45 protein-coding genes and 2 riboswitches (1 of these 47 running past the window's edge) are annotated in these 57,671 nt (G+C 70.4%); of the genes, 19 read left to right on the top strand and 26 right to left on the bottom strand.

Annotated elements, in window-relative coordinates; translation table 11 throughout:
- The 5 genes from ACQ0O7_RS15545 to ACQ0O7_RS15525 form a co-directional block, all read right to left on the bottom strand.
- Positions 1–72: the 5' portion of an SRPBCC family protein gene (locus tag ACQ0O7_RS15545; RefSeq protein ID WP_430782763.1), read on the bottom strand. The gene continues 408 nt to the left of window position 1, outside the view; the window shows 72 of its 480 coding nt (coding positions 1–72); it begins with the start codon at positions 70–72; the stop codon falls past the left edge of the window.
- A gap of 137 nt (positions 73–209) precedes the next feature.
- Positions 210–2,408, bottom strand: coding sequence for a family 78 glycoside hydrolase catalytic domain (locus ACQ0O7_RS15540; RefSeq protein WP_430782762.1), 2,199 nt, complete (start codon positions 2,406–2,408; stop codon positions 210–212).
- Positions 2,409–2,413: 5 nt separating this feature from the next.
- Positions 2,414–3,247 carry a carbohydrate ABC transporter permease gene (locus tag ACQ0O7_RS15535; RefSeq protein WP_430782761.1) on the bottom strand — a complete coding sequence of 278 codons (834 nt, stop codon included), beginning with the start codon at positions 3,245–3,247 and terminating at the stop codon, positions 2,414–2,416.
- Positions 3,244–4,104, bottom strand: a complete 861-nt coding sequence (locus ACQ0O7_RS15530) for a carbohydrate ABC transporter permease (RefSeq protein ID WP_430782760.1) — start codon at positions 4,102–4,104, stop codon at positions 3,244–3,246. Before ACQ0O7_RS15530 ends, ACQ0O7_RS15535 begins: the two co-directional genes overlap by 4 nt.
- Entirely contained in the window at positions 4,104–5,405 is a 1,302-nt protein-coding gene (locus tag ACQ0O7_RS15525; RefSeq protein WP_430782759.1) for an ABC transporter substrate-binding protein, read from the bottom strand. The genes ACQ0O7_RS15530 and ACQ0O7_RS15525 overlap by 1 nt, the downstream gene beginning before the upstream one ends.
- A gap of 160 nt (positions 5,406–5,565) precedes the next feature.
- Between ACQ0O7_RS15525 and ACQ0O7_RS15520 the strand changes: the two genes are divergently transcribed.
- Positions 5,566–6,582, top strand: a complete 1,017-nt coding sequence (locus ACQ0O7_RS15520) for a LacI family DNA-binding transcriptional regulator (protein WP_430782758.1) — start codon at positions 5,566–5,568, stop codon at positions 6,580–6,582.
- Here ACQ0O7_RS15520 and ACQ0O7_RS15515 read toward each other — a convergent pair.
- From ACQ0O7_RS15515 to ACQ0O7_RS15490, 6 genes are all read right to left on the bottom strand, one after another.
- On the bottom strand, positions 6,572–7,819 hold the full coding sequence (locus ACQ0O7_RS15515; protein ID WP_430782757.1) for an alkaline phosphatase: 1,248 nt from the start codon (positions 7,817–7,819) through the stop codon (positions 6,572–6,574). The two genes, ACQ0O7_RS15520 and ACQ0O7_RS15515, sit on opposite strands and share 11 nt — an antisense overlap.
- Before the next feature lie 114 nt (positions 7,820–7,933).
- Positions 7,934–9,553, bottom strand: a complete 1,620-nt coding sequence (locus tag ACQ0O7_RS15510; RefSeq protein WP_430782756.1) for an RICIN domain-containing protein — start codon at positions 9,551–9,553, stop codon at positions 7,934–7,936.
- A gap of 103 nt (positions 9,554–9,656) precedes the next feature.
- The gene (locus ACQ0O7_RS15505; protein WP_430782755.1) at positions 9,657–11,597 is read right to left on the bottom strand and encodes a cellulase family glycosylhydrolase; all 1,941 of its coding nucleotides are present in this window, start codon (positions 11,595–11,597) and stop codon (positions 9,657–9,659) included.
- A 133-nt stretch (positions 11,598–11,730) separates the two neighbouring features.
- On the bottom strand, positions 11,731–11,913 hold the full coding sequence (locus ACQ0O7_RS15500) for a hypothetical protein (RefSeq protein WP_430782754.1): 183 nt from the start codon (positions 11,911–11,913) through the stop codon (positions 11,731–11,733).
- A gap of 509 nt (positions 11,914–12,422) precedes the next feature.
- Positions 12,423–12,632: a hypothetical protein gene (locus tag ACQ0O7_RS15495; protein WP_430782753.1), complete on the bottom strand. Its 210-nt coding sequence runs from the start codon at positions 12,630–12,632 to the stop codon at positions 12,423–12,425.
- A 752-nt stretch (positions 12,633–13,384) separates the two neighbouring features.
- Positions 13,385–13,720: a hypothetical protein gene (locus ACQ0O7_RS15490; RefSeq protein WP_430782752.1), complete on the bottom strand. Its 336-nt coding sequence runs from the start codon at positions 13,718–13,720 to the stop codon at positions 13,385–13,387.
- Positions 13,721–14,594: 874 nt separating this feature from the next.
- Between ACQ0O7_RS15490 and ACQ0O7_RS15485 the strand changes: the two genes are divergently transcribed.
- On the top strand, positions 14,595–16,112 hold the full coding sequence (locus tag ACQ0O7_RS15485) for a serine/threonine-protein kinase (RefSeq protein ID WP_430782751.1): 1,518 nt from the start codon (positions 14,595–14,597) through the stop codon (positions 16,110–16,112).
- A gap of 4 nt (positions 16,113–16,116) precedes the next feature.
- Here the strand turns inward: ACQ0O7_RS15485 and ACQ0O7_RS15480 are convergent, their stop codons facing one another.
- Positions 16,117–16,461 carry a hypothetical protein gene (locus tag ACQ0O7_RS15480; protein ID WP_430782750.1) on the bottom strand — a complete coding sequence of 115 codons (345 nt, stop codon included), beginning with the start codon at positions 16,459–16,461 and terminating at the stop codon, positions 16,117–16,119.
- Between the two features lie 77 nt (positions 16,462–16,538).
- Between ACQ0O7_RS15480 and ACQ0O7_RS15475 the strand changes: the two genes are divergently transcribed.
- The 3 genes from ACQ0O7_RS15475 to katG are packed head-to-tail and all read left to right on the top strand — an operon-like array spanning position 16,539 to position 20,204.
- Positions 16,539–17,462 carry an AEC family transporter gene (locus ACQ0O7_RS15475; protein ID WP_430782749.1) on the top strand — a complete coding sequence of 308 codons (924 nt, stop codon included), beginning with the start codon at positions 16,539–16,541 and terminating at the stop codon, positions 17,460–17,462.
- Between the two features lie 60 nt (positions 17,463–17,522).
- A complete protein-coding gene (locus ACQ0O7_RS15470) occupies positions 17,523–17,945 on the top strand; it encodes a Fur family transcriptional regulator (RefSeq protein WP_430782748.1) in 423 nt (140 codons plus the stop codon).
- Positions 17,946–17,975: 30 nt separating this feature from the next.
- Positions 17,976–20,204 carry a catalase/peroxidase HPI gene (gene katG / locus ACQ0O7_RS15465; RefSeq protein WP_430782747.1) on the top strand — a complete coding sequence of 743 codons (2,229 nt, stop codon included), beginning with the start codon at positions 17,976–17,978 and terminating at the stop codon, positions 20,202–20,204.
- A 50-nt stretch (positions 20,205–20,254) separates the two neighbouring features.
- Here the strand turns inward: katG and ACQ0O7_RS15460 are convergent, their stop codons facing one another.
- Positions 20,255–20,824, bottom strand: coding sequence for a hypothetical protein (locus ACQ0O7_RS15460; RefSeq protein WP_430782746.1), 570 nt, complete (start codon positions 20,822–20,824; stop codon positions 20,255–20,257).
- Between the two features lie 76 nt (positions 20,825–20,900).
- Positions 20,901–23,243, bottom strand: coding sequence for a glycoside hydrolase family 65 protein (locus ACQ0O7_RS15455; protein WP_430782745.1), 2,343 nt, complete (start codon positions 23,241–23,243; stop codon positions 20,901–20,903).
- Between the two features lie 193 nt (positions 23,244–23,436).
- Here ACQ0O7_RS15455 and ACQ0O7_RS15450 point away from each other — a divergent pair, with 193 nt between their 5' ends.
- Both ACQ0O7_RS15450 and ACQ0O7_RS15445 read left to right on the top strand, forming a co-directional pair.
- Positions 23,437–23,931, top strand: a complete 495-nt coding sequence (locus ACQ0O7_RS15450; RefSeq protein WP_430782744.1) for a CAP domain-containing protein — start codon at positions 23,437–23,439, stop codon at positions 23,929–23,931.
- 55 nt (positions 23,932–23,986) lie between these two features.
- Entirely contained in the window at positions 23,987–24,226 is a 240-nt protein-coding gene (locus ACQ0O7_RS15445; protein ID WP_430782743.1) for a hypothetical protein, read from the top strand.
- A gap of 31 nt (positions 24,227–24,257) precedes the next feature.
- On the opposite strand, the gene ACQ0O7_RS15440 is transcribed toward ACQ0O7_RS15445, so the two are convergent.
- Positions 24,258–25,166: an AraC family transcriptional regulator gene (locus tag ACQ0O7_RS15440; RefSeq protein WP_430782742.1), complete on the bottom strand. Its 909-nt coding sequence runs from the start codon at positions 25,164–25,166 to the stop codon at positions 24,258–24,260.
- 154 nt (positions 25,167–25,320) lie between these two features.
- On the opposite strand from ACQ0O7_RS15440, the gene ACQ0O7_RS15435 reads away from it, so the two are divergent.
- Together ACQ0O7_RS15435 and ACQ0O7_RS15430 are read left to right on the top strand one after the other, a co-directional pair.
- Positions 25,321–26,160, top strand: coding sequence for an NmrA family NAD(P)-binding protein (locus tag ACQ0O7_RS15435; protein WP_430782741.1), 840 nt, complete (start codon positions 25,321–25,323; stop codon positions 26,158–26,160).
- Between the two features lie 68 nt (positions 26,161–26,228).
- On the top strand, positions 26,229–28,991 hold the full coding sequence (locus tag ACQ0O7_RS15430) for a S8 family serine peptidase (RefSeq protein WP_430782740.1): 2,763 nt from the start codon (positions 26,229–26,231) through the stop codon (positions 28,989–28,991).
- 201 nt (positions 28,992–29,192) lie between these two features.
- Here the strand turns inward: ACQ0O7_RS15430 and ACQ0O7_RS15425 are convergent, their stop codons facing one another.
- Entirely contained in the window at positions 29,193–30,485 is a 1,293-nt protein-coding gene (locus tag ACQ0O7_RS15425) for an L-serine ammonia-lyase (RefSeq protein WP_430782739.1), read from the bottom strand.
- 28 nt (positions 30,486–30,513) lie between these two features.
- Positions 30,514–30,605: riboswitch (glycine riboswitch) on the bottom strand.
- A riboswitch (glycine riboswitch) is annotated at positions 30,606–30,702 on the bottom strand.
- Positions 30,703–30,839: 137 nt separating this feature from the next.
- Here ACQ0O7_RS15425 and ACQ0O7_RS15420 point away from each other — a divergent pair.
- Complete coding sequence (locus ACQ0O7_RS15420) at positions 30,840–32,081, top strand: metal-dependent hydrolase (protein ID WP_430782738.1); 1,242 nt, start codon at positions 30,840–30,842, stop codon at positions 32,079–32,081.
- A gap of 35 nt (positions 32,082–32,116) precedes the next feature.
- A complete protein-coding gene (locus tag ACQ0O7_RS15415; RefSeq protein WP_430782737.1) occupies positions 32,117–33,694 on the top strand; it encodes a glutamate synthase-related protein in 1,578 nt (525 codons plus the stop codon).
- On the opposite strand, the gene ACQ0O7_RS15410 is transcribed toward ACQ0O7_RS15415, so the two are convergent.
- The 5 genes from ACQ0O7_RS15410 to ACQ0O7_RS15390 form a co-directional block, all read right to left on the bottom strand.
- Positions 33,686–34,294, bottom strand: a complete 609-nt coding sequence (locus ACQ0O7_RS15410) for a M23 family metallopeptidase (protein WP_430782736.1) — start codon at positions 34,292–34,294, stop codon at positions 33,686–33,688. The two genes, ACQ0O7_RS15415 and ACQ0O7_RS15410, sit on opposite strands and share 9 nt — an antisense overlap.
- A gap of 140 nt (positions 34,295–34,434) precedes the next feature.
- Positions 34,435–37,686 (bottom strand): discoidin domain-containing protein, encoded by a 3,252-nt coding sequence (locus ACQ0O7_RS15405; protein WP_430782735.1) that lies wholly within the window; start codon positions 37,684–37,686, stop codon positions 34,435–34,437.
- Positions 37,683–39,092: a glycoside hydrolase family 43 protein gene (locus ACQ0O7_RS15400; RefSeq protein ID WP_430782734.1), complete on the bottom strand. Its 1,410-nt coding sequence runs from the start codon at positions 39,090–39,092 to the stop codon at positions 37,683–37,685. The genes ACQ0O7_RS15405 and ACQ0O7_RS15400 overlap by 4 nt, the downstream gene beginning before the upstream one ends.
- An 18-nt stretch (positions 39,093–39,110) precedes the next feature.
- Complete coding sequence (locus ACQ0O7_RS15395; RefSeq protein ID WP_430782733.1) at positions 39,111–41,519, bottom strand: beta-L-arabinofuranosidase domain-containing protein; 2,409 nt, start codon at positions 41,517–41,519, stop codon at positions 39,111–39,113.
- A gap of 77 nt (positions 41,520–41,596) precedes the next feature.
- Positions 41,597–42,424 (bottom strand): hypothetical protein, encoded by an 828-nt coding sequence (locus ACQ0O7_RS15390; RefSeq protein ID WP_430782732.1) that lies wholly within the window; start codon positions 42,422–42,424, stop codon positions 41,597–41,599.
- A gap of 243 nt (positions 42,425–42,667) precedes the next feature.
- Here ACQ0O7_RS15390 and ACQ0O7_RS15385 point away from each other — a divergent pair, with 243 nt between their 5' ends.
- The 3 genes from ACQ0O7_RS15385 (at position 42,668) to ACQ0O7_RS15375 (ending at position 44,683) form a co-directional block, all read left to right on the top strand.
- Positions 42,668–43,186, top strand: a complete 519-nt coding sequence (locus tag ACQ0O7_RS15385; protein ID WP_430782730.1) for a TetR/AcrR family transcriptional regulator — start codon at positions 42,668–42,670, stop codon at positions 43,184–43,186.
- Positions 43,183–44,415 (top strand): MFS transporter, encoded by a 1,233-nt coding sequence (locus tag ACQ0O7_RS15380; RefSeq protein ID WP_430782729.1) that lies wholly within the window; start codon positions 43,183–43,185, stop codon positions 44,413–44,415. Before ACQ0O7_RS15385 ends, ACQ0O7_RS15380 begins: the two co-directional genes overlap by 4 nt.
- Before the next feature lie 79 nt (positions 44,416–44,494).
- Complete coding sequence (locus ACQ0O7_RS15375) at positions 44,495–44,683, top strand: hypothetical protein (protein ID WP_430782728.1); 189 nt, start codon at positions 44,495–44,497, stop codon at positions 44,681–44,683.
- 66 nt (positions 44,684–44,749) lie between these two features.
- Here the strand turns inward: ACQ0O7_RS15375 and ACQ0O7_RS15370 are convergent, their stop codons facing one another.
- Together ACQ0O7_RS15370 and ACQ0O7_RS15365 are read right to left on the bottom strand one after the other, a co-directional pair.
- A complete protein-coding gene (locus ACQ0O7_RS15370) occupies positions 44,750–45,463 on the bottom strand; it encodes a response regulator (RefSeq protein ID WP_430782727.1) in 714 nt (237 codons plus the stop codon).
- Positions 45,451–46,680, bottom strand: coding sequence for a sensor histidine kinase (locus tag ACQ0O7_RS15365; protein WP_430782726.1), 1,230 nt, complete (start codon positions 46,678–46,680; stop codon positions 45,451–45,453). The genes ACQ0O7_RS15370 and ACQ0O7_RS15365 overlap by 13 nt, the downstream gene beginning before the upstream one ends.
- A 109-nt stretch (positions 46,681–46,789) precedes the next feature.
- On the opposite strand from ACQ0O7_RS15365, the gene ACQ0O7_RS15360 reads away from it, so the two are divergent.
- Positions 46,790–47,209, top strand: a complete 420-nt coding sequence (locus ACQ0O7_RS15360; RefSeq protein WP_430782725.1) for a DUF6069 family protein — start codon at positions 46,790–46,792, stop codon at positions 47,207–47,209.
- Between the two features lie 339 nt (positions 47,210–47,548).
- On the opposite strand, the gene ACQ0O7_RS15355 is transcribed toward ACQ0O7_RS15360, so the two are convergent.
- Both ACQ0O7_RS15355 and ACQ0O7_RS15350 read right to left on the bottom strand, forming a co-directional pair.
- Positions 47,549–47,839, bottom strand: a complete 291-nt coding sequence (locus ACQ0O7_RS15355; RefSeq protein ID WP_430782724.1) for an STAS domain-containing protein — start codon at positions 47,837–47,839, stop codon at positions 47,549–47,551.
- On the bottom strand, positions 47,839–51,927 hold the full coding sequence (locus tag ACQ0O7_RS15350) for a SpoIIE family protein phosphatase (protein ID WP_430782723.1): 4,089 nt from the start codon (positions 51,925–51,927) through the stop codon (positions 47,839–47,841). The genes ACQ0O7_RS15355 and ACQ0O7_RS15350 overlap by 1 nt, the downstream gene beginning before the upstream one ends.
- Before the next feature lie 230 nt (positions 51,928–52,157).
- On the opposite strand from ACQ0O7_RS15350, the gene ACQ0O7_RS15345 reads away from it, so the two are divergent.
- Positions 52,158–52,559: a nuclear transport factor 2 family protein gene (locus ACQ0O7_RS15345; protein ID WP_430782722.1), complete on the top strand. Its 402-nt coding sequence runs from the start codon at positions 52,158–52,160 to the stop codon at positions 52,557–52,559.
- Positions 52,560–52,740: 181 nt separating this feature from the next.
- Positions 52,741–53,292 carry a thymidine kinase gene (locus tag ACQ0O7_RS15340; protein ID WP_430782721.1) on the top strand — a complete coding sequence of 184 codons (552 nt, stop codon included), beginning with the start codon at positions 52,741–52,743 and terminating at the stop codon, positions 53,290–53,292.
- Positions 53,293–53,304: 12 nt separating this feature from the next.
- Here ACQ0O7_RS15340 and ACQ0O7_RS15335 read toward each other — a convergent pair whose 3' ends face one another.
- Positions 53,305–54,783: a diguanylate cyclase domain-containing protein gene (locus ACQ0O7_RS15335; protein WP_430782944.1), complete on the bottom strand. Its 1,479-nt coding sequence runs from the start codon at positions 54,781–54,783 to the stop codon at positions 53,305–53,307.
- Between the two features lie 155 nt (positions 54,784–54,938).
- Between ACQ0O7_RS15335 and ACQ0O7_RS15330 the strand changes: the two genes are divergently transcribed.
- The gene (locus ACQ0O7_RS15330) at positions 54,939–56,366 is read left to right on the top strand and encodes a flavin-containing monooxygenase (RefSeq protein WP_430782720.1); all 1,428 of its coding nucleotides are present in this window, start codon (positions 54,939–54,941) and stop codon (positions 56,364–56,366) included.
- Positions 56,363–57,508 (top strand): alcohol dehydrogenase catalytic domain-containing protein, encoded by a 1,146-nt coding sequence (locus ACQ0O7_RS15325; RefSeq protein WP_430782719.1) that lies wholly within the window; start codon positions 56,363–56,365, stop codon positions 57,506–57,508. The genes ACQ0O7_RS15330 and ACQ0O7_RS15325 overlap by 4 nt, the downstream gene beginning before the upstream one ends.
- Positions 57,509–57,671: the final 163 nt, after the last annotated feature.

Raw genomic sequence — 57,671 nt, 5'->3', positions numbered from 1 at the left:
GCTGACCACCTCGAACACGATCTCCGGCGCCGCGTCGACGTAGATGGACCGCTCGATGGTTCCGTACTCCATGACAACCTCCCGCAACCTTTGGTTGCGCATGACCTTACGCCCTCCCCGCACCGAAGCGCAACCGAAGGTTGCGCATCAGCCGTCAGACCGTGTGCCGCGTTCCGGCTCGATTCGAGCCGGAACGCGGCACACGGAACCTAAGCCCGGACGGGACCGGAGATCTCCACGTCCGGACGGCCCGGCAGCGACAACACCCCGGTCACCCCGGCCGGCAGCGTCACGTCCGCGTCCACCGAGCCGTCCGCGGCGAGGCGCCACGCCACCTCGACCCGGCCGTGCGGCGTCTCCAGCCCGGCCCGCGCCCAGGTCAGCCCACCACCGGGCCGAGGCGCGATCCGCACCCGCGCGTACCCGGGCTCCAGCGCCGTGATCCCGCCGACGGTCCGGTGCATCCAGTCCGCGACGGCCCCGAGCGCGTAGTGGTTGAAACTGGTCATCTCCCCCGGGTTGACGGTGCCGTCCGGCAGCATCGAGTCCCACCGTTCCCAGATGGTGGTGGCCCCCATCGTGACCGGATACAGCCACGACGGGCACTCCCGCTCCATCAACAGTCGATAGGCGGCGTCGAGATGACCGGTCCGGGTCAAGGCGTCGAGGATGTACGGCGTACCCGCGAACCCGGTCGACACCCGATGACCGCTCTCCGCCACCAGCTGTGCAAGCCGCCGCCCCGCCAGGACCTCGCCGCCGGCGTCGAGAAGACCGAATTCAATCGCCAGCGTGTACGCCGTGGTGCAGTCGGAGTGGACCGTGCCGTCGACGTCGACGTACCGGGTGTTGAAGGCCTCCCGGGTCCGCGCGGCGAGCGCGGTGAACTCCTCGGCGTCGTCGTTCCGGCCGAGCAGCCGCGCGGTGGCCGCGACGAGCACCAGCGACCGGTGGTAGGCGGCGGTGGCGACCACCCCGGGATCGGCCTTGGCCTTGGCCGGCGCGTCGGCCGGTGCGTCCGGGTCGAGCCAGTCCCCGAACTGGAACGACGCGTCCCACACCCCGCTGGGCGAGAGCAGCGTGCGGACCCGGCGGACGTGCGCGGTCATCGACGGGTACTGCCGTTCGAGGATCGCCCGGTCGCCGTGCGCCTGCCAGAGGGTCCACGGCACCCAGACCGCCGCGTCCGACCAGAAGGCGGTGCTGTCCGGGTCGGGGAAGTCCGGCGGGCTGCCCTGGTATTTCAGGATGTCCGGGATGACGAACGGCACCAGCCCGTCGGCGGCCTCCTGTTCGGCGGCCAGGTCGGCGAGCCAGTCGGCCAGGAACGCCGAGGTGTCGAAGAGGTAGGCGGCGGCCGGCGCGAAGACGGCGATGTCGCCGGTCCAGCCGAGCCGTTCGTTGCGCTGCGGGCAGTCGGTGGGCAGGTCGAGGAAGTTTCCGCGGGTGCTCCAGACGACGTTGCGGTGCAGTTGGTTCAGCAGTCGGTCGGAGCACTCGAAGGTGCCGGTCCGGCGCAGGTCGGAGTGGACGACGACGGCTTCGACGTCGAGCGGGACGCCGGCCGGCCAGCCGGTGATCTCGGCGTACCGGAATCCGTGGAAGGTCAGGGTCGGCTCGAAGAAGTCGGTGCCGCCGCTGAGGATGAACCGGTCGGTGGCCTGGGCGTCGCGCAGTGGCCGGGTGCCGAGTTCACCGTCCTCGAGGACTTCGGCGTGCCGGATCCGGATCTCGGAGCCGCTCGGCCCGGCGACGGTGAAACGGATCCAGCCGACCAGGTTCTGCCCGAAATCGACAAGGGTCCGCCCGGTCGGTGATTCCCACACCTTCTCCGGCGCCACGACGTCCTGCCTGGTCACCGGCGGTCCGATGTACGGGGTGAGCAGCGCGGTGTCGAAGTCGAGCGCCCGGACCGGCAGCCGCCAGGTGCGCAGTTCGGTCCGCTGCCGGGCGTCGATGGTCTGCCCGTGGTAGAGGTCGTCGGCGAGCACGTCGGAGTTGTCGGCGGTCCACGTCTCGTCGCTGAGCACGGTCTGCCGGCGCCCGTCGGCGTACTCGATCCGCAGTTCGGCGATGACGCCGAGCCGGTCGCCGTAGAGGGCCCGGGCGCCCATGAACCCGAGCCGTCCGCGGTACCAGCCGTTGCCGAGCAGGACCGTCAGCACGTTGCCGTCGTCGAGGAGCGCCGTCACGTCGTGGGTCAGATACCGCAGCCGGTGTTCGTAGGAGCTCCATCCGGGGCTGAGCACGTCGGCACCGACCGGCTTGCCGTTGATCCGGGCCTCGTGCACGCCGAGGCTGCTGATCCGCAGGGTGGCCCGGGTGACCGGGGCGTCGACCGTGAACTCCGTGCGGAGGACGGGAGCGCTGCCCAGTTCGGTGACGGGGGTGATCATCCGACCTTGCATGTGGCTCAACCTTTCACCGAGCCGGCGATCATGCCGGACACGATCTGGCGCTGGAAGATCATGAACATGATCAGCGGCGGCACCGTGATCAGCAGGATGTCCATGAACAGGAGGTGGTAGGAATTGGTGTACTGGCCCTGGAAATTGAAGAGCGTCAACTGGACGGTGGCGTTCTCGTCACCGGGCAGGAAGTAGAGCGGGCTGGCGAAGTCGTTCCAGATGAACACCGTCTGCACCACCACGACGGTCACGATGATCGGCCGCAGCAACGGCAGGACGACCCGGAAGAACAGATTGACCGGGCCGGCCCCGTCGATGGTGGCGGCCTCGTCCATCTCTTTCGGGATGCCCGCGATGAAGGCCTGGAAGAGCAGGACACAGAAGGCCATCGCGTACGCGATCTCGACCAGGATCAGGCCGGGCATCGTCTTGAACAGGCCGAGTCTCTGCAGCACCCAGATGGTCGGCACCACCGCGGGCGGCAGCACCAGGCCGGACAGGATGACCAGGTTGACCGCGCGGGTCCAGCGGCTCTTGCGGCGCTGGAGCACGAAGGCGGCCATCGACGCCAGGACCACCACCACCGAGACGCTGGCCACGGTGAGGATCGTGCTGTTGATGAACGCGATGATCAGCAGGTAGTCCCGGGCCTCGATGACCGCGGTGAAGTTCTCCACCAGCGCCCATTCGGTCGGCCAGGAGAACCGGAGGGCGGCCGATTCCTGCTGGGTCTTTCCGGCGGTCAGGACGATGAAGGCGAACGGCAGCAGGAACACCACGCCGAAGACCACGATCGCCAGCGCACTGAGCGGAAGGTTGGGCTTGGCACGCGTACTCAATCGGTCTCGTCCTTTCGGTTGAAGAACCAGAACAACGGGAGCGCGATCAGGATCACCAGCACGAAGAGGACCACGTTGCCGGCGGTGGAGAGCCCGTAGAAACCGGCCTGGTACTGCTTGTAGATGACCGACGCCATCACGTCGGAGGTGAATCCGGGGCCGCCTTTGGTCATCGCCCAGATCAGGTCGAATTTGCGCAGGCCGCCGATCAGCGACAGCAGGATCACCGACACGGTGGCCGGTTTCGCCAGCGGCAGTGTGATGGCGCGGAACCGGTGCCAGGCGCCGGCCCCGTCCACCCGGGCGGCCTCGAAGTACTCGCCGGGGATGGACAGGATGCCGGCCATGTAGATCACCGTGGCCAGGCCGACACCCTGCCAGACGTCCACGAACGCCACCGAGAGCAGCGCCCAGTCCGGGTCGACAAGCCAGGCCGGGCCGGTGATGCCGACCCAGCTCAGCAGCTGATTGATGACGCCCTCGGTCGGGTGCATGAGCACCTGGAAGGTCAATCCGACGCCGATCGTGCTGACCAGCACCGGGAAGAACGCGACCGAACGCAGGAAGCCGCGTCCCAGGATCGGCCCGGTCAGCAGCACCGCGAGGGCCATCCCGAGGATCACCTTCAGTCCCGAGGTGACCGCCGCGTAGACGACGGTGTGCCACAGGCCGGAGGCGAGCGCTGGTTCCCGGAAGAACTGGATGTAGTTGTCGAGGCCGATGAACTCCTGGTCGAACAGGGTCCACCGGGTGAGGCTGAACCAGAACGCCATCACCGACGGGACGAGGAAGAAGACGGTGAAGACCAGGCCCCCGGGGATCAGGAACCAGTACGGATACGGACTGCGGCGAGGCATCACCAGCCCTGGATGCCGAGCTGCTGGGCCTGCTTCTTGACGTCCTCGTCGTACAGCTTCGCGCCGTCGGCCGCGGACCGGATGCCGGAGCCGACCTCGACGGTGATCTGTTCCAGCGCCGGGCCCTTGATCGGCGACAGGAACTCCAGTGCCGGGCTGACCTGGCCGGCGTCGACGTAGGCGCTCAGGTCCTTGACGGCCGGGGCGACGTCGGCGGGCAGGGTGCACGACTTGACGACGAACGGTCCACCCACCGGGGCGGCGCTGGCGTAGGCGGCACAGCCGTCGGCGGAGGCGACGAACGCCTGGAACCTCTTGGCCGCGGCCAGCCGGTCACCCTCGGTGCTCGCCGGGATGTAGATGCCGGACGGCTCCCACAGGGTCACGCCGTTCTTGGCCGGATCGGTGCCGGGCAGGGCGAAGAAGCCCACGTCGTCGACGTTGTCCGGGGCTGCGGTGTCCAGCGCGGGCACTCCGAACGTGATCATCGGGTAGTGGCCGGCCTTACCGGTGGCCACCGCGGCGAGCCCGTCGTTGTACTTGGCCGACGCGAAGTCGGAGTTCCAGTACCCGGCCTCATGCAGCTCCTGGAGATGTTCGAAACCGGCCACGGCGGCGGGCGTGGTGGCGTACTTGGCCTGGTTGTTCGTGTATTTCCCGGCGAAGCCCGGATCGGCGGCGGCCACGTTGTGGAAGTCGGCGAGCACGATGACCTGCGAGGTCCAGGTCTCGCTGTAGGTCTGCTGGACCGGGGCGACGCCGGCCGCCTTGATCTTGGCGTTGTTGGCCATGAAGTCGGCCCACGTCTTGGGGACCTGGAGGCCGAGCTTGCCGTAGAGCGGCCGGTTGTAGAAGATGCCGCCGCCGACCGCCGGGCCCCACGGCGAGCCGTAGACCTCGTCGTCTGCGGTGACCACCTGCTTGAACACCGGATCGAGATCGCTCACCCAGGCCTCGGCGGTGACCGCGGCCAGGTTGGTCCGCGGCGCGATGGCCTGCAGCAGGGAGCCGGAGTTGTATTCGAAGACGTCGGCCATGTCGCCGGTGGCCAGGCGGGTCTTGACGAGGTTGTCGCCCTCGCCGCCCTGGGGACGGGTGTCCAGCTTGACGTCGACGTCGGCGTTCTTTCCCTCGAACGCGGCGATGACCGCTTCGGCCACCTTCACGTTGCTCGGGTCGTTGTTGGTCAGGAAGGTTATCGCGGTCCTGCCACCGGCCGACTCGTCACTGGAACCGAGCGAACCGGCGCTGCAGGCCGACAGGGAGAGCGCACTGACGAGGAGTACCGCACCGAGCCTCATATGAACCTCCGGTTTCGTACATGTGTGTAGATCGGTCTCCAAAGGAGATGGCCGTCACAGTAGACCGGTCTACGCGGCCCACACAAGAGCAGTTCCGAAACGTTTCAAAACCCGTTGACCCGCTGCTCCCACCCGCGGAGAACGGTCTACAGTGTTGATTATGTCGATCACGAGGGGCCGGGCCGTCACGATCAGTGACGTCGCGCGGGCGGCGGGCGTGTCGCGGGCCGCGGTGTCGAAGGTGATCCGCAACGCCTACGGGGTCAGCCCCGGCATGCGCGAGCGCGTCGAGGCCGCGATCGGGGACCTCGGCTACCGGCCGAGCATCGCGGCCCGAGCGCTCCGCGGCTCCAGCTACCGGCTCGTCCTGGAGATCCCCTACGTCAGCGTGTTCATGACACAGATCGTCGAAGGAGCCCGGAGAGCCATCGCCGGTACGCCGTACCAGCTCGTCCTCGCCCCCGCCGAGGGCATCGAGTACGGCACCATCGACTCACTGGCCGACGGCATCGTCGACGGGATCATCGCGGTCGCGCCGCTGGTCGACCCGGCCTGGCTGGAGGAGCTGGCCGGGCGGGTGCCGGTGGTGATGCTGGGCCGGCACGACCGCACCGAGCGGTACGACACCGTGGTCGGCGACGACCACCACGGCACTCGCCTGCTGATGGAGCATCTGTTCACGCTCGGTCACCGCCGGATCGCGCACGTGACCGAACCGGAGACCGTCACCCGGCCCGGCTCCGGCACCCCGCACGCGAACCGGCTGGAGATCTACCGCGCGTGCATGGCCGAGGCGGGCCTGACCGATCTGGTTCAGGTGGCCCGCCGCCGCGAGACCAGCCGTGACGAGGCCCGGGAGGCCACCGACCGGCTGCTGGCACTGCCCGAGCCGCCGACCGCGATCGTCGCCGGGCACGACGACATCGCCCTGGAGGTGCTGGCCCGGATCACCGGGGCCGGCCGGCACGGGCGGATCGCGGTGACCGGTTACGACAACACCCATGTGGCCGCCCACCCGCTGATCGACCTGACCTCGGTCGACCAGCAGGGGGTGGAGATGGGCGCGCAGGCTGCGACGATGCTGCTGGAACGCATCGCCGGCCGGGCCGAGGCCCGCCACTGGATGGCCACCACCACCCTGCACGCCCGCGGATCGACCACCGGCGTCACCGTGTGACGAGTGGTTCCAGGACCTGATGGACGTACGTGTTGGGGTGTTGCCCGGTGAACCGCTCCGACTGCGGGCCGTAGGCGGTGACCGGAACGCTCTGCCCGGTGTGGCCGGTCGTCGTCCAGTCCAGGGTGAACTCGAACGGTGTGCCCTTCACCCGGAACGGCCCGTCCTCACCGGCCGACTCGTCGTCGGCGTCCACGTCCTCGACCGCCAGCCCACCCGTCTCGTGATCACCGGTCACCACGACCAGGGTGCCCGGGTGCTTCGCGGCGTACGCCTCGGCGACCGCGACCGCCTTGTCCAGCTCCCCCATCGCCTGCAGCATCCGCCGGCCGTTGTTGTCGTGCGCGAACTCGTCCACCGCCTCCTCCTCGATCAGCAGGAAGAAGCCGTCGGCGTCGGCGGACAGCAGCTCCAGAGCCTTACCGGCCATCGTGGCCAGGTCGACCACCGGCCGGTAGACGTCACCCTCGCCCTCCGGGTTCTGCTGGAACATCTCCTCGTTCGCGAACAGCCCGAGGACCTTCCCCGGCTGGACGGCTCTCAACCGGGCACGGGTGGACACGTACTGATAGCCGTCCTTCTCCGCCTCGGCGATCAGGTCGCCCTCGGTGCCCCGGCTGCCCTCCTCCGGATCCTCGGCCGGCTTGTCGGGATAGGCGCCCGGCGTGCCGGTCGGCAGCCACCAGTCCTCGCCACCGCCGAGGATCACGTCCGGTTTCGACTTCTCCAGATACTGGCGGGCGATGTCGTCCTGGGCGGCCCGGTCCACCGCGTTGGCGAAGAACGCGGCCGGGCTCGCGTCGGTCACCTGCGCGGTGGTGACCAGGCCGGTCGCCTTGCCGGCCGCCTTGGCCCGCGCGCCGAGGGTGGGCAGGGCCCGGCCGTCCGGGCCGACACTGATCGCGCCGTTGTAGGTGGCCACACCGGTGGCCCAGGCGCTCGCCCCGGCCGCCGAGTCGGTGATCGCCGTGCCGGGATCGTCCGGGCTGGTGGTGAGCTGCCCGGAGACCGGGAACCGGTCCATCGTCAGCCGCCCGCGCAGACCCGAGTGATAGAGGCGCGCCGCCTCGCGATGGGCCGCCGCCATGCCGTCACCATTGATGAAGATCACATTGTGTACGCCGGGACGCGCTCGTTCCGGAGCCGCGCCGCCCACGCCGGCCGGTGGATCGGCCAGGGTCAGACCGGCCGCCGCCACGGTTCCCGCCATCAGCCATCGCAGGGTCGTCGTCCGCATGGATTCCTCCTGGAGCTCGTCCTTGAGCATCACCGCCAGTAAACGCCTCGGGAACGCCGGTGGGAAACGGAACGGGCCGGCGCCACCCGGCACCGGCCCTCCGTCACCGCCCGGTCAGCACCAGGTCAGTGTCGAGTTGTTGCGGGTCACGTTGCTGATCGTGTTGTTGCTGCCGGTGCACGGACTCCAGGTGACGTTGGTGTTGGACACCGTCAGGTTCTGGAACCTGATCCCGGACGACGGCGGGAACTCGGTGCGGGCCGCGATCCGGACCTCACCACCGCCGCTGACCGTGCCGGACACCCCGGCGACGGTCACGTTGTAGCAGTTCTCCACCAGGATCGAGTTGTTGCCGGTGTTGGCGATGTCGACCCGGTCGATGGTGGCGCCACCACTCTCCGAGACGCAGAAGATGCCACGGCCGCCACCGCGTGCCTTCACCGTGCCGACCTTGATGTTCTGCGGGTAGGCGGAACCGACCCGGCCGTTGCGGTTGGCCATCCGGAAGGCGGCGTACCCGGTGCCGGCCCCGGCGTTCTCGGCGTCGACCGTACCGACGGTGGCGTTGATCGTCTGGTTGAGGAGCAGGCCGGACTCGCCGACGTTGCGGGCCGTCACCGTGCCGATGGTGAGGCCGTCCACGCCGTAGGTCTCGACGGCGTGCGAACCGGCGCCGGAGACGTACACGTTGTCGATGCGTACGTTCCGGGTCCATTGACTGGTGTCGCCGCGGTTGTCGATGCGGACGCCCAGGCCGCCGCTCAGGCGCATGTCGATCTGGCCCAGGTGGACGCCGGTGACGTTGCGCATGAAGATGCCGTAGATCGGCGCGCCGGTCACGTTGAGGTAGGGCACCTCGATGTTGCTGACCCCACGGGCGTAGATCGGCGCGTAATCGCCACTGCCCGAGCCGGTCACGTTGATCGTGCCGCACACCGACAGTGAGGTGTAGCTGGCGAGGGAGATCCGGGCGCCGGCGCTGATGCTGCCGTTGCCGCGGACCACGACACGCTGGATCGAGGTGCGGCCGGCGGTGAGGCTGCCGATGCCGGCCTGCACGGCGGCGCGGAAGTCGGTGCCGGTGTAGACGGCACTGCCGGCGGCGTTGCGCGCGGTCCAGGTGCTGCCGCTGACGGTGACCTCGGACTGGAAGGTGCCGGTGCCGCATCCGGAGGTCCCGCCGCCGCCGGTGCCGACCTGGACCATCTGCCACTGCTGGTTGGCGCCGTCGAGGTCGCCGTACTGGGCGACGATCCCGCCGTCGGCGGTGGACCACTCCCAGGTCTCGACGGCTTTGCCGCTGTGCCGGTTGAGCAGCCGGACGTAGCCGCCGGACGAGTCCTTCAGGGTGAAGTGCTGGCGGGTGGTGCCGTTGTCGCTGTTCTGGATCAGCTGGGTGCCGTCGCCGGCGTTCGGCAACTCCAGGAGGAGACCGCTATGCCGGCTCTTGATCTTGTAGTAACCACTGCCCGCGTCGACGAACTGCCACTGCTGCCAGTTGCCGTCGTTGCGGGTGAACTGGGCGATGCCGGCGCCCGCATCGGTGGCCAGGTTGTAGACGTCCATGGCCTTGCCACTGTTGCGGTTGACCAGCACGTACCACGCGGAGGTGTTGACCGTCGCGGCGTTGGCCTGCCGCACACCGATGGCCACGCCGGCGCTCGCCAGGGTGGTGACGAGCAGGCCGATGAGAGCGCCGCGCCAGCGGCGTCTCCGGGGGGACGGGGATGTCATGGTGGGGATCCTTCGCTCGGGCTCAGATTGGGGATGTGAGCGCTCACAGGGAACCCAAAGGATATGCCCACATCGATGGATGTGGGCATATCCCAGTAATTTCTCAGGAAGAAACGCAGGTCAGAGAACCCGGAGTGGCCGCCGGACCGCTGCCGGTGAAACCGAACGAGGTGCTCGCCCCAGCCGCCAGCGCCCCGTTGTGGGCGGCGTTGCGCACGGTCACCGCGGGCGTCCCCAGCACACCGTTCCACAGCGAGACGACCGCGGTCCCGGACGGATAGGTCCAGTTCACCGTCCAGCCGGAACCGGCGGTGGTGCCGGTGTTGGCCACCGCGACCTCCATCTGGAAACCACCGCTCCACGAACCGACCGTCTTGAACGTGGCGGTACACCCCTGGCTGCCGCCTCCCCCGCCGCTGCCGGTGGTCACGGTCCGCCCAGCCGAGGCGGTGGAGACGTTCCCGGCCGCGTCGCGGGCCCGGACACTGAAGGTGTACGCGGTATTCGCGGTCAACCCGGTGGCCGTGTAACCGGTGGCCGAGACCGTGCCGACCACTGTCCCGTTGCGCAGCACCTCGTACCCGGTCACGCCCACGTTGTCGGTGGCGGCCGTCCAGCTCAGGGCCACGCTGTTCGCGGTGATCGTCCCGGCCGTGGGCTGCCCGGGAGCGGTCGGCGCGGTGGTGTCGCCGGGCTCGCCGCCGTCACCGTAGCGCTGTCCGAGACTGATCCCGGTGGTGCTGCCGTCACCGCCGAGCGGAACCTGATGGTCGAGGCCGACGAACTTGCCCTGGTACTGCCACAGGGCCGGCTTGAGCAGTGCGTACTTCTGCTCGTCCCAGGTCGTCCAATCGTCCAGCAGCAGCCCGCCGGTGTCCCCGGAGTTCGGGTTGAGCACCCAGAACGTCTGGTGCAGCTGATTCTCGGCGATCAGGTCCCGCAAGGCGGTCATCCACTTGTCCTGCCGCGCGTCCTGGCCCAGGCGCCCGCCCCACTCGCCGATCAGCAGCGGCGCGGTGCCGTTCTCGTGCAGGTAGAACCAGTTCGGCCGCCAGACGTCGTCGGTCAGCGTGGTCTTGTCGAACGGCTTGTCGAACCACGGCTGGTTGAACACCAGCGGCCCGTAGTCATGCGGAGAGTAGACGAGTTGATCCTGATGGGCGCCGAGGTTGATCGGATGGTCCTGGACGCCCCGCAGGTTGCCGCCCCACCAGTTGTAGTAGTAGTTCGGTGACCGGTCGGGATCAGTGTTCGGGGAGTTCCAGGTCTCGCCCTCCCGCGGGTACACCTCGTTGCCCTCGACCAGGATCAGCACCTCCGGGTGGATCGCCAGGATGCGCTTGGCGGCGGTCTCGGCGGTGTGCTTCCAGTTGTCGACGTCGGTGCTGCCGTCCCACTTGGCCCGGACGGGGTCGTTGGGCGTACCGTGCGGCTCGTTCTTCAGATCGAAGGCCACGATGGTGTCGTCGTTCCGCCAGCGGGCCGCCGCCCACTCCCAGGCCTGGTAGAAGTGCTCCGGAGTGATCGAACCCTTCCACCACACCGGGTGCACGTGACCGGAGTTGTCCGCCTCGGCCGAGTGCACGTCCAACAGCACCTTGATGCCGAAACGCTCACACAGCTCCAGCCAGTACTCGAAGATCTGGAGGCTGTTCAACCCGGTCAACTCCGGATTGGCGTACGTGTTGACGTTCGGCGCGACGAATGTACCGGCCTTCCACTCGAGCAGCAGCTGAGTGGAGATCGGCACGCGGACCAGGTTGATCCCGCGCTGGGCCATCTGCCGGGTGATCTGGGTGATGTTGGCCGACCACAGGCCGTGGAAGACCCGCTCGGTGGCGTTGAAACCGAACCAGTTGGTTCCGGTCAGCCAGACCGGGCTGCCGGCCGCGTCGACGATCCGGTTGCCGGAGACGTGCAGCCAGTCGCTGGCGGGCGGGGCGGCGGCCGCCGCGGTGGGCACAGCGGATCCGCCGGTCAGAGCGAGGGCCACACCGAGGACAGCCGCGGCGACCCTTCTGCTACGGGATGGTTGAACAGTCACTACAGACTCCTGGGGATGGGTCGAGGGCAGCGTGGGAGCGCTCCCATTAATCGACAGTATTTAATCCCGGAGTAACACTGACAAGAGTCTCCCCACCCCGCGTGGTGAGTTCGGGTTCGGATCGCGCCCGAACTCACCACATCCAGGGGTGGTGGTCCCACTCGGACATGTCGTCGATCTCGGCCACCTCGATGCCGTGGAAGACGACCATCGGGCCGAGTTCGGTGGGGCCCGGCGCCTCGGTGAAACGCACCTCCCAGTAGCGGCCGGGCACCTCCCAGTCGCGGCCGGGCCGGAACCTTGGAGGATTTACCACCGTTTCGAGCCTTGCTCTCGACCGCCGGCCCACTCACGGTCAATTCCCCGCACGAGTGTCCGCTTCCCGCCCCACCCCGGGCCGATGTTGGAGGATTTACCACCGGAAAAGGTGGCAAATCCTCCAAGATCTCAGCGGGACGGGCCGTCCGCGCGAGGGAATGACCGCGAGTGATCAGGCGGCCAAGAACAAGACTCAAGACGGTGGCGAATCATCCAATTTTCCGGCATGCGGCAACCTCAACTCGTTAGATTTTGGGGTTGCCCGCTCTCGGGATTGACCGCATGGGGTCCGGTGGCCGAGGAGAAGGCTCTTTCCGGTGGTAAACCCGCCAAGATCGCTGATCAGGGGGTGCCCGAGCGAGGCGATTGACTTGAGCGCAATCCGGATCCCATGCAGAACTCCATCTGGATTCGACAGAACGTTCCGTCTATCGGTTCACGCTCGCGGCAAGACCGATTCACTCTCATGACTGGGCCGGTCCATGCTCATGGCCGACCGGTCCAGGATCAAGGACAGCCCGGTGAACGGGCGCCCGGCGAGCGAGCGGTGAACGGGCGGGCGGTGAACGGGCGGGCGGTGAACGGGCGGGCGGTGAACGGGCGAGCGGTGAACGGGCGAGCGGTGAACGGGCAGGCGGTGAACGGGCGAGCGGTGAACGGGCAGGCGGTGAACGGGCAAGCGGTGAACAGGCGGGCGGTGAGCAGGCGGGCGAGCAATCGGCAGGCGAACGGTGAGTGAGCGGGCGGTAGTTAAGGAGGCGAACCGGAGCGGGGTCTGCGGTGGCCTGTCGGCGGGTGCGATTCGGCTGTTGGCCGGGCGCGTGGGCGGGTGGGCGCCTGGCATAACAGAACGACCAGGAACGCCGGGTGGATTGCCGGGAGACCCGAAGGCGAGGGCGGGAAGAACGGATCGGTGGACGGAAGCGGGATGGGCGGTTCGGGGCTGCTTCTCATCAGTTAAGAATGGCCGCACGGCTGCGGAAACACAGTGGGGCCAGCCGCCCGAAATAGGTGGGGGCAACCGCCCGGAAGGAGGTTCGGGTAACCGAACCCCAGCCTCGGTTCGCGGACGGACAAGTCGCGGCGCGGCAAGGCAGGGCGGGCAATGCAGGGCGGGCAATGCAGGGCGGGCAATGCAGGGCAGAGAAGGCAAGGCAGGGAGGGCAGGGAAGGCAGGGCAGGACACCGGACGCGAGGCGCGGCAATCCGGGAGACCGTATGCGGGACGCGGAGCGCGGTAAGGCGGGACCGGATGCGGGACGCCGAGGTGTGGCAAAGGCAGGTCCGGATGCGGGACTCCAAGGTGTGGCAAAGGCAGGTCCGGATGCGGGACGCGAGGCGTGGCAAGGCGGGCGACCGGAAGCGGAATGCGAGGCGTGGCAAGGCGGGCGCCGGACGCGGAACGGCAGGGGACCAGAGACGCGGAGCGCGGCAAGGCGGGACGTGGGGCGGGGACCGGGTGTGGTGGGTTAGCGGCGGCGGGTCAGGCGGGTGGCTATCGCGCCGACCGTCATCAGGGTGAGGCCGGCGAGGATGAGTATCAGGGCGCGTTTCTCGCCGGAGGGTACGGCTGGGTTGGTGGAGCCGAAAGCACCCACGAGGACGATCACCAGGTAGCAGAGGCCGGCGGTGCAGGTCAGTACGCCCAGGGTGACGAGGGTTCGGGCCGGCCACCGGGTTCGGGCGGCGTGGCTGGGGACGGTGAAGTCGATGATGTTCCGGGTTTCGGCGCCGGGGTCGGGGCGGGTCGGGAGGGCATCAGCGGCGGCGATCGGGACCGGCGGAACACGGCCGGGGCGGTTCATGACGTGATCGGTGGATTCTGAGAACGGGGTTTCGGGACCAGGTGTCAGGAAGGCGGTTCCGGGTGGGCCCGCGGGCCGGGATCGGCCACGGAGATCGTGGGTGCGGTCGTGGAGGTCGCGGGTCGCTTCGAGATCGGGGCGACGGCGGGCCGTGATCGAATCCGGGCCAGAACCGGAGCCAGGCCCTGGTCCGGGAACAAGAGCAGATCCGGGTCCGGGAACAAAAGCAGGTCCGGGGCCAGGAGCGGTACCGGCGTGCGTGGGTGGCCGGCCGGGTAGGGCGCGTCGCGACGGCCTGGCCGGCGATTCCCGCGGATCGAACGGGGGTGGCGGATCGGCGGCGGCAGGTGAAGCGCGAGGCGGGGGCGGGGCGGGAGGTGCAGGCCGTACCGGCGGAAGGGGTGTCCGGTTTTGGATCTTGTGTTGGTCTATCTCATGTTGCAGGTGGGTCATGTCCCTGGTGAAGGCCGGGTCATAGTAGGCGGCCCGCTCCAGGGCGGCTCTCAGGCGATCCCGGGCCGCCTGGTCGAACGGGTCCACCTGGAGGACCCGCAACGCCTCCGCCCCCACCTGCTGCCGGATGCGACTGATCAGCTCGGCGAGCAGCGGGGCGAGATCGCCCGACGGTGGCGTGGTCAGTGCGGTGGCCGTCCAGGCGACGGCCAGGGCCGGGTCGAACACCGGACCACCTCCGGAAACACTGCTGATCGACGGCCTCGGACGGAAACCACAGTGTCGGCCGGTCAGGGCCGGACACCGGTCGGGCCGATGACAGCGGAACTGTCGTAAGGCGGACCTCAGCAACGGTGATGACCTTGAGTAGACTGCCGGGTTCCGGCAGGCGGTGTGGATGGGGGGCGCGAGACAGATGAGCATGCCGCTACGGCCGGGCGATCCGGCCGGACTCGGGGCGTACGAGCTGGTCGGGCGGCTCGGCGAGGGCGGCATGGGCACCGTCTATCTGGGGCGCGGGCCGGACGGGCGGCTGGTCGCGATCAAGATGGTGCGGTCGGAGTTCGCGCACGAGCCGGAGTTCCGGGGGCGGTTCCGCAGTGAGGTGAACCGGGCTAAGCAGGTGCCGCCGTTCTCGACCGCCGAGGTGCTGGACGCCGATCCGGATCATGAGCCGCCGTACCTGGTGGTGGAGTATGTGGACGGGCCGAGTCTGGCCGCCGAGGTGCGGGAGAAGGGTCCGCTGTCGGACGCCGCGCTGCACGGGGTGGCGGTGGGCATCGCGACGGCGCTGGGCGCGATCCACGGCGCGGGGGTGATCCACCGGGATCTGAAGCCGGGGAACGTGCTGTTCGCCCGCGGTGGCATCAAGGTGATCGACTTCGGGATCGCGCGCGCGTTCGAGGCGACCAGCCAGCACACCCGTACCGATCAGATGGTGGGGACGGTCGCCTACATGGCGCCGGAGCGTTTCGATCCGGTGGGCGGCCGGCCGGTGACGGCAGCGGCTGACATCTTCGCGTGGGGTGCGGTGGTGGCGTACGCGGCTACCGGGAAGACCCCGTTCGCGGCCGAGTCGGCGCCGGCCACCGCGATGCGCATCCTCACCCAGGAGCCGGATCTGTCGGGGCTGCCGGGGGCGCTGGCCGGCGCGGTCGGGTGGGCGCTGGCGAAGGACCCGGCCGACCGCCCGACCGCCCGTGAGCTGCTGGATCTGCTGCTGGCCGGGGACGCTCCGGGACCGATGATCGCCGCCTCGCAGCGCACGGGCGCAACCCAGAGGAGCGGAAGACCCCGCCGCGGCCGTACGGTCGTGGTCGCCGCCACAGCGATCGCCGTCCTGGCCGCCGCCGGGGTCGGTACGGCGGTCCGCTACCTGCCGCACGACGACGGTCAGGCGACCGGCCCGGTCCCGTCGGGGAGTTCGGCCCGGCCCACGGTCCAGCAGTCGTTGTCTGCCGAGCAGAAGACCCAGGCGATCTTCCGGGGTGCCCGCAGGACGCTGATCCATCTCGCCGAGATCGACCGGGACATGGCGATGGAGTCGGACTACGAGGAGCTGACCGTGGGTGACGGCACCGGGGCCAAGTCGGAGTTCGCGCTGATCCCGGCCGGTGTCGAGTTCATGATCCAGTATCTGAGCGATCCGGATTCGCCTCGCTCCTGCCTCGGCGTGAAGCTGAGCCTGACCGCGGCCTCCACCATCGTGCCCGCCGAGTGTTATCCCGCCGAGGGCACCCTGTTCCGGACGGCGCCGACCGGCGAGAAGGACGACCAGGGGCGGCCCACCTACTGGATCTCCAGCGAGACGCACGGGGTCCTGGAGTGGAGCGCCGAGCGCAAGGAGTTCTTCATCGAGGTGCTTGGTGACTTCGAGCCGGCCACCACCTTCAGTTTCGTGGACCGGGGGCCGCTACCCTCACCGTCGCCGGGCGGCTGAGCGATCAGAACTCGTCGACGCGCGGGGCCTGGTCCAGGCAGGTCCGGTCGATCGCCAGTTTGATCAGCTCGCGGGCGGTGGCGTGATCGGTGCCCAGCTCACGGGTGGTGTCGACGATCGCGTCACCGGTCTTGCCGGCGGTCAGGCCGGCGCAGGCGGTGTCGGCGATGGCCTGGATCTGGTCGTCGGTGCGGCCGGCCGCGATGTCCGGCAGCTGGGCGCGCACCACGCCGACGAAGGTGTCCGGGCCGGCGGTCTCCGGGGCCGCCGCCGCTCTCTCGGTGGTGCACCCCGTGGTGGAGGCGAGCACCGTCATCACCGCAGCCGTCACAGGCCACCGTCGCAGCATCGAAGACATCCCCGTCGGTCAAAGTTGCCCCGAGGGTAGACGACCGGCGCTCGTGGCCGCCCGGCATGATCACCCGAATGAGTGCGGTACTGAGCGGTTTCACCACCATCTGGCTGATCGCGGCGCTGGGGTACCTGCTGGCGCGCGGCCGGGTGCTGGGCGAGGAGGCACCCCGGGTGCTGGCCCGGCTGGTGTTCTCGGTGGCCACGCCGGCGCTGTTGTTCGCCACTCTGAGCCGGACCAGCCTGGACCGGATCGTCTCCGGGTCACTGGTCGCGTTCGTGGTGTCGACGGTGCTGGTGGCGCTGCTGTACGTGCTGGTGGCGAAGCTGGTGTGGCGGCGGGACAGGGCGCGGGCGACGATCGGGGCGCTGGGCGCGTCGTACGTCAACGCCGGCAATCTGGGTCTGGCGATCGCGGCGTACGTGCTCGGCGACGTCTCTCTCGTGGTGCCGGTGCTGCTGTTCCAGGTGCTGTTGTACGCGCCGGTCGCGCTGACCGTTCTGGATCTGGCGAGCGGGCGGGAGCGGCTGTCGGTGAAACGGCTGCTGTCGCTGCCGGCGCGCAACCCGCTGATGATCGCGTCGGCGGCCGGCATCGCGGTGGCGGCCTCCGGCTGGACTCCCCCGGCCCTGCTGCTGGAGCCGTTCGACCTGGTCGGGGCGGCCGCGGTGCCCGCCGCACTGCTGGCGTTCGGGATGTCGCTGCCGGGTGCGCGGCCGTTGCGGGCGGGGCCGGAGTCACCCGACAGGTATCTCGCGGTAGCACTCAAGATCATCGTGCAGCCTCTGCTGGCGTACGTCATCGGGATGTTCGTCCTTGATCTGAACCAGGCCCAGATCTTCGCCGCGGTGATCACGTCGGCGCTGCCCACGGCCCAGAACGTGTTCGTGTTCGCGCTGCGGTACCGGCAGTCGGAGACTCTGGCCCGGGACGTGGTCGTGCTGTCCACCCTCGCCTCGGCGCTCGCCATGATCGTGGCTGCGGTCTTTCTCACTTGAGCGAGCGTGTTCGGCGCGTAAATTGGAACTATTCCAGAAAAGCACGCTATGGTCTGCGGCATGACGGCCGACTTCGAGTCACGACTGCGGGCTGTCTCGCTGCGCGTGACCCGTCCCCGGCTGGCGGTGCTCACCGCACTCAGCGAGCATCCGCACGTCGACACCGACACGGTGCTCGCCCTGGTGCGAGCGGATCTCCCCACCGTGTCCCATCAGGCGATCTACGATGTGCTGCGTGCGCTGACCGACACCGGTCTGGTGCGGCGCATCCAGCCCGCCGGCGCGACCGCACGATACGAGATGCGGGTGGGCGACAACCACCACCATGTCGTGTGCCGTTCGTGCGGCGCCATCGCCGACGTCGACTGCGCCACCGGAGAAGCCCCCTGTCTGACCGCCTCCCACGATCACGGGTTCGTGGTCGACGAGGCGGAGGTCGTCTACTGGGGCTTCTGCCCCGCCTGCGTCAGCATCACCCCCTGAAACGAACCGGCACAGTTCGGAAGGAAACGAATGAGCGACAACCAGGACCCGAAGCAGAGCGGCTGCCCGGTCGCGCACGACTCGGTGACCGCACACGGCAGCGAGAGCGAGAACCCGGCGATCGACTCGCCGACCCCGGCGGTCGCGCGCCCGCGCACCAACAAGGACTGGTGGCCCAACCAGCTCGACCTGGCGCCGCTGCACCGGCGTTCGGCCAAGGGCAACCCGCTCGGCGCCGACTTCGACTACGCGACCGAGTTCGCCAAGCTCGACGTCGAGGCGCTCAAGGCCGACATCGTCACCGTGCTGACCACCTCGCAGGACTGGTGGCCGGCCGACTTCGGTCACTACGGCGGCCTGATGATCCGCCTCAGCTGGCACGCGGCGGGCACCTACCGGATCCACGACGGCCGCGGTGGCGCCGGTGACGGCAACCAGCGGTTCGCCCCGCTGAACAGCTGGCCGGACAACGCCAACCTGGACAAGGCCCGCCGTCTGCTCTGGCCGGTCAAGGCCAAGTACGGCCAGAAGATCTCCTGGGCCGACCTGCTGGTGCTGGCCGGCAACGTGTCGCTGGAGTCGATGGGCTTCCAGACCTTCGGCTTCGCGTTCGGCCGTGCCGACGTGTGGGAGCCGGAGGAGATCTCCTGGGGTGTCGAGGACACCTGGCTGGGTGACGCGCGGTACCTGAGCGACACCTCGATGACCGACGAGGTCGGCGCGGCCGAGATGGGCCTGATCTACGTCAACCCCGAGGGCCCGCGCGGCAGCGCCGACCCGCTGCAGGCCGCCTGGTTCATCCGGGAGACCTTCGGCCGGATGGCGATGAACGACGAGGAGACCGTCGCCCTGATCGCCGGCGGGCACACCTTCGGCAAGGCGCACGGCGCGGCCCCGGCGGACGGCCACGTCGGCCCGGAGCCGGAGGGCGCCCCGATCGAGGCCCAGGGTCTCGGCTGGCTGAGCACCCACGCCTCCGGCAAGGGCGGCGACACCATCACCTCCGGCCTCGAGGTCACCTGGACCGACAAGCCGACCGAGTGGAGCAACCGGTTCTTCGAGATCCTCTTCGGGTACGAGTGGGAGCTCACCACCAGCCCGGCCGGCGCGAAGCAGTGGGTGGCCAAGAACGCCGAGGCGATCGTCCCGGACGCCCACGACCCGGCGAAGAAGCACCTGCCCACGATGCTGACCACCGACCTGTCGCTGCGGGTGGACCCGGCGTACGAGAAGATCTCCCGCCGGTTCCTGGAGAGCCCGGACGAGTTCGCCCTCGCGTTCGCCAAGGCGTGGTACAAGCTGCTGCACCGTGACATGGGCCCGGTCGACCGCTTCCTCGGCCCGTGGGTGCCGGAGGCGCAGCTCTGGCAGGACCCGGTCCCGGCCGTCGAGGGTCAGCTGATCGGCGACGCCGAGATCGCCGCGCTCAAGGCCAAGGTCCTGGAGTCCGGCCTGAGCACCGCCGACCTGGTGTCGGCGGCGTGGGCGTCGGCCGCGACGTTCCGCACCACCGACAAGCGCGGTGGCGCCAACGGTGCCCGGATCCGCCTGGAGCCGCAGCGCTCGTGGGAGGTCAACCAGCCGGTCATCGCGACGATCGACGCCCTGGAGAGCATCCAGCGCGAGTTCAACGCCGCCGGTGGCGCGCAGGTCTCGCTCGCCGACCTGATCGTGCTGGCCGGTTCGGCGGCCGTCGAGAAGGCCGCCGCCGAGGCCGGTGTCACGGTGACCGTCCCGTTCCACCCGGGCCGCACCGACGCCACCCAGGAGCAGACCGACGTCGACTCGTTCCGGGTGCTGGAGCCGCGGGCCGACGGGTTCCGCAACTACCTGCGGCCGGGCGAGAAGAACCAGCCGGAGGTGCTGCTCGTCGACCGGGCGTACATGCTGAACCTGACCGCGCCGCAGATGACCGCGCTGGTCGGCGGCCTGCGGGTGCTCGGCAACAACGTCAGCGGCGACCACGGTGTGCTCACCGGCAGGCCGGGTGCGCTCACCACCGACTTCTTCGCCAACCTGCTCTCGCCCGGGACCACCTGGAAGGCCGGCACGGACGAGCACGTGTACGAGATCCGCGACGCCGCCACCGACGAGCTGAAGTGGACGGCCACCGCGGTCGACCTGATCTTCGGCTCGAACTCGCAGCTGCGGGCCCTCGCCGAGGTCTACGCCAGCTCGGACGCGACCGAGAAGTTCGTCAACGACTTCGTCGCCGCGTGGGTGAAGGTCATGGAGAACGACCGGTTCGACCTGGTCTGACGGTTTCTTTGACCGGCCCCGGGGTCTCCCCCGGGGCCGGTTCGGCTCTCTTACGGAACAACGATCACGTAGCCGATCGTCGACTTCACGTCGGGGCCGTTCGGGCGGTCGACCTTCCACCACCCGAGCGTGTCCGGGTACTCCTGCTGCGCGATGGCCCGGCCCTCCGCGGTGAGCAGTCGGCCGTAGTAGTTCTGGGCGTACCGGGCGCGGATCGCGTGCGGGCCCGGCTCGGACGGGACGGTGATGTCGAACTCGACACCCACCCACTGCGCCGGGCCCGGGTTGTCCTCGGCGACCGCGCCGTTCACCCGCTTGGCGCCGCCCCCGCTGCGCTGCTTGCCGTTCCACACCGAGGCCTGCGCCCGGTCCTGGCCGGCCAGGCCGACGATCACCTGGTTGACGGCGTTGCCGCAGAAGCCGCAGTCGTGCAGGACCTCCATGGCGACGCGGTACGTCCCACCCTTCTGCACCTTGATCACGTCGCTCCGGCCGTCGATCACCACGTTGCGGATCTTGAACCGGGACGTCTCCTCGAAGTCGATGGCGCCCCGGCTCGGGGCGGCCACGGCAGCGGTCGGCGTCAACGCCAGGGCTAGGGCGATGGCGATGGACTTCATGTGTTCACCTTCTCTGGATCGGGCTCCGGTCCAGTCTGGTGGCCCGCAAGGGACTTTTTCGACATTTTGGATTATTTCAGGCGCGCGGGCGCGGTGCGTAGCCCGGCGGCTGCTGCGGCGGAGGCAACAGCGGATCCAGCGGTACGACCGGACGGGTCACCGGTTCACCCGCGGTGACCTCGACGGGTTCGCCGTACAACAGGATCGGCAGTCGCCCGTCCCTGCCGTCACGCAGACCGACCCGGGTCACCTCGTGATCCGCCTCCACCCACAGGCGCAGGCCGCTGTGCCGCAGGTTGAACCGCAGACGGCTGATCCCGGACGGCAACCGGGGTGCCAGCGCGATCACCGCCGGGCCGCTCTCACACTCGCGCAGCCCACCGAACCCCTCCACTATCGTCGACCACGAGCCGGCCAGCGAGGCGATGTGCAGGCCGTCGCGGGTGTTGCCGTGCAGGTCGTGCAGGTCGACCATGGCCGCCTCCCACGCGTAGTCGTGGGCCAGCTCCAGATGACCGACCGCGGCACACATGACGGCTTGGGTGCAGGCGGACAGTGACGAATCCCGTACGGTGATCCGCTCGTAGTAGTCGACGTTGCGGGCCATCTGCTCAGGCGTGAACGCGTCGTCGCACCAGTGCATGGCCAGCACCAGATCGGCCTGCTTGCACACCTGACGGCGGTACAGCTGGAAGTAGGGAGCCTGCAACATCAGCGGGCCGTCCGGCTTCTCGTCCGGGAACGGCCAGGGGGCGTACCTGGTGAAGCCCTCCGACTGCGGGTGCACACCCAGGCGTTCGTCGTACGGGATGTGCACCGCGTTCGCACACGCCCGCCAGGTGTCCGGCTCGTCCGGCCCGACGCCCAGCTCGGCCGCCTGCTCCGGGTTCCGGGCGCAGGCGTCCGCGGCCGCCCGCAGGTTCCGGGCCGCCATCAGGTTGGTGAAGACGTTGTCGTCGGCGACCGCGCTGTACTCGTCCGGGCCGGTCACCCCGTCCACGTGCCAGGACCCGCCGGCGTCGTGATGGCCGTGCGACACCCACAGACGGGCCGTCTCCACCAGGATCTCCAGGCCGCCCTCCACCTCCAGCCGGCCGTCCCCGGTCACCCGGCGGTAGCGGTCCACCGCCCGCGCCACCACCGCGTTCAGGTGCAGGGCCGCGGTGCCGGCCGGCCAGTACGCCGAACACTCGCTGCCGCTCAGGGTGCGCCACGGGAACGCCGCCCCGGACAGGCCCAGCATCTCGGCCCGGCGGCGGGCCCCCGGCAGGATGTCGTGCCGCCAGCGCAGCGCGTCGGCGGCCGCCTCCGGAGCGGTGTACATCAGCAGCGGCAGGATGTAACCCTCGGTGTCCCAGAAGGCATGGCCGTCGTACCCCGGACCGGTCAGGCCTTTGCTCGGGATACCCCGGCGCTCGGTACGGGCCCCCGCCTGCAACACCTCGAACAGGGCGAACCGGACCGCCTGCTGGAGAGCCGGATCGCCGTCGATCTCCACGTCGGCGGCGTCCCAGAAGTCGTCCAGCCGGGCCCGCTGCTCGGCCACCAGACCGTCCCAGCCGAAATAGCGGGCGGTGTTCAGCGCGGCCGCGACCTGATCACGCAGTGCCTCGGTGGAGCGGGCCGGGCTCCAGCCGTACCCCAGGAATTTGACGATCCGCAACCGCCCGCCCGGCGGCAGGACGGTGACCACCGTCGTCCTCGCCCAGTTCTCCCGGACGTCGGTCTCCTCCTGGTAGTCGGTCGGCGCCTCGACCACGTGATCCATGCCGGCCGCCATCAGCAGACCGCTGCGGCGGGTCCGGTGCAGCAGCACCGCGCCGTGCTGCTCGGTGTCCTGCTCCACCGCGACCAGCGGATCCTTCAGCGCGGCGGCCACCCGCGGGTCGTCGGAGACCTTGACCTGCTCCTCGTTCGCGGCCAGCCCGGACTGCACGGTGATCCGGACCTCGTGGTCCACCGCCTCCACCTCGTAGACCGTCGCGGCCACCGCGCGCTGGGTCAGCGAGACCAGACGCTCGCTGTGGATCCGCACCCGGCGGCCGGCCGGGGACTCCCAGTCGACGTCGCGCGACAGCAGGCCGGAGCGCATGTCCAGGGTCCGCTCGTGGGAGTGCAGGGTGCCGCGCTCGACGTGGAACTGCTCGTCGTCCACCATCAACCGGATGATCTTGCCGTCGGTCACGTTGACCACGGTCTCGCCCTGCTCGGGATATCCGTAGCCGCCCTCCGGGTAGGGCAGCGGGCGTTCCTCGTAGTACGAGTTGAGGTAGGTGCCGGAGATCTCGTGCGGTTCGCCCTCGTCCAGGTTGCCGCGCAGGCCCAGGTAGCCGTTCGCCAGGGCGAACACCGACTCGGTCTGGGCCAGGCGGGTCAGGTCGAGGTGGGTTTCGTGCAGCTGCCAGGGCTCGACTCTCATCACGTCTCAGTCGGTAACCCCTGGTACGGGTGGGGAAACTGGCAGTTTCCTGAGCGGTGGTCCCGCCGCGGGTTCTCCGGCAACCGACCGGAAACGATCACGCACCGAGTCTGCGATCACCGGTTCCCGGCCGTCGCCGAAGTCAAAGGTGAGCCCGCACCGCAGCGGGATCACACTTCGGAAGGACGACTTCTTGCGCCAGCTTCTTCGCCGCCTCGCCGTGACCGCCCTCCTCGCCCCGGTCGCCGCTCTCGGCGCCGCCACGATGACCGCGTCTCCCGTGCAGGCCGCTCCGGCGAAGGCTTCCGAGGTGGCGCTGCAGACCACGGTCAACAAGCTGGTCAACGCCGAGCGCGTCAAGCGCGGCTGCTCGGCGCTCAAGGTCAACGCGCAGCTGACCACCGCCGCCCGCGGGCACAGCGCGTGGATGGCGCAGACCGGCAAGTTCTCGCACACCGGCAAGGGCGGCTCGCGCTTCGTCAGCCGGGTCAAGGCCGCCGGGTTCTCGAACCCGTCCGCCGAGAACATCGCGTGGGGCTACCGGGACGCCGCCGCCGTGGTCGACGGCTGGATGAAGAGCCCCGGTCACCGCGCCAACATCCTCAACTGCAAGTCGAAGACGGTCGGGGTCGGTGTGGTGTTCGCGGCCGGCGGTACCCCGTACTACACGCAGGACTTCGGTTTCTGAAGTCAATCAGTGGGCAAGTAGAGGGCGTCCGAGAAACGACGGAAGGGCCTTTACGATGACCACCTACGACAGCACTGTCGGTGCGCGGCCGAACATCGCGACGGGCTCCGACAGCACGGACATCACCGCGAACGGTTCGCCGGTCAAGCTGGCGCGCAAGCGTCCCGTCGCCGCCGGTGTGGCGGCGCTGGGTCTGGCCGCCGTCGCGGCCGGCAGCGTGATCGGCGGCCGGAAGATCGTCGAGGCGCGCAAGCCGCGCAGCCGCTGGCAGCGCCTGATGGACCGGGTTCGCTGACGCTCCACCTCCTCGCACGGGCCGGTCACCCTCACGGGTGGCCGGCCCTGCTTCGGTAGGCGCTCGGGGACGTGCCGCGGACCCGTTTGAAGGCGACCGTCAGGGCGAACGCGTTGGCGTATCCCACCTGCCGCGCGATCGAGGCCACCGTGGCATCGCCGCCGCGCAGGGCCGCGGCCGCCAGGTCGAGACGCCAGTGGGTGAGATAGGTCATCGGTGGCTGGCCGACCAGGGTGGTGAACCGGCGGGCGAACGCGGCCCGGGACGCCCCCGCCGCGGTGGCCAGCCCGGCGACCGTCCACGGCCGGGCCGGATCGTCGTGCACCAGGCGCAGAGCCGGGCCGACGAGCGGATCGCCGTACGCGCGGTACCAGCCCTCCTGCTCCCCCAGCCACACCCGTAACACCGCGACCAGCGCCAGATCCAGCAGCCGGTCGAGGACCACCTGCTGGCCGGGTTCGTCCCGGTCGATCTCGGCGGCGAGCAGATCGGTGAGCGGCGAGTCGATCCGCTCACGCGGCACGTGCACCACCCGGGGCAGCAGGGCCATCAGCCGGGCGCTGACGTGCCCGGCCACCTGGTAGGTGCCGCTGGCCAGGATGGTCGGCCCGGTACTCGACTTGACGTCGCGCGCGGTCAGCTCGACACCGTCCACGGTGATCAGGCGGTTGCCGGGCAGGACCCGGATCTGCGGGCGGGTGCCGGGCGCGTCGGCGACGGTGTACGGCTCCGGGCCGCGCACGATCGCCACTCCCCCGGGCTCGACCCGCACCGCCTCGCCGTCGTCGAACACCACCCAGGCGTGCCCGCGCACCGGGCTGGCGAATGCGAGCAGTGCCTGGTCGTCGATCCGCAGTCCCCAGGGCGGGGTGAGCGCGACCCGGCAGAAGGCGGCGGTGTGTGCCCGTACCCCGTCCAGCAGGTTGCCGAGTGGATCCATGGTCTCCCCGTTCGTGTGCCGATCCGTGGCTCGATTCGGGCCACGGATCGGCACGCGAACCGAAGACGCCTGGACATGTGGACGAGCCTGTCGAACATGGATCGTCTCACTCTCTCCCACTTGACTGGAGGCACACCACAACGAGGAGGTCACCATGTACGCGATCACCGGAGTCACCGGCCACGTCGGCGGGGCCGCCGCCCGGGCACTGCGCGACGCGGGCCACCCGGTGCGGGCGGTGGTCCGGGACGCCACCCGCGGCGGCGGATTCACCGAGGCCGCGGTCGCCGACTTCACCGACCGGGCCGCGCTCGCCGCCGCCCTGACCGGAGCCACCGGGGCGTTCGTGCTGCTCCCGACCATCCCGGCCGGGGACGACACCGACCACCGGCGGCTGGCCGCCACGATCGCCGGCGCGGTCGCCGACAGTGGGGTCCGGCACGTGGCGGCGCTGTCCTCGTACGGCGCCGAACTGCCCGAGGGCACCGGGCCGGTCCGCTGGCTGCACCACTTCGAGAACCTGCTGCGCGACACCGGCGCCCGGGTCACCGCGATCCGCTCGCCGCACTTCCAGGAGAAGGTCGAGGAGGTCCTCGCCCCGGCCACCGGCGCCGGGATCTACCCGGTCTTCGGCGCGTCGGCCGACGTGCCGGTGCCGATGGTGGCCACCCGGGACATCGGGGCCGCCGTGGCGCAGGCGCTGCTCCACCCGCCGGCCGGGGACGAGGTCGTGGACCTGACGGCGCCGGAGTACACCGAGCGGCAGGTCGCCGAGGCGCTGGGCGCGGTGCTCGGCCGGAAGCTGGAGGTGGTGACCGTACCCCGGGAGGCCTGGATCCCGACCTGGGTGGACGCCGGCATGCCACCGGGCCTCGCCGCCGAGCTGGTGGAACTCTACGAGGCGACGGAACGGGGCGTGCTCGTGCCCCGCGGTGACCGCAGCCACCACGCCACCACTCGCATCGACGAAACTCTATCGGGATTGATTTCGTAGTCGATAGCATCCACAGACATCGAATCGATAGGTGTCAGTGGGGGAACTCGACATTGAACGCATTCCGCATGTCCATCGCCATGGCGGCGGCCGCGACGTTGACACTCACCGCGACCGCCGCCCACGCCAAGGCCCCGGATGACGCGGCGACCCGCGCCTACACGCAGATCGCCGCGCTCCAGCAGCTCAAGAAATCCCTGACCCCGGTCGAACGCAAACTCGACAGCCACCTCGCGATCGAACTCCGCAAGCGCACCGGACGGATCTCCGCGTCGGCGCTGCCCGCGCTCACCACCGGCGTCGAGGTCTCCAAGTCCGGCACCACCGAGGTGGAGATCCGGGCCGCCAAGGTCGACGACGGCCTGCTCGGCCGGCTGCGGGCGGCCGGCGCGGGAGTCCGATTCCCGTCGGCGCGCACCGGCACGGTCCTGGTCGAGGCGCCGGTCACCGCCCTGCCCACGATCGCCGGCTGGTCCGACGTCACCACGATCACCAGGAAACACGGGCTGATCAGCGGCCGGCAGACCCAGCGGCCCACCGCCGACAGCAAACAGGACAAGGCACAACGGATCGACACCGCCGTACGGGCGGCGAAGGTGACCCCGAAGATCGCCGCCGCAGCCGGTGAACTCACCTCCGAGGGTGACCGGGTGCACGCCGCCGACACCGCCCGGACCAGGCACAAGGTGACCGGCGTGGGGGTGAAGGTCTGCGCCCTGTCCGACGGCGTGGACTCGCTCGCCGCCTCACAGGCCAGCGGCGACCTGCCCGCCGACGTCGACGTGCTCGGTGGCCAGGAGGGCTCCGGCGACGAGGGCACCGCCATGCTGGAGATCATCCACGACCTGGTGCCGAACGCCCGCCTCGGCTTCGCCACCGCCTTCACCAGCGAGGCCAGCTTCGCGCAGAACATCCGGGACCTGCGGTTCACCGGAGGCTGCGACATCATCGTCGACGACGTCGTCTACTACCACGAGAGCCCCTTCCAGGACGGGCTGCCGGCCCAGTCGGTCAACGCGGTCACCGCCGACGGGGCGTTCTACTTCAGCTCGGCCGGCAACGAGGGCAACACCATCGACGGCACCTCCGGCAACTGGGAGGGCGACTTCACCGACTCCGGCATCGGAGTCGGCAAGTTCGCCGGCGACGCCCACGACTTCGACCCCGGCGCCGGGGTGCAGGTCTTCAACGGCCTCACCCCGAACAGCGCCGGCCGGGTGACCACCCTGTGGTGGGCCGACCCGCTGCTCGGCTCGGCCAACGACTACGACCTGTACCTGTTCAACGCGGCCGGCAACGTCACCGACTTCTCCCAGGACACCCAGGACGGCGACGACGACCCGTTCGAGATCCTGCAGACCGGGGCCGGCACCGGCCAGAAACTGGCCGTCGTCAAATACGCCGGCGCCGACCGGTACCTGCAGCTCTCGGTGTTCCGGGGCCGCTTCACCGGCTTCTCCACCCCCGGCGTCACCCGGGGGCACAGCGCCGCGGTGAACGCGTTCTCGGTGGCCGCCGCCCCGGCCAAGGACCCGCTGCCGTTCGCCCTGGAAGCCGGCGACCCGCCCAACCCGACCGGACCGTACCCGAACGTCTTCACCCGGCAGCAGCTGCCCGAACGGTTCACCTCGGACGGGCCCCGACGGGTGTTCTACCAGGCCGACGGCACCCCGATCACCCCCGGCGACTACACCGCCACCGGCGGCTCGCTGCGGGTCAAACCGGAGATCACCGCCGCCGACGGGGTGGTCACCACGGTGCCCGGCTTCGAGCGGTTCTTCGGCACCTCGGCCGCCGCGCCCCACGCCGCCGCGATCGCCGCACTGGCCCTGTCCGGCAACCCCGGACTGACCAACGCCGAGATCCGGGCCGGCCTCACCGGCACCGCACTCGACCTGACACCGAGCGGGTACGACGCCCGTACCGGCAATGGGTTGATCCGCGCCGACCTGGTGCTGCGCAACACCGGAGCCACCCCGCAACCCCTGGTCCGGCCGGGTGAACCGGCGGTCACGCCGGCCACCGGCGACGGCGACGCCTACCTGGAGCCCGGCGAATCCGGCACGGTCACCCTGCCGGCCGAGAACGTCGGCGACGGTACGGCCACCGGCGTCAGCGTGGTCGTCGACACCGACCACGCCGGAGCCACCGTCACCCCACGCTCCCGGTCGTACGGCAGCATCGCCGCCGGAGCCTCCAAGACCAGGGACTTCACCCTCAAGCTGGCCGCCGGGTACCCGCTCGGACGACCGGTCGCCCTGTCCGTCCGGGCCACCTTCGCCGGCGTGCTGTCGCCGACCACGAGCACCGTGCTCGTGCCGACCGGGCAGGCGTCGACGACGGTCCGGGACTTCGCCTACACCGGCCCGGTCGTCCCGATCCCGGACAACGACCCGGCCGGGGCGACGGCCACGGTCGACGTCAGCGGTGTCGGATACGCGTCATCACTCACCCTCTCCATCGACGGCACCGAATGCTCCACCGCCACCGGCGCCACCACCGTCGGCCTCGACCACTCGTGGGCCGGCGACCTGGTCGCCACGCTGACCGCACCCGACGGCCGGGCGGCCACCCTGTTCGCCCGCGACGGCGGAGGCGGCAACAACCTGTGCCAGGTGGTGTTCGACGACGGCGCGGCGGCCCCGTTCTCGTCGGTGACGGCGGCGAACGCACCGTTCACCGGCACCTGGCGGCCGGACGTCGCACTGTCGACCCTGCGGGCGTCGTCGGCGGACGGCCCCTGGACCCTCAAGGTCACCGACAGCGCCAGCGCCGACACCGGCTCGCTGCGGGCCTTCACCCTGCACATCGCCGGTTTCGAACCGGCCTGACCCCTGCTTGTGCCCCCGGGTTCATCCGCCCGGGGGCACAAGCCCGTCAGGCGGCCGGCACCACAGCGGTCCGGCCCGTGCCGGGCCGCTCCGCCATGCGACACCTTTCCGGCCGGCGAGCCGTGGGGGTTCGGCTGGGCCGGTGCCGTCACATCGGCCCAGCGCCGTGATCGGACTCCGGTGCAGCATGTGACCTGACCGTCAGCACTCGATCACGTTGACGGCGAGGCCGCCTCGTGACGTCTCCTTGTACTTGATCTTCATGTCGGCACCCGTCTCCTTCATGGTCTTGATGACCTTGTCGAGGGAGACGTGGTGGCGGCCGTCGCCGCGCAGCGCCATCCGGGCCGCGGTGACCGCCTTGACCGCGGCCATCCCGTTGCGCTCGATACACGGGATCTGCACCAGGCCGCCGACCGGATCGCAGGTCAGGCCCAGGTTGTGTTCCATGCCGATCTCGGCCGCGTTCTCCACCTGCTCCGGAGTGCCGCCCAGCACCTCGGCCAGCCCGGCCGCCGCCATCGCGCACGCCGAACCCACCTCGCCCTGGCAGCCCACCTCCGCGCCGGAGATGCTGGCGTTCTCCTTGAACAGCAGGCCGATCGCGCCCGCCGCCAGCAGGAACCGGACCACGCCGTCGGGTGACGCGCCGGGCACGAAGTCCAGGTAGTACCGCAGCACCGCCGGAATGATGCCGGCCGCGCCGTTCGTCGGGGCGGTCACCACCCGGCCGCCGGCCGCGTTCTGCTCGTTCACCGCCATCGCGTAGACGGTCAGCCACTCCATGGCGTGTGCGGCCGGGTCGCCCGCGGCCCGCAGCTGCCGGGCGATCGCGGCGGCCCGGCGGCGGACCTTCAGAGCACCCGGGAGTACGCCCTCCGCGTCCAGCCCGGCGTCGATGCAGTCGCTCATCACCCGCCAGATCCCGAGCAGCCCGTCTCCGACCTCGGCCTCCGCGCGCCGGGCCGATTCGTTGGCCAGCATCAGGCGGGAGATCGACAGGCCGGTGGAGCGGGTCGACTCCAGCAGCTCGTCACCGGAGAGGAACGGGTAGGGCACGGGTGGCTGCTTCGGGCGTACCGCCGACGCGGTGACGTCGCCGGTGACGAACCCGCCGCCGACCGAGAAATAGGTCTTGCGCAGCAACTCGGCGCCGTCGTCACCGAACGCCGTGAAGATCATGCCGTTGGGGTGTTCGGGCAGTGACCGGCGACGGTGCAGCACCATGTCGACGGTGAAATCGTCGACCTGCGGATCCAGGCTCGTGTCGACGGTCTCCGGGTTCTCGCCCATCAACCCGAGCAGCACCGCGCGCGGGGTGCCGTGCCCGTGACCGGTGGCGCCCAGCGAACCGAACAACTCGGCCCGGACGGTGCCCACCCGGTCCTTGGGCAGGCGGGCGGCGAACAGGGCCGCCGCGCGCATCGGCCCGACGGTGTGTGAGCTGGACGGGCCGATACCGATGGAGAACAGATCGAAAACGGACACGGCCATGGCAGGGAGGCTCCTTAGCGAGGTGGGCCTCCCCCGCTCTGTCATGGGTGCCTGAGAGCTTCACCGCGTCGCGGTTTGCACCTTGGGCGCAGCCTCCGAGGGCTGGCTTTCCAGAGTCGCCTGACCGTTGCGGTACGTGGGCCTGAGAGATTCTGAGGGAGAAGTTGCTCCTTCGGCGCCCCACCGGTGCCGGCGGGGACTCTCCCGCGACGGTCGTCACGGCTTCTTCGATTGTGTCCCCGGACCCTACCCGGTGCCCCCGCCGAGGGCCACCCACGAAAGCCGGATCCGGACACACCCGGCTGCCGGACTCTCCCCTCGTACCGACGTGGGGTGGTTATGCTCGTGATCCCTATGGACAACCTGACGCACACGCTGATCAGCGTCCTGGTCGGTGAGGCGGTGCACCGGACCGTTCCGCCGTCCGCGATCCTCAGCGACCGGGCCCGGCGCGGCATCGCGATCACCGTCATGGCGGTCGGCGGCAACCTCCCGGACGCCGATGTGATCTACACCGGCTGGGCCGGGAGCACCCTGGACTACCTGCTGCACCACCGCGGGCACACGCACACCGTGCTCGGCGCGTTCGGGCTGTCGATAGTGATCTTCGGTGTGGCGATGCTGTGGTGGCGGTTTCGTGAGGTGCGGCCGGGGCGGGCCGAGATCGGGTTCCTGGCCGGGTTGTCGATCCTGGCGCCACTGCTGCACATCGGGCTCGACTTCACCAACAGTTACGGTGTGCACCCGTTCTGGCCGCTCGACGACCGCTGGTACTACGGCGATTCGGTCTTCATCGTCGAGCCCCTGCTCTGGGCCTGCTCGGCGGCGCTGCTGTTCGTGCTGCCCGGGCGTACCGCAAAGGTGTTGATCGGTCTCGTCCTCACCGCCGGGATCGGGCTGAGCTGGTTCACCGGCTTCGTGCCGGCCTCGTTCGCGGCGTTGCTCACCGTGCAGACCGCCGGGCTCGCCGCGCTCAGCCGGTTCGCGCCGGCACGGGTCGCGCTGTCCGCCGGGATCGCCGTCTGGCTGGGCCTCACCGCGACGTTCGTGATCACCGCCCGGACCGCCGAGAACCGGATCGAGGCACTGCTGGCGGACCGGTTCCCGGCGGAGCGCACGCTCGACGTCGTGCTCACCCCGATGCCGGCCGACCCGGTCTGCCGCGAGGTGCTGGCGATTCGGCGGACCACGGACACGTACACCGTGCGACGGGCTTTTCATTCGCTGGCGCCGGGCTGGATTCCGGCCGCGCGGTGCGCCGGGCTGTACCCGACGAGCGGGGCGACGACCGTTGCGCTGAGCCCGGTCGCGGCGGCCCCGGACCAGGAGATCGTCTGGGCCGGCGAGGTCACCGTCCCGGCCGGGCGGCTGGCGGCGCTCGCCTCCGAGTACTGTGCCGTCGGCGCGCTGCTGCAGTTCGCCCGCGCGCCGTGGGCGATCCCGCGGGGCGACGGCTGGGTGGCCGGCGACCTGCGCTACGACCGCGAGCCGGGGCTGGGGATGGCCGAGGTCGAGGTGGGCCCGGGACGCGACGAGTGCCCGATGCTCCCGGCGCCGTGGACGCCGCCGCGGGAGGACCTGCTCACCGGTCCGTGAGGGTTGGGTTCCGGGCCACGGGGCACATCCGGGGCATGAGTCGAGGTGTTCGGGCGGCCGCTGCCGCCGCGGTGTCGGCCGTCGCGGCGGTGGCCGTGCGGGATCTGTTCCAGCGTGACCATGCCCTGTTGCGCAACTTCCCGGTGCTCGGGCACGGCCGCTACCTGATCGAGGCGATCGGGCCGGAGCTGCGGCAGTACGTGGTGGCCGGCAACGACGAGGAACGGCCGTTCACCCGTGACCAGCGCCGATGGGTCTACGCCTCGGCGAAGAAGGAGAACAACTACTTCGGCTTCGGTACGGACAACGACATCGAGTACACCGCCGGCTACCCGATCATCAAGCACCGTACGTTCGGCCGCGCCGTGCCCCGATCGCACCCGGCGGCCGGGCTGGAGGCGGACGTCCCGTGCGCGAAGGTGCTCGGTGGGGCACGCCGGCGGGTCAAGGCGTTCCGCCCCGACTCGGTCGTCAACATCTCCGGGATGAGCTTCGGTTCGCTCTCCGGCAAGGCGATCGAGGCGCTGAACCGTGGCGCCGAGCTGGCCGGGTGCCTGCACAACACCGGGGAGGGCGCGCTGTCGCCGTACCATCGGATGGGTGGGCAGTTGATCTTCCAGATCGGCACCTCCTACTTCGGGTGCCGTGACGAGCAGGGCCGCTTCGACCTGCGGCGGCTCAAGGACGCGGTGGCGTCGGCGCCGGTGCGGGCCCTGGAGATCAAGCTCAGCCAGGGCGCCAAGCCGAGCCTCGGTGGACTGCTGCCCGGGGCGAAGGTGTCCGCGGAGATCGCCGAGACCCGGGGCATCCCGCGGGGCGTGGACTGCGTGAGCCCGTCACGGCACGCCGAGTTCTCCGACACCGACAGCCTGCTCGACTGGGTGGAACTGCTCGCCACCGAGACCGGCCTTCCGGTCGGCATCAAGTCGGCCGTCGGTGACCTGGGGTTCTGGGAGGAACTGACCGACCTGATGGCCACCACCGGCCGGGGTGTGGACTTCGTGACCATCGACGGCGGTGAGGGCGGCACCGGCGCCGCGCCACTGATCTTCACCGACACGGTGTCCCTGCCGTTCCAGATCGGGTTCGCCCGGGTGTACCGGCTCTTCGCCGAACGGGGCCTGGCCGAGAAGGTGGTCTTCGCCGGCTCCGGCAAGCTCGGGCTGCCGGACAACGCGATCGTCGCGTTCGCGCTCGGCGTCGACATGGTGACCGTGGGCCGCGAGGCGATGCTCGCGATCGGGTGCATCCAGGCGCAGAAGTGCCACACCGACACCTGCCCGACCGGGGTGGCCACCCAGAACAGATGGCTGACGCGTGGACTGGATCCGCACCTCAAGTCGGTTCGTGTCGCCAACTACATCAAGACGTTGCGGCGTGACCTGCTGAAGGTCGCCGAGGCGTGCGGGGTCGAGCATCCCGGGCTCATCGACACCGGCTCGGTGGAGATCCTGGACGGGCGGACCGGGGCGACACCCCTGGACCGGGTGTACGACTACCAGCCCGGCTGGGGCCTGCCCTCGGACACCGACCGTAGGGCGATCATCGAGCTGATGACGGCGACCGAACCGCAAGGGGGCAGCGCTCCCCCGTCGGCCGCGGCCTCACTCTGACGGCACACAGTTGGTGCTGGTGCGCCGCACCGAATACTCCCGGTCGTCGGAGGTGATGCCGGACGGGACACCGGCGAACCAGGCCTCCATCTTCTCTCCGGCGGCCCGCTGCTCGTAGTGCAGGTGGGGTGCGCCCGACTTGCCGGTGCTGCCGATCCGGCCGAGCTGCTGCCCCTGCTCGACCCGCTGGCCCTCGCTGACCGTCGGCGGTTCGAGCATGTGCAGGTACTGGGTGGTCCACAGGCCACCGTGGTCGATCTTCACCCAGTACCCCGCGCCGGTGCCGATCGGGCCGTCGGGGTTGTCCGGGGTGCGCTCGCCGAGTGTGCCGTTGATGCCCGACTCGATCACCTCACCGGCGTACGACGCCAGGATCGGCCGACCCCAGGCCTTGCCGCGGGACGGGAAGAAGTCGATGTCGAAGTCGTCGTGGCCCGGATAGGTGCCGAGGATCCAGGTCTCGTCACAGGCCACCGGCAGCTGGAAGGCCGGGCGCGGCCCCGGCTCCCGCGGCGTCGTCAGCACGAACACGGCGGCGGCGGCCAGGGCGACGGTCACGGCGGCCCCGGCGAACAACGGTACGGGGCGGCGCTCGGTCACTGTCTGATCATTTCAGAGCCGGGCAAGCGGGCCCGGGCAGCCGGTCCGGTGGGTCCGCCCGGTCCCGGCGCCACGGACCGGACTCCGCCGTCCGGTGTGTGCCGGACGGCGGAGTTCCGAGCAGGTCGATCGGTTTCACCTCAGGAGGCGAAGGCTTTCACCTCCAGCAGCCCCACCGACGCCGCGCCGCTGGTCAGGGCCACCCGCAATCGTGTGGTGGCGACCGGTGTGAACGTGACGTTGTTGTATTGATTCGCGGCTGCCGGGTATCCGCTCGGCGCCGCCACGTCGACGTAGGCGCTGCCGTTCCAGTACTGGAGTCTCCACGACGCCGGCAGGTCGATGCCCTGCCCGTCGTCGAAGAAGTAGACCTGTGCCGAGCCCACCGTCTGCGCCGCCGGCCAGGTCAGTTCGGCCCACTGCTGGCCCTGGTCGGGCCAGGTGCCCCAGCGCGGGTTGACGGTGTCGTTGGACGACGGCGGGTCGATGCCGTCGTTGATCGCGGCCACGCTCTCCCAGGCCGAGGTGTAGGACGCGCTCGGGGTCGCCGTCGCGGCCAGGTTCGGATTCGCCGGGACGGTGCCCTGGCCGAAGAGCTTCACCTCGGTGAGCCCGGTCTTGGGGGCACCGGACGGCTGGGTGAACTGCAGGCGCAGCCGTGATGTGCTGACCGGGGTGAATGTGGCCTTGTTGAAGTTGGCCTGTGGCGTGCCGGGCGTCTTGACCTGACTTGACGTGCTGACCCAGGCGCTGCCGTTCCAATACTGCACGTTGTACGCGCTGGGCGGCCGGTAGCGGTTGCCGGCCCGGTCGTTGCGGAAGTAGATCCAGGCCTCGTCGACCGTACGGCTGGTTCCGAAGTTGAACTCCACCCAGTCGGTGGTGTTGCCGCTGCCGAAGCTGCCCCACAGTGGCGCGCTGGTGGGCAGGCCGTCGACGATGCCGGAGGTGGCGGTGCCCGACGTGGTGTACGACGCGGTGACGGTCGCGCCGGAGGCCAGGTTGGGCCGGGTGGAGGTGAGGTCGACCCCGGCCTTGCCGAACACGTCGACCATCCGGGAGCTGCTCTGCACCACGTTCTGCGGTGCCCGCAGCGTCGGGAAGGCGGCGTTGTGGACGACCGTCCCGGTGCTGGTGACCGCGCCGGTGGCCGGGTTGTAGGTGAACGGCACCAGGCTGTTCAGGGTCGCGACCCGGGTCCCGTTCAGGAAGATCGAGTAGCCCTGCGGCACCCCGGGGTAGCGGGTCACGCCGTCGGACGGGTCGTCCCAGACGATCGACAGGTCGGCGTTGCGGTAGCGCAGGTTGTTGACCGCGAAGTGGCTCCAGCCGATGTTGATCGGGGACAGCTCGATCGTGGTGTCGGTGCGCGGCCGCAGTCCGGCCACGTCCTCGATGACGGTCCAGTTGCTGCTGCCGAGGATGTTGTGGTGGATCCACGACCGGTAGGTGATGGCGCTGCCGTTCCAGTCGGCCCAGAACTCGTTGGCGTCCGGCCAGTTGGTGTCACCGTTGACGTATTGGGCCCAGGCGTTCCAGTACAGCAGCTTCTTGTAGTCCTCGTTGACCATCCAGCTGTTCGGATAGTTGCGCAGCACCTGCGAGTAGAGCCGGAACTGCACCGTCGAGTTGATGGTGGAGAAGTTGTTGCTGCCCGTCGCCGATGCCGCCTTGTCCTTCTGGTTGGCGGTGTAGAACGGGAAGATCGGGTATTCGGCCGGGTCGGCGTAGAGGCGCAGGGCCTCCCGGTACTGGGCGGTGTTCGGCATCAGCCCGACGGCGTACGGATAGTAGTTGTTGATCTCCTTCCAGGGCACGTGGGTGTTCGTCGCCACGTGCTTGTGCTCCAGCAGCTGCCGGGACGGGTTCCACAACGTGTTGATCACCCCGTTGCGGATCCGGTCGGCCAGCGTCTGCATCTCGGCCGCCTTCGCCGTGTTGCCCATCAACGTGTACGCGTCACGTGCCGCGATCGCCGCCGTCCACACGTACGCGGTCTCGGCCCGGTCCAGGTTGCCGGCCCGCCAGTGGAACGAGACGGCGTCGGCGTCGTTGCCGGTCATCGCGCCCCAGTCGTACTCGATGACGCCGTTGTTGTTGGTGTCGTAGGTGGCCAGCTGGCCTTTCGCGTCACCTTCGGCGTACCGGGCGAAGTTGGGCAGCATGGCCGGCTGGCCGCCGTGGATCTGGTAGGCCCGCCAGGCCGCCTCGGCGATGTACTGGGTGTACGAGTTGGACCAGTTCTCCGGGTCGCCCGGGTTGTCGACGAACCGGCCGTTCGCCGAGTACTGCCCGACGGCGAGGTAGTTGCCGTAGGCGTACTCCGGGCTGCGCAGGTACTTCAGGTCGTCGATGTGCATCGGCTGGGTCAGCGCGATCGCGTTGTTGTAGCCGGTCACGCCCTCGATCGACTGCGGGAACTGGAAGTCCTGGCCGGGGATGTCGGCGTCCAGGTGGTTGTAGCGCATCAGCCACCAGCGGTAGTAGATGCTCTTCTTGATCGCGGCGTCCGGCACGTCGATGTAGGGGACGTTGTCGGCCCACCACTTGTTGTACTCCCGGACGTGCACGCCGAACGCGTCGGCGGGCGTACGGGTGCGGTAGGCGTCGTAGTCGGTCCGGGACGCCGGGATCTCGTTGGCGACCATGCCGAGCTGCACCTTGACGGTGACCGTGGCCCCGGCCGGGACCGTTATCGATCGGCTCAGCGCCCCGCCGGCGGCGGTGAAGCCGTCCCCGGAGAGCCGCGGGTAGAGGGTGGTCAGGTTGTTCTTCACCGCGCGGGTGCCGGTGAGTTCGGTGCCGCTGACGGTGGTCGCGTAGGGCGAGGTGGCGGACAGGTTCAGGGTGGTCGACGCGGTGCCGTTGTTGCTCGCGGCGACGTTGGTGACCAGCACGTTGTTGGTGGTGATGAACTTGGTGACCGCCAGCCGCATCGATCCGCTGGTGTGCACGCTGCGCCAGTGGCTGGGGGTCTGGCGGCGCTGCCCGGCCTGCTCGGTGAAGGTGCCCGGCGAGGCGGTGATCGCGTAGGCGTTCTGGCTGCTGATGTTGTCCCAGTAGGCGGCGTTCCCGCCGAAACCGATCACTGCCGGGTTGTGCGTGTTCATGTACGCCGCCCGGCCCCGGGTCATCAGCCAGGTGCCGGCCGGGTCGTTGCCGGTGCGGGCCAGCAGCCGGTCCATCCAGAAGTCGGTGCCGGCGCTCTCCGCGTCGTAGATCGCCTTCATGGTGTCCCCGGTCGTGTACCCCACCGGCGGCGCCGGGATCGAACCGGTGTTACCGAAGGTGGGATAGCCGATGGTCTGCGCGGCCAGAGCCGGCTTGGCCACCCCCACCCCACCGACGACCAGGACCACGCCCATCAGGTACGCCCACGGCCGCCGGTTCACGACTGGAACGCCTTCCACTCGAGCACGCCTGTGGAGAGGCCGGTGCGGGACGTGATGTTGAGCCGCAACCGGGTGGTGCTGACAGTGTTGAAGGTGATCGGGTTCTCGGTGTCGCCGGCCACCCCGCAGGGGGATTGACCGGGCACGTTGACGTATTGACTGCCGTTCCAGTACTGGAGTTGACACGAGGCGGGCAGATCGATGCCCTGGTTGTCGTCGAACCAGTAGACCGAGCTGCGGTTCAGCGACCGCGCGGCCGGCCACTGGTACTCGATCCACTGCGTGCCCTGCTCCGGCCAGTTGCCGTAGGCGAGGTTCGACCGGTCCTGGGAGTTCGCCGGCGTACCCCCGTTGTTGATCGCCGCCAGGCTCTCCCACGACGAGACGTACGAGGTGGACGCGGTGGCCGACGGCGCCACGTTGGTGCCGCTCCCGCCGCCGCCACCGGTGGTCGGGATGACCCGCTGGATCGTGCCGTCCGCGTTGAAGTACAGCTTGTCCACCGCCACCGACCGGCGGAAGTTGCCACCGCCCGGGGCGTCAGCGGTGTGGTAGACGATGTACCACTGGCCGTTCAGCTCGACGACTCCCGCGTGGTTGGTGGTCGACGACACCTGCCCGAGCACGACACCCCGGTGGGTCCAGGGGCCGAGCGGGCTGGTCGCGGTGGCGTACCGCTGGCAGGCGTAGTTGGAGTTGGTGACGCATCCACCGGTGTCGTTGGCCGCGTACATCATGTAGTAGAGGCCGTTGCGCTTGAACATCCACGGGGCCTCCCAGAAGTTGGTGAGTCCCTGCGGGGTGACCACCGGCCCGACCGTGTCGATCATGTTCGAGGCGAGCCGGACCGCGCGCGGCGCCCAGTACCCGCCCCAGTACATGTAGGCCTGTCCGTCGTCGTCGACGAAGACGGTCGGATCGATGTTGAGTCCCGACGAGTTGGCGGTGCTGTCGCTGATCAGCGGTCCGCCCTTGGCGTCGGTGAACGGGCCGAGCGGGCTGTCGCCGACCGCCACCCCGATGTTCATCCAGCCCGGCCCGTTGCCGTTGACCGAGGTGTACCAGTAGTACTTGCCGTTGCGCGGCTCGACCTCGCCGGCCCACGCGTCGGCGCCGGCCCAGGAGAAGGTGCCGATGTTCGCGCGGGCGCCGTGGTGGGTCCAGTTCTGCGCGTCGGTGGACGACAGCACGTGCCACTCACGCATCAGGAAGTTGTTGTTACCGGTGGGCGCCTCGTCCCGGCCGGCGTAGACGTACATGGTGTTGCCGACGACCAGGGGTGCCGGGTCGGCGGTGTAGATACTGGTGATGATCGGGTTGGCGGCCTGTGCCGCGGTGGCGATCGCTACCGCGGCGGCAGCGGTGACCAGCGCGCACGAGGCGGCCAGCCATCTCCTCGGTGACATCGGCGACTGCCTTTCTCTCTACTGTCCGGTGGCGTGCAGTTGAGAAACCTCGGCCGCCGACAGCGCCCGGCTGTGGATCCGGAAGTTGTCGACGGCCGCGGTGAGGTAGGGATCGGCGGAGTACTGGGAGCGGCCGATCCAGTTCTGTCCGGTGGACGGCAACATCGACGGCCGTACCGTCAATGTGGTGTTGCGGGCGACCTCGGCGCCGTTGAGGTAGAGCACGCCGAGATCGCCGGTGTGGGTGACGGCGACATGCGCCCATCCGCCGGTGGGCAGGGCGGCCGGCGCGTCGATGCGCTGCTCCGCCCCGGACCCGCCGGTGGTGATCGCGTATCGCATGGTGCCCGCGCCGCTGCGCGGAGTCAGGAACAGGTAGGCGCCGGTCCCGGTGCCGAAGTCGAAGACGCGCGCCCAGGTGGCGGCGGTGTCGAGGCGGATCCAGGTGGCGACGGTGTAGGCGGTGGCGCCGGCCAGGATCCCGGCGGGCAGGCTGACGTGCGCGGCGCCGCCGTTGAGCAGGATCGCGCCGCCGGTCCGTCCGGTGGTCCGGGTGGCCGCCCCGGCCAGGGTGCCGTTCCAGCCGTTGCCGGTGGCGTCGGTGACAGTGCTCCCGGACGTCTCGTCGAACGGGTACCGCGCCTCCCGCGGCACCGTGCCGGTCACCCGCCAGTAGACCGAGTAGCGCTGTCCGTGCGTCTGGTAGAAGGGCCGCAGCAGCACCGATCCGGTGGTGTACTCCAGTGCCGTCCCGGTCGGCCGCAGCGTCGCCGGGTCGAGTGTGGGCAGGGCGTTCAGGTTGCCGGTGCCGAACTGCCCGGCGAGGACGATCGGGCCGTGCCGGACCGCGCGGACCGCCGGGTCGTCCGGGGCCGGGTCCAGGACGAGGGTCGCCGGCAGGCTGATCTCGACGACGTCGCCGCTGGTCCAGGTCCGATTGACGGAGAGGTACGTGCCCGGGGCCGGCGCCCCGGTGAGGGTGCCGTTGACCCGTACCTGGGCGCCGGAGGTCCAGCCGGGGATGCGCAGCCGCATGTCGATCGGGCCGGAGCCGGTGACCGTGAGCCGCGCGGTGGTGCTCTCCGGGAACGTGGTGTCCTGCCGGATGGTGATGCCCCGACCCGGCCAGGTCAAGGTGGACGGGACGTACAGGTTGACGTACAGAGTCGTGGTGTTGTCGGTGAAGTAGACGCTGTCGGCGAGCTTGGTGTTGGTCTCCATGCCGGTGCCGTGGCAGCACGTGAAGTCGTCGTAGTCGTTGCTGTACGTCTTGATGCCACCCGCGCGCAGCGGCACGTAGTAGCAGTGATGCCCGTGTGCCGAGTTCGGGTTCTGCGCGCCGAGCAGGTGGTTGAACAGCGCCTTCTCGTAGAAGTCCATCAGCTCGCCGGCCCGGCCCGGGTCGGTGAAGAACAACTGCCGGGTCAACTTCAGCATGTTGTACGTGTTGCAGCACTCGCACGTGCTGTCGGACAGTTCCGCGGCGATCCGGTCCGGTGCCTGGAAGTACTCGCCGTTGGAGTTGCCACCGATCGCGTACGAGTGCCGGCGTACCACGAGATTCCAGAAGTTGACCGCGATGTCCCGGTACCGGGTGTCGCCGGTGGCGTGGAATCCGCGGATCGCGGCGATCGCCTTGGGGATCTGCGTGTTGGCGTGGAATCCGGCGAGCACGTCGACGTTGTTCGCGAGCGGGTCGAGCACCTGATCGTGGTCGAAGTACTGGGCGGTGAACAGGTGCACCGGGTCCTCGGTCAACTGGTACAGGTTGAACAGCGTCTCGCCGATGCCACCGAACTCGACACGGAGCATCTGCTGGCGCTGGGCGTGGGTGAGCCGGCTGTTACGGGCCTGCACCCAGGCGGCCTTGCGCAGCAGCACCTGCAGGGCCTGGCTGTTTCCGGTCAGCTGGTGCCAGTCGAGCAGCCCCTGCGCGATCTTGTGCAGGGTGTAGTACGGCGCCCACACCTGCTGGCCGGTCTCCACCCGGTCGATGAAGCTCTCCGGGTACGCCGACAGGTAGCCGTTCGGCCGCTGGCAGAGCGCGAGCTGGGCGACCAGGTAGTCACCCTGGGTCTGGAAGGCGGTGTCGCCGGTGCCGGTGTACGCCTGGGCGAGTGCGGTCAGCACGTGGCCGGTGGAGTGCCCGCGCAGCTCGGTGGTGGGCGACTCCCAGCCGCCGCACGGGGTGGCCGACGACGACAGGCCGGCGTTCCGGCGGAACGTGTGCAGCAGACGGTCCATGTTCAGGAACTTCAGATACGCGTGGGTGCGGCCGGTGTTCGCGGCGAACGGCCCGCCGGTCAGGGTGACGGCGGTGAGCGGAAACCCGTACGCGGAGACTCCGGTGTCCGGGCGGGCCAGCGTCACCGGCGGCAGGAGGGCGGCCGCGGCCCCGGCTTTCAGGAGGTTTCGACGCGAGATCATGGGACACCTTTCGCCGCGGTGTCCCGGCCGGGTGGGGCCCGGCCGGGACGGGTTGGTTCACAGGGGGACGGCGCTGATCAATATCCGTAGCGGCTCTTCAGGTGCCGCCACCAGTCACGGAACATCCAGGCGTCGAACTCGGTGATCGACGCCGAACTGCCGGCGCGCATGATGAAGTTGCTGACCCCGCTGGGAGTCCAGTCGTAGAAGTCGTCGAGACCCCAGGTATGACCGATCTCGTGCAGCAGGATCGTCATGTTCGCCGTGTTCAGGTTGGACATGTAGTACTCGCGGCCCATCCGCTGGCCCCAGTCGCCACCGGCTCCGCCACCGAACCCGTCGGTGAGCCAGAGTGACTGGTCGTAGTGCCGGGCGTACCCGCCGGGACAGTTGGGGTACTGCCCGTTCTGGTTGAAGAAGCGCCCGCACGGCACCGAACACTGCGGGGCGTTCTCACGGATGTCGTTGACGTAGATGTCCACGCTGTTGTCGGTCCACTGCAACTGCGACCGATTTCGTACGGCCCAGCCGACCACTTTCACCGGCACGTCCCGGTACGGCCAGGCGTTGTGCCCGACCAGCTCGTCCATCCACTTCTTGTGCTGACGGGCGAGGGTGGCGTGGATCTGGTCGCGCTGGGCGGCGGTCACGGTCGCCGTGGAGTCCCAGCGGACGCAGTAGTTGATGTACCCACGGTTGGCCATGACCTGGTCCCAGCCGTAGTTGCGGAACCCGTACAGGTTGCCGCCGTTGTAGGTCTGCTCCTGGTGCTGCCAGACCTGGTTCAGTGGAGTGACCAGGTTGGACGGCGGGCTCCAGGTGGCCGGTGCGGCCTGGGCCGCACCCGGGGCGAGCACGATCGCCAGCATCGCGGCGATCAGCGTCACGAGCCGTCTCGCTCTCACGGAAACCTCCTTGATCGGTTATTGATCGACGAGCGTCGATGCCTTGGGCAAGGGTGGTACCCGGCGTTTCAGTGCACAGGAGTTCGCCGGATGGACTTCACGCATCTGCCCCGGTGATGCGGGTCACCTGCTCGGTACGCTGCCCTACGAAAACGTTTTCGGCAAGATGTTCACACGGTTACGAAATTGATCCATGTGAACGCGCGCTTGCTTTACATACACGCGTGCACGTATCTTTTACCCGTGCGCCGAACCGCCGAGGACACCGCCCTCACCCGGGCCGCCCTGCTCGCCGCCGCCCTGACCGTCTTCGCCGAACAGGGCGTCACCACCGCCCGGCTCGCCGACGTCGCCCAGCGCGCCGGCGTCACCCGGGGCGCCCTCTACCACCACTTCGCCGACCGGACCGACCTCTACACCGCGGTCGTCACCGACGCCTGGGAGACGGTGACCGCGCCGGTCTGGGCCACCCTCGGCGACGGCCTCGCACCGTTCCAGCGCGCCTGGCTCGACCACCTCCGCCAAGATGACCGTTTCCGGTCACTGCTCGCCATCACGGTCAACTCCGGCGTCTCCCTGGCCGCCCTGCCCGGCGCCGCCGAGGCGAAGATCGCCGGCCTCACCGACTGGCGCGACCGCCTCCGCCACCACCTCCCCGAGCAGGCAGCCGACCACGTCATCGCCTGGATGTGCGGGACCGCCCTGCTCGCCGCCACCGATCCCGACCTGCTGCCCACCGACGTCGAATGGCTGGCACGATGACTGATCCGAAACAGACGACCGGGCCGGAACCGGCGAGCGCGAAACCCGCGGCGGCTCTCGGCGTCACCGCGCTCGCCCTCGGCGTCGACATGTTCCTGTACGGCGCCCTCGTCCCCCTCCTGCCCACCCTCCCGGCCGTCGACGGCTCGGCCATCGCGTCCGGAGCGCTCTTCGCCGCGTACGCGATCGCCATGCTCGCCGCCATCCCCCCGGTCGGTGTGTGGGTGGATCGCAGCGGCCCGCGTACCCCCTTCGTCGCCGGTCTCGTCGGCCTCGCCGCGGCAACCGTCCTGTTCGCCCTCGCGACCGGCGCCGGAGGAACCTCCGGTCTGATCATTCTCTGCGCGGCCCGTGCCGCGCAGGGTGTCGCCGCCGCCATCTCCTGGACCGCCGGCCTGTCACTGATCGCCGCCACCCATCCCCCGGCCCAGCGCGGCCGCGCCATGGGCACCGCGCTGTCCGCCATCGGCGCCGGGCTCCTGCTCGGCCCGGCCGCCGGCGGGCTGCTCGCCGACTCGTTCGGCCCACGCGCCCCGTTTCTGCTGGTCGCTGTCCTCGCGGTGGCCGACGCGGCGGCCCGGGTCCTGCTGATCCGCCGGCTGCCGGCACCCGAGCGGACCGGTCCCGCCTATCGGCGGCTGGCCACCGCGCCCCGGTTCCCGCTGCTCGTCACGCTGACCGTGCTGGGGGCGGTGGCGATCTCCTTCCCCGAGCCGGTGCTCCCGCTGCACCTGTTCGATCTCGGTCTCGGGGGCACCGGCATCGGGCTGGCGTTCGCGGCCGCGGCACTGGCCGGTTCGGTGGCCGCCCCACTCGGCGGCATGATCGCCGACCGGATCGAGCCGCGGCGGGTGGCGGCGGCCGGCGCGCTGGTCACCGCGGCCGGTCTGGTGCTGGCCGGGCGGGGTTCGGTGGCGTTCTCGATCACCGGTCTGGTGCTGGTGGCGCTCGGTGCGCAGCTGATCCTGACGCCGACGCTGGTGCTGGTCGGGACCCTCGCCGAGCACGTTCAGCCACCGGCGTACGGTGCCGCGTACGCCCTCTACAACCTCGCCTACACCGGTGGCCTGGCCGTCGCACCGATCGCGGCGGGCTCGCTGGCGGCGACGATGAGCATCCCGGCGGCGACAATCGTGGTGGCCGGGTGCGCGCTACTGGTATCCGGCGTCCTGGCCCGGCCGGTGCGCGGGGTGGTAGAGCCGCTACCTCGAACACCGGGGTCCGCCTGAGGGGACCGGGATCGGGTTCGCTGGCGGCACGCCCGGCGACCCGTTCCAGCACCGGCTCACGCTGCGCAACCTGCGCGCGGTGGCCGCCGGGTTCCACGAGGCCGGCGCGGCGCGGCTGATCCTGGCCGGGGTGGTGCAGAGCCGTGCGGAGCGTGCCGGCTACGAGGCCGCGGTGGGCGTCCCACTCACGGTCTGCCGGCTCGTCATAGACCCTTCTCCGGTACGGGTGAGACTGCGCCGCCGCCATTCCCTGGACCCGTCGCCGTGATCCAGACCCACCGCCCCGACCCGCCACCCCAGCCGAACCCGCCGCGGTCAGGCGGGGCCGGCGCGGTCAGGCCAGGCCCGCGTCGTGGACCAGCAGGGCGATCTGGGTCCGGTTGTCCAGGGCCAGCTTCGTGAGGATGTGGGAGACGTGTGATTTGACGGTGGCCAGTGTCATGTCCAGTTCGGCGGCGATCTCCGCGTTGCCGTGGCCACGGCCGATCGCCAGCACGACGTCGCGTTCGCGCGGGCTCAGGACGGCCAGGGCCGCGCGGGCCGACGAATACGCCCCGGCCCGCACCGCCACCTTGTCCATCAGGCGGCGGGTGATCCGCGGCGACAGGATCGGTTCGCCGTCCGCGACCAGCCGGACCGCCTCGGCGATCCGGGCCGGCGGGGTGTCCTTCAGCAGGAAACCGCCGGCGCCGGCCCGCAGCGCGTGCACGATGTTCTCGTCGGTGTCGAAGGTGGTCAGCACGATCACCTCGGGCGGCCGGGGCCGGGCCCGCAACCGCCGGGTCGCGGTGATCCCGTCGACCCGGGGCATCCGCAGATCCATCAGAACCACATCCGGAGCGTGGGCGTCGGCCACCGCCTGCGCCTGATCACCGTCGGAAGCCTCACCGACGACCACGATCCCGTCGGCGCCGTCGAGCATCATCGTCAGCCCGGCACGCACCAGCGCGTCATCATCGATCACGACGACCCGAATCGGAGGCCTCCCCCCGTCCCCCGGAGCGGTGTGCGCGGCGGGCTGCTCCGGGACCGGGTTCACGCCGGCCATGGTATCGACGCACGCAGCTGGAACTCCCCGGCCGACACACCGTGGTCCAGGACCCCACCGGCCAGACCGACACGTTCGGTGAGGCCCACCAGCCCGGCTCCCCCGGGCCGGGCATGCGTCCCGCCCTCACCAGCCGGCCGGACGGAGGGCAGCGGGTTGCTGATGTCGATCTCCAGGCCGATGCCGGGGCCACCACGCATCTCCACCCGGACCGGCTGGCCCGGAGCGTGTCTGCGGGCGTTGGTCAGGCCCTCCTGGACCACGCGGTATGCGGTCCGGGCCACCACCGGCGGCGCCTCGGACGGGTCGGTGACACGCTCGTCCACCAGGACCGGGGTGCCTGCCTCGCGGGACTCGCCGACCAGCCGGGGCACGTCGGCCAGCACCGGCTGTGGACGGTGGGGGCCGACGCCGTCCGGGTCGCCGTCCAGGCCGTCCTCGCGCAGCAGGGCGATCACGTCGCGGAGTTCCTCCAGGGCCTGGTGCACGCCGGAGCGGACGATCCCGGCCGCGGTGGACAGTCTCTCCGGTGGGGAGTCCGGGCGGTACTCCAGCGCGCCCGCGAACGTGGCCAGCAACGACAGGCGGTGCGCCAGGACGTCGTGCATCTCCCGGGCGATCCGGCGGCGCTCCAGCATCCGCGCCTCGGCGACCCGGCGGCCCTGCTCGGCCTCCGCCCGGCGGGCCCGCTCCTCCAGCGAACGGATCAGCGCCTCCCGGGCCCGTGCCCAGGCACCCCAGCCGAGCAGCGCGCCGTAGGCGAGGGTGATCAGTGCGAGCCACCAGCCGTACGACATCCCGCCGTTGGCCCGCCAGGCGCCCTGCACCGCGTGAGCGGCGAGACCGACCGCGCCCACCGCGACCGCCGCCGGGAACGGCCGCCGCCGCGCCACCTGCAACGCGCCCATCGTGGCCGGCGGGGTCGCCGCCGGGGACATCGCGGACAGCAGGCCGAGCAGCACCGCGCCGGCGACCGGCCGCCACAGGATCATGGGGGTGAGCGCCCAGGCGAGCAGACCGGCGGCGACGTCCAGGGCGAGCATCCGCCCGCCGGCCCGCCCACCCCACACACCGAGGATCGTCACCGCGACGAGTGGCCCGGCCGTGGTCGTGACGACGGCGACGGCACGCGCGCTCACCCGATCCGGCCGAACGGCAGAACGCGCCCGGCCCCGCCAGGTGTCCGGGCGCGCCCGATCCGGCTGGTTCTGCTTCATGGAGCGAGGTTAATCTCCAGCTCAGGGGCGGCGACACCATCCAAAGTAGGTGGGGCCGTCTCCCCCGGGAGGATGTGCCGGACCGCGGCCGGGCGGGAGTGTGTGCGGCATGACGAAGACTCGTACCGGACGTGTCCTGACCATCGCCCTCGCCACCGCCGGATCACTCCTGCTGTGGGCGGCCGGCGCTCCGCTCAGCGGCCGTGAACTGCTCGTCGGGCAGGGCGGCACCGTCACCCCGATCGGGCCGGACGCCATCGTCCCGGCCGCCGTGATCGCCGGGGTGGCCGCCTGGGTGCTGCTCGCGATGCTGGAACAGGCCGGGCGGCAGCGCCTCTACCGGCCGATCGCGTCGGTCGTGCTGGTGCTGTCGCTGGCCGGGCCGTTGACCGCGGCGGTCGATCCGGCGACCGCGCTGTCGCTGGCCGGGCTGCACACGACGGTCGGGATGGCCCTGATCATCGGTCTGCCGGGGCTCGGCTCGCACGCCGCCGGGTGTAAGGCAGTGCGAACAGGTACAGCCCGGTGACCATCAGCAGCAGCAGCGGCGCCAACGGTGTGTAGGCCACCCATTCCACCGGGTCCTCCATCGCGAAGGCGACGAATGTGGCGACGACGGTGGCGGTGAAGACGATCGACGTCCACCGGTGGAACTGCCTGATCCGCTTCCGCATGACGACCTCCCGGGCCGGGTTCGCTGGCTACCCGTAAGACGCTAGTGAAACGGCCCGGCCTGGCACTTCTCGATTCCTGACCGACCCGGCCGGGCAGTGCGGGCGAGCGGCGCGGGCGGCAAGCCACGCGGGCGGGCGGTGCCGGCGGTCCGGGCGGTGCGGGCGGTGCGGGACGGCTCCGCGGGCGGTGCGGGTCAGGCCCAGCGGACCGTGGTCAGTTCGGCCAGGCCGGAGATCTCCAGCAGCGGGGCCAGCAGCGGGCCGGTCCGGACCTCGATGTGGTCGGCCTGGGTGAACAGGGCGGCCAGGCCGGCACTGTCCAGGTACTGCACCGCGGTCAGGTCCACCGTCAACGGCCGGCCGGCGGCCGCGGACACCGCCGAGGCCAGGGCGGTGGCGAACGTCTCGGCGTTGCTCATGTCGATCTCACCGGCCGCGGCGAGGACCGGGCCGGGGCCGGTGGTGAGGGTGAGCGCGGTGGTCATCAGAGAATCCTCGCCTGCATGTCGACGATGGTGCCGGTGGCTCCGGAGGTGACGGTGACGGCGTTCATGAAGGCGCGCATCAGCTTCAGACCCCGGCCACGGTACGGGTTGGCGGCCGGGTCGGGGGCCTTCCACAGCCCGGTGTCGGTGATGATCACCCGCAGGTCACCGGCGGTGGCGGCGGCCCGCAGGCGGATGCTTCCACCGGGGTGGCCCCGGTGCCCGTGCTCGATCGCGTTGGCGCATGCCTCACCGGCCGCCACCAGGATGTTCTGGGTGGTGGCCGGGTCGATGCCGCAGCGTTCCAGCCAGCCGCGCAACGCCGACCGGACCGGGGCGAGACGGCCGGATTCGGCGGGGAACTCCAGTTCCAGCGGGCCGGGATGGCGGTAGAGCAGCACGGCCACGTCGTCGTCGTAGCCGTTGTCGGGGGTGAGCCGGTCCATGATCTCGGTGGCCAGGTCCTCGATCGGGGTGCCGAGGCCGTGCCGGACCGCGGTGCTGGCCTCACCGATGCCACTGGACAGTGGCCGGCGGCGGCGCTCGACCAGGCCGTCGGTGTAGAGCAGCAGCGTGGCACGGGCGGGCACGGTGTACTCGGCTTCCGGACGGTCGGCTCCCGGCCGTACCGCGACCGGTCTTGATCTGCCCTGGTCCAGGAGATGGATGTGGCCGTCCGGATGACCGACGATGGCCGGTGGATGGCCGGCGCTGGAGTAGATCAGGTGGCCGGTGGCCGGGTCGAGGACGCCACAGAAGACGGTGGCGCAGGCCGCGCCGGGCAGCATCGCGGCGAACACGTCCAGTGACATCAGGGCGCGGGCGGGGCTGGAGTCGCGCAGCAGCAGGGCCCGGCAGGCGCTGCGCAGCTGGCCCATCACGGCGGCCGCCTCCAGGCCGTGCCCGACGCAGTCGCCGACGACGATGCCGATCCGGCCGTCGTCGAGTTCGATGGTGTCGTACCAGTCGCCGCCGACCTTGAGCGGCCGGGTGGCCGGCTCGTAGCGGACCGCGAATCCGCTGGGCAGCCGGTCCGGGCCGAGGATGGCCCGTTGCAGGGCGAGGGCGGTCTCCCGCTGCTGGTCGATCTGGTGGATCCGCTGCAGGCCCTGGCCCAGGTGGCCGGCGAGCAGCGCCAGCAGGGTCTCGTCGGCGGTGGCGAACGGCCGCGCCGGGTCCGGCTCGATCCACAGGACCATGGTGCCGTCCGGGTGTTCCAGGGTGATGCCGGAGCCCGTGCCGGTGACCGGGGTGAGCACCGGCAGGCCGCGCAGCTCCAGCAGCTCGGCGCGCCGCGGCTCGGGCAGGGCGGTCCAGGTCAGGGCCGGGTCGGTGGCGGTGACGACGGGGTCGTCGCCGGCGCCGAAGACGGCGGCCAGCACATGTTTCGCCTGCCAGATCTCGCGCATCTCGGCGAGGACCGCGATGAGGGCGCCGCCGACGTTCTCCGCCGCGGACAGCCGCAGGCCGAGGGCCGCGAGCGCGGCGTCCCGCTGGACGGCGTGGTGTTCGGCGGTGACGTCGCGGAAGGTGCCGACGGTGACCCGGCGGCCGGTGTCGGGATCGCGGACCTGGTTGAACGCGGCCGCCGCCCACAGCCGGCGGCCGTCACGGTGCACGACCGGGATGGTGTACGCGCCGAACGGCTGGTCGAGCAGCATGGCGAACGCGTCGGCGACGGCACGGTGGCCGTCGGCGTCGGTGTCGCGGTCCGGCCACCACGGGTGCACCGGAAGGTACGGCAGGCCCTCCGGCCCGTACCCGAGGATGTCGGTGAACGCGCTGTTGATCTCGATGATCGCGCCGCTCTCGTCGCAGACGAAGAACGCCTCCTGCAGCGAGTCGATCAGCGCGGTCCGCCAGCGCGCGTGATGGTTGCGCAGCCGGGCCAGTTCGACGTTGGCACGCACCCGGGCCAGCAGCTCGGCGGCCGAGAACGGTTTGACCAGATAGTCGTCGGCGCCCGCGTCCAGGCCCTCGATCGACTCCTCCTGGCCGGCCCGGGCGGACAACAACAACACCGGAGTGCCTGCCGTACGCGGATCCGACCGCAACGCCGTGACCAGCCGCAACCCGTCGAGCCGTGGCATCATCACGTCACTGACCACGATGTCGGGGACGTCGGTGCGGGCCGCTTCCAGCGCGAACTGCCCGTCCACCACCGCGGTCACCCGGTGACCGGCCGAGCGCAGCAGCCGGGTCAGGTAGTCGCGCATGTCCGCGTTGTCGTCGGCCACCAGCACCGACGCGCCGCCGGTGGACGCCGCCGCGGCCACCGGCTCCGGTTCCGGCGCCTCGGACGGCAGCCAGCGCAGCGCCTCCTGCAGGAACGGGTCGGCGTTGGCCGACAGCGGCGTGCCCGGCGAGGCGGGGACCTCGGTGTACGACGGCAGGTGCGCGTGACCGAACGGCAGCAGGATGACGAATGCCGTACCGCGGCCGGTCTCGCTGTGCGCGGTGATCGTCCCGCCGTGCAGCCGGACCAGCTCCTGGACCAGCGCCAAACCGATGCCGCTGCCCTCGTTGGAGCGCGAGCGGGCGTTCTCGATCCGGTGGAAACGCTCGAACAGCCGCGGCATCTCGGTGGCCGGCACGCCGACGCCGGTGTCCGCGACGGTCACCACCGCGTGCTCCCGGTCGGCGCGCACGGTCACCCGGACGCCGCCGTCGAAGGTGAACTTGAGGGCGTTGCTGAGCAGGTTGAGGACCACCTTCTCCCACATGCCGCGGTCCACGTGCACCGGGCCGGGCAGCGGCGGGCAGTCCACCTCGAACGTCAGGCCGGCCCGTTCGATCGCCGACCGGAACGCGCTGGCCAGCTCGGCGGTGGCGGCGGACAGGTCGACCGGCTCGTACCGGGCCTGCATCCGCCCGGCCTCGATCCGGGAGAAGTCGAGCAGCGTGTTGACCAGCTTGCCCAGCCGCAGACCGTTGCGGTGGATCAGTTCCAGTTCCTCGCGGACGTCGGCGCCCTCGCCCACCAGACGGTTCCGCAGATCCGCCACCGGACCCATGATCAACGTCAATGGGGTACGGAATTCGTGGCTGATGTTGGAGAAGAACGTGGTCTTGGCCCGGTCCAGCTCGGCCAGCTCCTCGGCCCGCAACTGCTGGGCCCGGTAACTGCGGGCGGCGGCGATCCCGGCCGCCACGTGACCGGCGGCCAGCTCCAGGAACCCGCGGTAGCCGTCGTCGAACGGGCGGAACCGGTTCAGGGCGGCCACCAGGAAGCCGTACGGCGTCCCGCCCTGCCGCAGCAACGGCAGCACCAGCGCCCGCTCCGGCGGATCCGGCCAGTCCCCGGACGGCAGCCCGGTGAACGGCTCCCCCACCAGGTCGACGAGCACCGCCTCACCGTCCGCCAGCCGGGCCGACGGCCACACCCCGGGAGCCGTCGCCGGATGTCCCTCGGCGATCCCGGTCGACGCGGCCAGCCCGGCCCGCCCGTCGGCGTCGAACAGGTAGGTGAGGGTGAACGGCAGGTCACCCAGGTTGCGCTCGAGCTGCCGGCTGGAGAAGGCCAGGGTCTCCTGCTCGGTCCGGGCCACACTCGGATCCGAGCCCAGGTCGCGCAGCGTGCGCATCCGGCGCTCGCCGATCACCTGCTCGGTGTCCTCGCGGACCACACAGAGCATGCCGATCAGGGCGCCGTCGTCGTCGCGCAACGGGCTGTAGGAGAACGTGTGGTACGACTCCTCGCGGTAGCCGGACCGGTTCAGGAACAGCAGCAGGCCCTCGTCCCAGGTGGCCTCGCCGGTGCTGAGCACGGTGTCGATCCGGGGGCCGATGTCACCCCAGATCTCCGCCCACACCTCGCTGGCCGGGCGGCCGAGCGCCCACGGGTACTTGTCGTGCAGCGTGTCCCGGCGGTACGCGGCGTTGCAGAAGAAGGTGAGCCGCGGGCCCCACGCCATCCACATCGAGAACCGTGACGACAGCAGGATGCTCACCGCGGTCTGCAGGCTCAGCGGCCACTGCTCGGGTGGGCCCAGCGGTGTCGCCGCCCAGTCGACTCGGGCCAGATCCGCACCCACCTCGGGATCCGCCGAGAAGGCGTGCGGGGTCAGCGGACGCTCGGTACCGCTCATCGCTGCAGCTGTCTCCTCACCTTGGCGCCGGACCGACGCCATCACGGTAACGGGACAGTCCCGGTTCCGCTGGGTCAGGTCAACCCTCCGGGCTACCCTCTTCTCCGATCACCGGCCGTTCAATCGTGGCCATCCCCCGAAGATCAAAACACCTTCCACGATTCGGTACGCCGGGTGGCGGGCGTACAGTCCAGGTACTAGTCAAAAAATTGACTATCCAGGAGGCCCTGATGCACCCCTTCCGGCAAGCCGTCGAGGCCCGCGACACCGCCGCGATCGAGGCGCTGCTCGCGGAGAACGTCGTGTTCACCAGCCCGGTGGCACACAAGCCGTACCCCGGCCGGCCGGTCACCGCGGCGATCCTGCGGGCCGCGATGCGGGTGTTCCAGGACTTCCGCTACATCCGCGAGATCGACGGCGGCAGCGACCACGCCCTGGTCTTCGAGGCCACCGTCAACGGCCGCTCGGTGACCGGTTGCGACTTCATCCACGTCGACGGCAATGGGCTGATCGACGACTTCATGGTGATGGTCCGCCCCCTCTCCGCCGCGACGGCCCTGTCCGAGGCGATGGCCGCCGAGTTCCCCCGCATCCAGCGGGAGGCCACCGAGGCGCTGACCGAATCGGCCTGACCACGGCTACCCGCGCGGCATCCGCTCCAGGTCACGCGGCACCTCCGTCGGAGGCGACGTCCCGCACATCGCCCCCGAGCGATTCCTCGGTCCCGGACCGGATCAATCATGCCCGGTCACACGGACGGCCGGGCAGCCCCGCATGCGGGTGGCCGGGGTGGGGGTGGCAGGGTCTCGGGGCATGGACCTGACCGTGATCCTCGGCCCGATGAAGGGCGGCAAGTCGCTGGAGATGATCAGCCTCTTGTCGCCGCTGGAGCATGCCGGTATCCCGCACCGGATCTACCAGTCGGCCCGGCACGGGCGGGACACCGCGGTGACCTCCCGGTCCGGCGGCAGCCTGCAGACGGTGAAGGTGCACTCGCTGGCCGGGGCCGCCGACGGTGAGGTCGAGTGGATCGGGGTCGACGAGATCCACATGTTCACCGTCGACGACATCGCCGAGCTGGGGGTCGCGGTCCGGCGCGGGATCAAGGTGGTGGTGGCCGGCATCGACCTGGACCATCGGGGGCTGCTGTTCGCGCCGGTGCGGGCGCTGTTCGAGCTGGCGCCGGAGCGGGTGATCTACCGGCGGGCGGTGTGTGACGTGTGCCGGTCGCTGGACGCCACGCACACGCAGGTGCTGGAGCACGGCAAGCCGTTCATCCGCGAGCTGGCGCCGTCGACCCCGCTGCCCGATGACGGGACCTACTCGTACGAGGCCCGGTGTCGTCGTTGTGTGGTTCTGCCGTAGAGGAGGAAGACCTCAGGCCGCGATCTCGACCGTGCCCTTGCCCCGGTGCTTGGCGCGGTACATGGCCTGATCGGCGACGTTGAGCACCTGGCCGGCCTCGCCGACGGCCAGGCCGACGCTGGCCCGCACGGTCGCCTGGTCGCCGGAGGGCAGCCGGCACGGGGCGCCGAGCAGCCCGACGAGCCGGTCGGCGACCGCCGCGTACCCCTCGTCCCGCCGGTCGTCCAGCAGCACCGCGAACTCGTCGCCACCGAGCCGGGCCACCAGGTCGCCGGGGCCGAGGCTGGCCCGGAGCCGGCGCGCGGCCTCGACCAGCACCGCGTCTCCGGCGGCATGGCCGTACCTGTCGTTGACGGGCTTGAAGTCGTCCAGGTCGATCAACAGGACGCCGACCGGGCCGCTCGTCTCGTCGAGGCGGTTGAGGAAGCGCGCGCGGTTGGCGAGCCCGGTGAGGCTGTCGGTGAACGCCATGGTGTGCAGGCGCTGGGCCAGGCTGTCCCGTTCGGCCAGGAGTTTCGCGTTGTCGATGAACGCGATCAGCTGCCGGGCCACCACGATGGCGGTGCAGATCAGCGCGCCGATCTGGATGATCCAGGCGCGGGCGTCCAGGCCGCGGGTCACCAGCGTGACCACGAGCAGGGTGTAGATGCCGGCCAGCGCGACGTAGGGCAGCAGACTGTACGGGCGCAGGCGCGCCACCGGCACGGCGTGGTATCCGGCGCGGTAGTGGCCGTACTGCAGCCAGGCCGCGATCAGCAGCAGCAGGTGGGCGGCGAGGGTGAGGGCGAAGACCGGTCCGGGGCGGCCGGCGCGGGCCAGTTCGGGGCCGAGGGTGCGGGCGGTGGCCTCCAGGACCGCGGCGAGCGGGCCGAGCACCCCGACGTACCACGGGAAGGGCGCCGAACCGCTCAGGTAGAGGCGTCCCACGGCGAAGGCCACCAGGGTCGCCACCACCGGCCCGGCGACCACTCCGGCGACGGCTCCGGCGGCCAGCACCCCGGTCACCGACCAGTAGAGGCCGATCGCGCCGACCGCGGTGACGATGGTGGCGAGGTCGAGCTGGTAGCAGAGGCGGACCCGGCCGGAGCGGTACGGCAGCGGGTAGGTGGCCATCACGCCGATGATGATGGTGCCGCCGAGGCCGAGCCCGATGGTCCGGGCGAGCCCGGTGCCGGACTGCGCCGACGCCGACAGCGGGTCGGCGATGGCGGTGACCAGGTGAATCCCGTCGGCCACGGCGAAGACCGAGGCGGCGACGATGAAGGCCCGCCAGAAGCGCTTCTCCGGCGCGGTGTCCGGGATCATCCGGTTGACCAGGTAGGAGTACCCGGTCATGCCGGACACCAGCACCGTCACCGCCAGCCAGCACAGGATCGCCGGCGCCGCGGGACCGATCCGGCCGTCCACCAGGACGACGCCGAGCGCCACGGTCAGGGCCGCGGCGCCGATGGGGACGGCGGTATCGGCTCGACCCCGCACGGCTGGTGACATGGACACGACGCCTCATCGGCCGGAACCGGCGCGGGATGAGACAACACCGGGCCGGACGGTTTCCGGGGGTGCGCCGTTCCGCTGAGCGCGGTAGCTTGACCACGCCGGTATCCCGGCCGCCGGCACCGAGAGCCATCACTTCGTGAGGAGAACCGATGGCACGACTCACCGATGTGCTCATCGTCGGCGCCGGCATCTCCGGGATCGACGTCGCCTACCGGATCCGCGAGGCCCGCCCCGACCTAACCATCCGGATCCTGGAGGCCCGGTCGACGATGGCGGGCACCTGGGACCTGTTCCGCTATCCCGGAGTGCGCTCGGACTCCGACTTCTTCACCCTCGCCTTCCCGTTCCGTCCATGGCACGGCACGCAGTCGATCGTCGACGGCGAGACCATCCGCCGATACGTCCACGACACGGCACGAGAGACGAGGATCAACGACCTGATCGTGTACGGCACCCGGGTCACGTCCGCGGAATGGTCCACCACCGCCGCCCGCTGGCACGTCGGCACCGGCAACGGCGCGTGGACCGCCCGCTTCCTGGTCTTCTGCACCGGCTACTACGACTACGACATGCCGCACGACCCCGAGTTCAAGGGCCTGGACGAATTCACCGGCCGGGTCGTCCACCCCCAGCACTGGCCGGACGACCTGGACTTCACCGACCGCCGGGTGCTGGTCGTCGGCTCCGGGGCGACGGCCGTCACGCTGGTCCCGGCGATGGCGCGGACCGCGGCACACGTGACCATGCTGCAGCGGACCCCGGCCTACGTCCTGGCCCAGCCCCGCCGCGACCGGATCGCCGGCGCCCTCCGGCGGGTCCTGCCCCCGGCGGCCGCGTACCGGCTGGCCCGGTCCAAGAACATCACCATGCAGTGGCTGCTCTACCGGGCCTGCCGCCGCTTCCCCGCCCTGATGCGCGGGCTGCTGCGCAAAGGTGTGATCGCCGGAACCGGCTCGGCGGCGATCGCCGACCGCGACTTCAACCCGCCGTACGCCCCCTGGGATCAACGGCTCTGCATCGTCCCCGACGGCGACCTGTTCACCGCGGTCCGGGACGGCACGGCCTCGGTGGTGACCGCCCGCATCGACCGGTTCGTGCCCGAGGGAGTCCAGCTGGAGGACGGGCGCACCCTCCCGGCCGACGTCGTCGTCACCGCGACCGGGCTGCGCATCCAACTGCTCGGCGGCGTGACCATCCACCGCGACGGCGCCCCCGTCGACCTGTCGGAATCGGTCGCCTGGCACGGGACGCTGCTCAGCGGACTGCCCAATCTGGCCGTCTGCATCGGCTACATCAACCTGTCCTGGACGGTCCGGGCCGACCTGACCGCGCGGCTGCTCGCCCGGCTCCTGCGGCACATGGGCGACCAGGGCTCGACGGTGGTGACACCGGTGGTGCCGGCCGATCCCGGGGAGACGTTCCCGTTCATGCGGATGGACTCCGGCTATCTGAAACGGTCAGCCCACCTGATGCCGCGAGCCACCGCCCGCTATCCGTGGGCGATCCGGCAGGACGTGATGGCCGACGCCTGGGCCACCAACCGAGCCGACCTCACCGACGGCCTGGTGTACGGATGAGGGCCGTCGCCGTCCACGACACGGTGCTGTCGGTGGTCGAACGGCCGACCCCCTCGCCGGGCCGCGGACAGGTGCTGGTGAAGGTGCTGCGGGCCGGGATCTGCGGCTCCGACCTGCATGTTCGCCACGACGCGGAGGCCGGCGCGGACATCGCCGCCGAGGTCGGCTACGACGGGTTCATGCGGCGGTCCGACGAGGTGGTGCTCGGGCACGAGTTCACCGGCGAGATCGTCTCGTACGGGGCGGGCTGCCGGGCACGATGGCGGGCGGGCACCCGGATCGTCACCCTGCCGCTGATCCGCGTCGACGGCGAGGTGCACATGACCGGCCTGTCCACACACGCACCGGGTGGATTCGCCGAGTACGTGCTGACCGACGAGGACGCGTTGATCCCCGTACCGGATGGTCTCGATGTCGATCTGGCGGCGCTGACCGAACCGCTCGCCGTCGCCCACCACGCCGTCCGGATGGGTGGTGTCCGCCGCCACGACCCCGCCGTGGTCATCGGTTGCGGCCCGATCGGGCTCGCGGTGATCCTGATGCTGAAAGCCGCCGGGGTGCGGCACATCGTGGCCGGCGACTACTCACCGTCCCGGCGGGAGCTGGCGAGACGATGCGGCGCGCAGACCGTCGTCGACCCGGCGGTCGACTCGCCGTGGGCGCATCTGGGCGAGCGGGCCGGGTTGGTGCGCAGCGCGCCCGCGTACTACGGCGCCGGCCTGGAGGCGTTGCACGCGCTGCGCGCCGTCCGGTTCCTGCCATGGCGCCGGATCATGCGAACGGCGAAACGATTCGGGGCCGGCCCGAGAGGCCCGGTGGTCTTCGAATGCGTCGGCCTGCCCGGCGTGATCGAGGACATCGTGTCGAACACCCCGTTCCTGTCGACGGTGGTCGTGGTCGGCGTGTGCATGCGCCCCGACACGTTCCGCCCGACGATGGCCGTCAACAAGGAACTCCAGCTCCGCTTCTCCTTCTGCTACGACCCCGCCGACTTCGACGAGACGCTGACGATGATCGCCCGGGGCCGGGTGAACGCACGCCCCCTGATCACCAGCGTGATCGGCCTGGACGAGGTCCCCGCGGCTTTCGGCGCCCTGGCCGCCGGCCGAGAGGCCAAAGTCCTGATAGACCCGTCCCGCTGACGGCGAGTACGGCCCGTGTGCCGCGTTCCGGCGCGGTTCGCACCGGAACGCGGCACGCAACAGGGCGCACCGAACGCGGCACACGACAGGGAGCGGCGCACCGGACGCGGCACACGACGGCGAGCGGCGCACCGGAACGCGGCACACGACGGGGAGCGGCGCA

Source organism: Actinoplanes sp. G11-F43 (genome assembly GCF_050589265.1).
GTDB lineage: Bacteria > Actinomycetota > Actinomycetes > Mycobacteriales > Micromonosporaceae > Actinoplanes.
This window is presented reverse-complemented; position numbering and strand designations above follow the sequence as displayed.

Coding starts and splice junctions, on each gene's coding strand:
- ACQ0O7_RS15540 (WP_430782762.1), bottom strand. CDS start 2,408: ATGCAAGGTCGGATGATCACCCCCGTCACCGAACTGGGCAGCGCTCCC.
- ACQ0O7_RS15530 (WP_430782760.1), bottom strand. CDS start 4,104: ATGCCTCGCCGCAGTCCGTATCCGTACTGGTTCCTGATCCCCGGGGGC.
- ACQ0O7_RS15525 (WP_430782759.1), bottom strand. CDS start 5,405: ATGAGGCTCGGTGCGGTACTCCTCGTCAGTGCGCTCTCCCTGTCGGCC.
- ACQ0O7_RS15520 (WP_430782758.1), top strand. CDS start 5,566: ATGTCGATCACGAGGGGCCGGGCCGTCACGATCAGTGACGTCGCGCGG.
- ACQ0O7_RS15515 (WP_430782757.1), bottom strand. CDS start 7,819: ATGCGGACGACGACCCTGCGATGGCTGATGGCGGGAACCGTGGCGGCG.
- ACQ0O7_RS15510 (WP_430782756.1), bottom strand. CDS start 9,553: ATGACATCCCCGTCCCCCCGGAGACGCCGCTGGCGCGGCGCTCTCATC.
- ACQ0O7_RS15490 (WP_430782752.1), bottom strand. CDS start 13,720: ATGAACCGCCCCGGCCGTGTTCCGCCGGTCCCGATCGCCGCCGCTGAT.
- ACQ0O7_RS15485 (WP_430782751.1), top strand. CDS start 14,595: ATGCCGCTACGGCCGGGCGATCCGGCCGGACTCGGGGCGTACGAGCTG.
- ACQ0O7_RS15480 (WP_430782750.1), bottom strand. CDS start 16,461: ATGCTGCGACGGTGGCCTGTGACGGCTGCGGTGATGACGGTGCTCGCC.
- ACQ0O7_RS15475 (WP_430782749.1), top strand. CDS start 16,539: ATGAGTGCGGTACTGAGCGGTTTCACCACCATCTGGCTGATCGCGGCG.
- ACQ0O7_RS15470 (WP_430782748.1), top strand. CDS start 17,523: ATGACGGCCGACTTCGAGTCACGACTGCGGGCTGTCTCGCTGCGCGTG.
- katG (WP_430782747.1), top strand. CDS start 17,976: ATGAGCGACAACCAGGACCCGAAGCAGAGCGGCTGCCCGGTCGCGCAC.
- ACQ0O7_RS15460 (WP_430782746.1), bottom strand. CDS start 20,824: ATGAAGTCCATCGCCATCGCCCTAGCCCTGGCGTTGACGCCGACCGCT.
- ACQ0O7_RS15455 (WP_430782745.1), bottom strand. CDS start 23,243: ATGAGAGTCGAGCCCTGGCAGCTGCACGAAACCCACCTCGACCTGACC.
- ACQ0O7_RS15445 (WP_430782743.1), top strand. CDS start 23,987: ATGACCACCTACGACAGCACTGTCGGTGCGCGGCCGAACATCGCGACG.
- ACQ0O7_RS15440 (WP_430782742.1), bottom strand. CDS start 25,166: ATGGATCCACTCGGCAACCTGCTGGACGGGGTACGGGCACACACCGCC.
- ACQ0O7_RS15435 (WP_430782741.1), top strand. CDS start 25,321: ATGTACGCGATCACCGGAGTCACCGGCCACGTCGGCGGGGCCGCCGCC.
- ACQ0O7_RS15430 (WP_430782740.1), top strand. CDS start 26,229: ATGTCCATCGCCATGGCGGCGGCCGCGACGTTGACACTCACCGCGACC.
- ACQ0O7_RS15425 (WP_430782739.1), bottom strand. CDS start 30,485: ATGGCCGTGTCCGTTTTCGATCTGTTCTCCATCGGTATCGGCCCGTCC.
- ACQ0O7_RS15420 (WP_430782738.1), top strand. CDS start 30,840: ATGGACAACCTGACGCACACGCTGATCAGCGTCCTGGTCGGTGAGGCG.
- ACQ0O7_RS15415 (WP_430782737.1), top strand. CDS start 32,117: ATGAGTCGAGGTGTTCGGGCGGCCGCTGCCGCCGCGGTGTCGGCCGTC.
- ACQ0O7_RS15400 (WP_430782734.1), bottom strand. CDS start 39,092: ATGTCACCGAGGAGATGGCTGGCCGCCTCGTGCGCGCTGGTCACCGCT.
- ACQ0O7_RS15395 (WP_430782733.1), bottom strand. CDS start 41,519: ATGATCTCGCGTCGAAACCTCCTGAAAGCCGGGGCCGCGGCCGCCCTC.
- ACQ0O7_RS15380 (WP_430782729.1), top strand. CDS start 43,183: ATGACTGATCCGAAACAGACGACCGGGCCGGAACCGGCGAGCGCGAAA.
- ACQ0O7_RS15370 (WP_430782727.1), bottom strand. CDS start 45,463: ATGGCCGGCGTGAACCCGGTCCCGGAGCAGCCCGCCGCGCACACCGCT.
- ACQ0O7_RS15365 (WP_430782726.1), bottom strand. CDS start 46,680: ATGAAGCAGAACCAGCCGGATCGGGCGCGCCCGGACACCTGGCGGGGC.
- ACQ0O7_RS15360 (WP_430782725.1), top strand. CDS start 46,790: ATGACGAAGACTCGTACCGGACGTGTCCTGACCATCGCCCTCGCCACC.
- ACQ0O7_RS15355 (WP_430782724.1), bottom strand. CDS start 47,839: ATGACCACCGCGCTCACCCTCACCACCGGCCCCGGCCCGGTCCTCGCC.
- ACQ0O7_RS15350 (WP_430782723.1), bottom strand. CDS start 51,927: ATGAGCGGTACCGAGCGTCCGCTGACCCCGCACGCCTTCTCGGCGGAT.
- ACQ0O7_RS15345 (WP_430782722.1), top strand. CDS start 52,158: ATGCACCCCTTCCGGCAAGCCGTCGAGGCCCGCGACACCGCCGCGATC.
- ACQ0O7_RS15340 (WP_430782721.1), top strand. CDS start 52,741: ATGGACCTGACCGTGATCCTCGGCCCGATGAAGGGCGGCAAGTCGCTG.
- ACQ0O7_RS15335 (WP_430782944.1), bottom strand. CDS start 54,783: ATGTCACCAGCCGTGCGGGGTCGAGCCGATACCGCCGTCCCCATCGGC.
- ACQ0O7_RS15330 (WP_430782720.1), top strand. CDS start 54,939: ATGGCACGACTCACCGATGTGCTCATCGTCGGCGCCGGCATCTCCGGG.
- ACQ0O7_RS15325 (WP_430782719.1), top strand. CDS start 56,363: ATGAGGGCCGTCGCCGTCCACGACACGGTGCTGTCGGTGGTCGAACGG.